The organism is Microbacterium sediminis, assembly GCF_004564075.1.
Classification (GTDB): Bacteria; Actinomycetota; Actinomycetes; order Actinomycetales; family Microbacteriaceae; genus Microbacterium; species Microbacterium sediminis.
Genome location: NZ_CP038256.1, coordinates 1,073,901 through 1,128,987 on the forward strand (window position 1 = coordinate 1,073,901; position 55,087 = coordinate 1,128,987).

Sequence of the window (55,087 nt, forward strand, 5' to 3'; positions counted from 1 at the left end):
CGTTCTTCGTGCTCATCGTGCGCGACCTCATCTTCGCCGCGGCGATGGGCGCGATGTTCGTGGTCTCGGCCGCCGTCACCTTCCTCGGCTCCGCGTTCGCCTCGGCCGTGCTCGGCTGGCTCGGCCTCGGCTCCGGGCTGCTCGCCACGCTGACCACGCGACTCGTGACGATCGCGGTCACGTTCGTGCTCGACGCCGTCCTCATCGCGCTGCTGTTCGCGCTGCTGTCGGGCCGGAAGGTCTCGGCCCGGGCGCTGTGGAGCGGCGCCCTCATCGGCGCCGTCGGCCTCGTCGTGCTGCAGCAGCTGTCGGGCCTGTTCGTGGGCGGGGCGACATCCAACCCGCTGCTGGCGACCTTCTCGTCGCTCGTGGCCCTGCTGCTGTGGCTGAACCTGTCGGCGCAGGTGATCCTCATCGGCTGCGCGCACGTGATCACGACCGCCGACGAGGAGCAGGACCGCGTCGGCGAGAAGTACGGTGCCGCGACGTTCGCGCAGCGCAAGGTGCGCCGCGCCGAGCGCGACGTCGAGATCGCCACCGCCACGCTGCGGGAGGCGCGCGAGCAGGAGGCGGCAGAGCGCGAGAAGCTCGCGGCCGAGGGCAGCGCGGCGCCCTGACGGCGCCACGACGGCGGGGGTAGGCTCGCGGCATGGCTATCGCGAGACTGCACGGCGGACCCCTCGACGGACAGGTCCTGCCCCTGGATTCCCCCGACCTCGACCAGCTGATCATGCCCTATGCGGAGGGTCAGCTCGTCTACCGTCGCGAGGGCGCGGCCGAGAACACCGGCGACGACGACGGACCCACCTCGTTCGACTTCCACTTCGATGGCGAGGTCGGCGACATCAACTCGACCGACGACGACGAGCCCAAGGCCGCAGATCGGTGATGCGGGCATGACCGAGCCGACGCGCTTCGTCGAGGTCGAGCGCAAGTTCGATGTCGACGCCGGTACCCCCGTGCCCGCCTGGACCGATGTGCCGGGCGTCGCGCGGGTGACCGCGGGGCAGGAGCGCCACCTCGACGCGCTCTACCTCGACACCGCCGACCTCGCGCTCGCGCGCGCCGGGGTGGCCGTGCGCCGGCGCACCGGCGGGCCCGATGCCGGGTGGCACATCAAGGGTCCGCTCATCGACGGCGCGCGCCTCGAGCTGGGCTGGCCCCTGGGCGAGGGCGACGAGGTGCCCGAGGCGGTCCGTGCCGAGCTCGCTCCGTACACGGGCGACGCGCTGGCGCCGCTGGCCCGGATCGTGAACGACCGCACCGCCTATGAGCTGCTCGATGCCGACGGCGCGGTGCTGGCCGAGTTCGTGGACGACCACGTGCGCACGTGGGACCTGCGCGGCGGCGACGAGCGCGAGTGGCACGAGTGGGAGATCGAGCTGGGGCCCGCGGCCCCGGCCGACGCGGACGCCCGCGAGGCGTTCTTCGCGGGCGTGACCGATGCGGCCTTCGCCGCCGGTGCGCGCGCGGCCTCGTCGGCGTCGAAGCTCGCCCGCGCGCTCGGGCGCTGAGCCCGCTCAGCAGGCGAACGGCGCCACGCGCGGCACCGGCCGCCCGGCCGCCAGACGCCGGGCCAGGAGCACGGCGCCGTCCAGCGGCCTGCCGGGGCGCTCCGCCACCTCGAGCCCCGGATGGCGCGCGCGCAGCGCGGCGAGGACCGGATCGCGCAGCAGCGCGGGCGGCATGCCGAACAGGCCGCCCGTGAGCGCGATCCGCGGTGGCACGCCGTCGCCGATCGCGCCCGTCAGCGTGTCGGCGAGGTGCGCGGCGGCGCGCCGCAGGATGTCGCGCGCGGTCTCATCGCCCTCCTCCGCGGCGGCCGCGACGTCGGGCGCGAACTCGCCGAGCACCCGCGGGCGGTCCGTCCGCGGGTACACCTGGCCCGGCCACGTCGCCACGGGGCCGAACCGCGCCTCCGCCGCGCGGGAGAGCGCCGAGGGGGCGGCGCGGCCGTCCAGGCCCCGCGCCGCGGCCCGCAGGCCCTCCATGCCGATCCATGCGCCCGAGCCGAGGTCACCCAGCAGGTGCCCCCAGCCGTCGACGCGCCGCCATACGCGGTCCAGGTCCGTGCCGAGCGCGACGGCGCCCGTGCCGGCCGCCAGCACCGCCCCCGGTGCGTAGCCGAGGGCGCCCACATGGGCCGTGACCATGTCGCTCGCCAGCAGGGCGTCGCGCGCCGCGAAGGCCGAGGCGAGGCGGTCGCGGACCCAGACGGGATCCTTCACGAGGCTGGAGAGCCCCGCGACGCCCGCCACGACCCCCACGATCTCGGGCCGGCGCTGATCGAGCTGCTCGACGAGCCGCGTGGCCAGGTGCGTCAGCCCGTCGGCCACCGCATCGTCCGAGACGCCCGTGCTCGCGGCGCGCGGCGGGCCGCTCACGCTCGCGACGGGGCGGCCGTCCGCGGCGCCCTCGGCGACGAGTCGCGTGCCGCTGCCGCCCAGATCGATCGCGACGACGAGGGGATCGGTCATGCTCATCCCGCCATCTTCCCGCACATGCGACGAGCCCCTCCCGCGGAACGCGGAAGGGGCTCGTCTGTCGGTCGGCGCGTCAACGCCGCCGCGCGGCATCGACGGGCACCGACTCACATGTTGATGAAGTGCCCCTGCAGGCCGTGGAAGCCCTCCTGCAGCGTCTCCGACAGCGTCGGGTGCGTGTGCACGTTGCGCGCCGCCTCGACGGCGGTGAGGTCCCACTTCTGGGCCAGGGTGAGCTCCGGCAGCAGCTCCGAGACGTCGGGGCCGACCATGTGGCCGCCGATGAGCTCGAGGTGCTCGGCGTCGGCGATCAGCTTGACGAAGCCGATCGGCTCGCCCAGGCCGTTGGCCTTTCCGTTCGCGCTGAAGGGGAACTTCGCGACCTTGATCTCGCGGCCCTCCGCACGGGCCTGCTCCTCGGTGAGGCCGAAGCTGGCCACCTGCGGCGAGCAGAACGTGGCGCGCGGCATCATGCGGTAGTCGCCCAGCGTCTGGGTCTCGGCCTTGGCGATCGTCTCGGCGGCGACCACGGCCTGCGCCTCGGCCACGTGGGCCAGCTGCAGCTTGGCGGTCACGTCGCCGATGGCGTAGATGCCGTCGACGTTCGTGCGCATGTAGTCGTCGATCTCGATCGCGCCGCGATCCGTGAGCTTGACGCCCGTCTTCTCGAGGCCGAAGCCCTCGACGTTCGGGGCGAAGCCGACCGACATGAGGACCTTGCCGGCCGTGATCTCGCCCGGCTGGCCGTCGCGGCTCTCGTACGTGACGCGGACCGACGATCCGTTGTCCTCGACGGTCTTGACCGCGGTCGAGGTGAGGATGTCGATGCCGTACTTCTTGTACTGCTTCTGGATCTCCTTCGAGACCTCGGCGTCCTCGTTGGGGAGGGCGCGGTCGAGGAACTCGATGATGGTGACCTTCACGCCGTAGTTCGACAGCACGTAGGCGAACTCCATGCCGATGGCGCCGGCGCCGACGATGACGATCGACTCGGGGAGCTCGCGCGAGAGGATCTGCTCCTCGTAGGTGACGACGTTGTCGCTCAGCTGTACACCCGGCAGCAGGCGCACCTTCGAGCCGGTGGCGATGATCACGTTGTCGTACGTGATCTCCTCGGTGGTGCCGTCGGCCTTGGCGACCGAGATGGCCTTCGGGCCCGTGAAGGTGCCGCGGCCCTCGTACTCGGTGACCTTGTTCTTCTTCATGAGGAAGTGGATGCCCTTGACGTGCGTCTCGGCCACCTTGCGGCTGCGGTCGAACGCGGCGCCGAAGTCGAACGAGACCTCACCCGAGATGCCGAAGAAGTCGGCCTTGTGGGTGAAGGTGTGCGCGACCTCGGCGTTCTTCAGAAGCGACTTCGAGGGGATGCAGCCGACGTTGAGGCAGACACCGCCCCAGTACTTCTCTTCGATGATCGCGACCGAGAGTCCGAGCTGTGCACCGCGCACCGCGGCGACGTAACCGCCGGGGCCTGCGCCGAGGATGACGAGGTCGTAGTGAGCCATACCGAAAGCCTATCGCCCGGCGGGAGGGGTGCGCGTGGCGTCGTCGTCGGGTCCGCCGCGGCGGGCGCGGGCGATGAGCACCGCCACGAGCGCCCCCAGGCCGGCGGCGAGCACGATGCCGCCGATGATCCAGGGCAGGTTGCGCGCGAAGCTGTCGCCGTCGGCCGGGGTGCCGTCGGCCGGGTCGTCGGTGGCGACCGGCGTCGAGGTGGCGGCCGGCTCGTGCGACGGCGCGCTCGCGTCCGGCGTGCGGGTGGGCTCGGGCATCGCGGACGGCGCGGTCGGGGTGGTCACGGTGAACGCGAACGTGCCGTCGGTCGGGTGACCGTCGCTCGAGACGACGCGCCAGTTGACGGTGTAGGCGCCGGCCTCGGCGGCCTCTCCCAGGGGCACCGTGACGATCGCGCCGTCGACCGCGGCGGGGCCGGCGGTGACGTCGGTCTGGGACGGCGAGAGCACCTCGACGACCGTGCCGTTGTCGCCGGCGTCGATCAGCTCGGCGCTGAAGGCGAGCGTCAGCTCGGTCGGGAGCGTCTCGACGGTCGAATCGGCGGCCGGATCGCTCGACACCAGGGTGTCGTGCGCGGCGGCGGGGGAGGCGGCGGCGAGCGAGAGCAGCAGCAGGGCGCCGGCCGCCGCCGCGAGGGCGGGCAGGCGTCGCAGGCTTCGGGTCAGAGCGGTCACGCCCTCGACCGTAGGGCGCGGCGCTGGGCGAACGCTGGCGGCGAGGCGGCCGACAGTGGGTTCGTGACTCGACAATCACCCGCCCGGCATGCGATCGGGGCCGCGAAGCGCGCGGCCGATCGGATACGCTGGACAAAAGGAGGGGAACAAGCGTGACGGATTCGGAATTCCAGCCCACATCGGCTGCATCGCTGCGGCGTGACGGGGGCCACGACGGTCAGGGCGACTCCACGCAGTCGTTCGGGCACGACTCCGACCTGTCCTTCGTGCCGTTCCACGGCGAGCTGTCGGCCACCGAGCTCGAGGCGATCCAGGCCCTGCCGGCCGGCTCGGCGCTGTTGCTCGTCCGCTCGGGCCCGACCGCCGGGGCGCGCTATCTGCTCGACGGCGACGTGACGACCGTGGGTCGCCACCCCGAGGCCGACATCTTCTTCGACGACGTGACGGTCTCGCGCCGCCACTGCGAGATCCTCCGCACCGAGGCGGGCTTCGAGATCGTCGACCAGCGCTCGCTCAACGGCACCTACGTCGACGGCTCCCGCGTCGACCGCGGCGTGCTGCGCAACGGCGACGAGGTGCGGATCGGCAAGTTCCGCGTGAACTTCTTCAGCTCGCCCCTCGACCTGCCGGCGGCGGGGGCCTGATGGCGGCTGCCGCTGCTCCTCTGCCGCGGCGTGAGCCCGGTGCGGGCGCGTTGCTCAGCATCGGTCAGGTGCTGGCGAAGCTCACCCCGGAGTTCCCGCAGCTGACCTCGAGCAAGCTCCGCTTCCTCGAGATGCAGGGCATCGTCTCGCCCCAGCGCACGGCGTCGGGGTACCGCAAGTTCTCGCCGAGCGACCTCGAGCGCCTGCGGTTCGCGCTCACGCTGCAGCGCGATCACTACCTGCCGCTGAGCGTCATCCGCGAGCACCTCGCCGATGTCGACGCCGGCCGCGAGGTGCAGACGCCCGTGGCGCCCCCGTCGATCCACCCGGCCGAGCGCCGCTACAGTCGCGCCGACCTGCTGGCCGCCGCCGGCGCGGCGCCGCAGCTGTTCAACGACGCCGTGAGCACCGGGGTACTGAAGGCGGCCGAGACGTACGACGAGCAGGCCGTCGCCCTCATGCGCGCGCTCGTGGCCCTCGACCGTCACGGCATCGAGCCGCGGCACGTGCGCGGGCTGCGCCAGGCCGCCGAGCGCCAGGTCGCGCTCGTCGAGACCGCGCTGGCCACCGTCCGCCGCCGCACCGACGCCTCGTCGCGCGCGAAGGCGAACGAGCTGGCGCCGGAGCTCGCCGCCCGCCTCGACGAGGTGCGGGCGATCTTCGTGAAGGACGCGCTCGGCCGGCTGACGGACTGATCGTCTCGTTCCGGTAACAGCAGGGCGACACGCCCCCGCCCGAGGGGCGGATGTCGTTGCCGGGGCACGGGGTGGGGCGTACGTTGGACAGGTCAGAGGGACGACAGGGGGACACATGGACGCAGGCACTCCGACCGGTGAGCCGGGCTTCGCCGTCGAGCTCCTCTTCACCGACGGTCTCCCCGAGCTCGACCCGCAGACGGGCTACCGCGGCGCCGTCGCGGCGCGCGCGGCGGGCATCACGTACCGCCAGCTGGACTACTGGGCCCGCACCGAGCTCGTGGTGCCGACCGTCCGCAGCGCCACCGGATCCGGCTCGCAGCGCCTCTACGGCTTCCGCGACATCCTCGTGCTCAAGCTCGTCAAGCGCCTGCTCGACACCGGCATCTCGCTGCAGCAGATCCGCACCGCTGTGGAGCAGCTGCGCGCCTCGGGCATCCAGGACCTGGCCGGCACCACGCTCATGAGCGACGGCGCGTCGGTGTACCTGTGCACGTCGAACGACGAGGTGATCGACCTCGTCAGCCGCGGGCAGGGCGTGTTCGGCATCGCCGTGGGCAAGGTGCTGCGCGAGGTCGAGTCCGAGCTCGTCGACTTCGAGGCCGCCTCGCCCGACCCGACCGACGAGCTCGCCGCCCGTCGCGCCCGCAAGACCGCCTGACCTCTCGCCCGCGCCGCGAGGCCTGCGCCTCAGCTCCGCGGCTGTGCCGCGAGGTCTCGACTGGCTGCGCTCGCTCGACCCGTCTCCGCTCCGCGCTTCGCGCTCCGGTCGACGAGCCGTGGTGCTTGTTGCTCGTCACGAGCGTGACCACGCGGGGTCGTCGACCGAGCGAAGCGAGCGGAGACGGCTCGAGCGGAGGCCGCGCAGCGGCCGCAGTCGAGAGCGCAAGGCCTCAGGCCCCGCTTCGGATGTGGTGGTCGCTTCAGCTCCGCGGCTGTGCCGCGAGGTCTCGACTCGCTGCGCTCGCTCGAGCCGTCTCCGCTCCGCGCTTCGCGCTCCGGTCGACGAGCCGTGGTGCTTGTTGCTCGTCACGAGCGATGACCACCCGGGCTCGTCGACCGAGCGAAGCGAGTGGAGACGGCTCGAGCGGAGGCCGCGCAGCGGCCGGAGTCGAGAGCGCTGAGCCTCAGGCCTGCTCGCGGGGGTCGGGGATCCGGCCCGAGCGCATGATGCGGTCCAGGAGCACGTCGAAGTCGGCGGCCAGCTCCTGAGCGGACTCGCCCGGCCACACGTGCAGCGGCTTGGCGGCGCCCTGCGCCTGCTGCAGCGACGTGCGCTCGGGCAGCTGCGGCTCCAGCACGAGCGGGCCGAACATGTCGCGCAGCTCCTTGATGCGGAACTGGTGCTCGATCGACTGCGGGCGCACACGATTGACGACGATGCCGAGGGGCTGCAGGCGCGGCGAGAGGCCGCGGCGGATCTCCTCGATCGCCCGCAGCGCGCGGTCGGCGGCGGCGACGGAGAACAGGCCGGGCTCGGTCACGACCGCGACGCGGTCGCTGGCGGCCCAGGCGGTGCGCGTGAGGGCGTTCAGCGACGGGGCGCAGTCGACGAGCACGAGGTCGTACTCGCTCTCGATGAGCGCCAGCGCCTCCTCGAGCTTCCACACGTCCTTCACGCTCGGGTGCGGCCCGTCGAAGTTGATCGCCGAGGGGCTGCCGATGAGCACGTCGATGGTCCCGGGGTGCGCCTTGGCCCAGCCGCTCTGCGTGATCGCCTGACGGACGATCTTCTCCTTCGGCGACGTCAGCACATCGGCGATGTTGAGCTTGCCGGCGGGCTGGATGTCCATGCCCGTGGAGACGTCAGACTGCGGGTCGAGGTCGACCACGAGCGTGCGAAGACCTCTCGCGAAGGCCGCGGACGCGAGGCCGAGGGTCACGGTCGTCTTGCCGACGCCGCCCTTGAGAGAACTGACGCTGAGTACGTGCACCTCCCCACGTTATCGCCCCTATGCTGTGGAGGACGTGCGGACCCGGTGAATCCCACGGCCGAAGGAGGCCCATGTTCTCGAAGGTTCTTGTCGCGAATCGTGGCGAGATCGCCATTCGCGCCTTCCGCGCCGCGTACGAGCTCGGCGCCCGAACCGTCGCCGTCTTCCCGTTCGAAGACCGCGGCTCGCTGCATCGGCAGAAGGCGGACGAGTCCTACGAGATCGGGGAGCCGGGCCATCCCGTCCGCGCCTACCTGGACGTCGACGAGATCATCCGCGTGGCGCTGCACGCCGGGGCCGACGCCATCTACCCCGGCTACGGCTTCCTCTCCGAGAACCCCGAGCTCGCCGCGCGCGCCGCCGAGAACGGCATCACGTTCATCGGGCCGGCCGCGAAGGTGCTCGAGATGGCGGGCAACAAGGTCACCGCCAAGGAGCACGCGATCGCCGCCGGCGTGCCGGTGCTGCGCTCCACCGAGGCGTCGGACGACGTCGACGCGCTCGTGGCGCAGGCCGGCGACATCGGCTTCCCCATCTTCGTCAAGGCCGTCGCCGGCGGCGGCGGCCGCGGCATGCGGCGCGTCGAGACCCCCGACGGGCTGCCCGAGGCACTCGAGGCCGCCATGCGCGAGGCCGGCGCCGCGTTCGGCGATGCCCGCGTCTTCCTCGAGCAGGCGGTGGTGCGCCCGCGCCACATCGAGGTGCAGGTGCTCGCCGACAAGACCGGCGCGACCGTGCACCTGTTCGAGCGCGACTGCTCGGTGCAGCGGCGCCACCAGAAGGTCATCGAGATCGCGCCGGCGCCGAACCTCGATGACGCGATCCGCCAGGATCTGCACCGCTACGCGGTCGCGTTCGCCGAGTCGATCGGCTACGAGAACGCCGGCACCGTGGAGTTCCTGCTCGAGACGGCGGGGGAGCGGGCCGGCGAGGTCGTCTTCATCGAGATGAACCCGCGCATCCAGGTGGAGCACACGGTGACCGAGGAGGTCACCGACGTCGACCTCGTCCAGTCGCAGATGCGCATCGCGGCCGGCGAGACGCTCGCGGACCTCGGGCTCACGCAGGACCGCATCGTGCTGCGCGGGGCCGCGCTGCAGTGCCGGATCACGACGGAGGACCCCTCGCAGGGCTTCCGCCCCGACACCGGGCGCATCACGACCTACCGCTCGCCGGGCGGCGCGGGCATCCGCCTCGACGGCGGCACGACGGCGGCCGGGTCGCAGATCAGCCCCCACTTCGACTCGATGCTCGCCAAGCTCACCTGTCGGGCGCGCGACTTCCCCGCCGCGGTGGCCCGGGCCAAGCGGGCGCTGGCGGAGTTCCGCATCCGCGGCGTCGCCACGAACATCCCGTTCCTGCGGGCCGTGCTCGACGACCCGGCGTTCGTGGTGGGCGACCTCAGCACCGCCTTCATCGACGAGCGTCCCGAGCTGCTGCGGAGCAACCCGTCGCGCGACCGCGCCACGAAGCTGCTGAACTGGCTCGCCGACGTCACCGTGAACCGCCCGTACGGCGAGAAGCCGGTGATGCTCTCGCCCGGCAGCAAGCTGCCGGCGATCGACCTGAAGGCCCCGGCGCCGGCCGGCAACCTGCAGCGCCTGCGCGAGCTGGGCCCGGAGGGCTTCGCGCGCGCCCTGCGCGAGCAGACCGCCCTCGCCGTCACCGAGACGACGTTCCGCGACGCGCACCAGTCGCTGCTGGCCACGCGCGTGCGCACCCGCGATCTCGTCCGCGTCGGCCCGCACGTGTCGCGCATGACGCCGCAGCTGCTCAGCGTGGAGGCGTGGGGCGGCGCCACCTACGACGTGGCGCTGCGCTTCCTCGCCGAGGACCCCTGGGAGCGGCTGGCGGCGCTGCGCGAGGCGATGCCGAACCTCCCGATCCAGATGCTGCTGCGCGGGCGCAACACCGTCGGCTACACGCCCTACCCGACCGAGGTCACCGACGCGTTCGTGCGCGAGGCGGCGGCGACGGGCGTCGACATCTTCCGCATCTTCGACGCCCTCAACGACGTCTCGCAGATGACCCCGGCGATCCGGGCCGTGCGCGAGACCGGCACCGCGGTGGCCGAGGTTGCGGTCTGCTACACGGGCGACCTGCTCGACCCCGCCGAGTCGCTCTACACGCTCGACTACTACCTGCGGCTGGCCGATCGCATCGTCGAGGCCGGCGCGCACGTGCTGGCGATCAAGGACATGGCGGGCCTGCTGCGGCCGGCCGCGGCGGCGAAGCTCGTGACGGCGCTGCGCGAGCGGTTCGACCTGCCGGTGCACCTGCACACGCACGACACCGCGGGCGGGCAGCTGGCCACCCTCCTGGCGGCCAGCGCCGCCGGGGTGGACGCCGTCGACGCGGCCGCGGCGCCGATGTCGGGAACGACGAGCCAGCCGTCGCTCACGGCGCTCGTGGCCGCCCTCGCGCACACCGAGCGCGACACGGGCCTCGACCTGCAGGCCGTGAGCGATCTCGAGCCGTACTGGGAGGCCGTGCGCCAGCTGTACCGGCCGTTCGAGTCGGGCCTGCCCGCACCGACCGGGCGCGTGTACCACCACGAGATCCCCGGCGGCCAGCTGTCCAACCTGCGTCAGCAGGCGATCGCGCTGGGCCTGGCCGACCGCTTCGAGCGCATCGAGGACATGTACGCCGCCGCGGATCGCATCCTCGGGCGCATCCCCAAGGTCACCCCGTCGTCGAAGGTGGTGGGCGACCTCGCCCTGGCCCTCGTCGCCGCGGACGCGGACCCGGCGGATTTCGAGCAGAACCCGCAGGCGTACGACATCCCCGCCTCGGTCGTCGGCTTCATGGCCGGCGAGCTGGGCGATCTGCCCGGCGGATGGCCCGAGCCGTTCCGCTCCAAGGTGCTCGCGGGCCGCGAGGTGTCGGTGGGGGCCGTGGAGCTCACCGACGAACAGCGCGAGGGGCTCGCCGGCGACACCGCGACCCGCCGGCGCACGCTCAACCGCCTGATGTTCCCCGGCCCGGCCGCCGAGTTCGAGGCGAATCGCGAGGCCTACGGCGACCTGTCCGCCCTCGGCACGCCCGACTACCTCTACGGCCTGAGGCCGGGCGAGGAGCACGTCGCGGAGATCGACCCCGGCGTGCAGCTGTACGTGGGCCTCGAGGCGATCGGCGAGGCCGACGCCAAGGGCATGCGCACGGTGATGACCACCCTCAACGGCCAGCTGCGGCCGGTGTACGTGCGCGACCGCAGCATCACCGTCGAGACACGACAGGCCGAGAGGGCCGACCCGGCGCAGCGCGGCCACGTGGCGGCGCCGTTCGCCGGCGTCGTGACGCTCAAGGTCGCCGCCGGCGACGAGGTGAAGGCCGGTCAGCCGGTGGCCGCGATCGAGGCGATGAAGATGGAGGCGGCCATCACGGCGCCGGTCGACGGGCGCATCGAGCGCCTCGCGATCGGGGCCACGGCGCAGGTCGAGGCGGGCGACCTTTTGGTCGTCGTCGCACCGGCCGAGTAGTTTCTATCTGTGACGCCTGACAAGAAGGAGCGGCACGACGAGCCCGAGGACCACGGAGTCCTGGGGGACGCCGCCGCCGATACGACCGTGATCGGCGTCGTCGGGACCCGGACCTCGCAGGTGCGCGTGACGCTGCCGCGCGGGTACGAGGACCTCGACGACGACGTCGATGTCGTCGACGACGCCCCCGCGGACCTGTCCCTCGGCAGGATCGTGCTCGAGCTGCCCGCCGACACCGACGACGACGCCCTCGACGAGCCCGAGGAGGGCGAGATCGTGGCCGAGACGGGCGAGATCGACGTGGACGTTCCCGCGGCGCCGGAGGAGCGCGTCGCGTCGGATCCCGTCGCCTCCGCGCGTGCCCGCATCGCCGAGGCCCTCATCGCCGCCCGCGCGTCGATCGGCGACCGCGGCGCCGCCGAGGACGAGGGCGACGAGGCCGAGGTCGTGGACGAGCACGCGGATGAGGTCGCCCCGGCGGAGAGCCCGGAGCGCGAGGGCGAGGCCGTCATCGACCCGGTGCCGGAACCCGCGCCGGCCCCCGGGCCCCAGCCGGAGCCGATCCCCGAGCCAGAGCCCGCCCCGGAGCCCGAGCCGGCCCCGGAGCCCGAGCCGGTCCCGGAGCCCGAGCCGATCCCGGAACCGGCCCCCGAGCCCCTGCCGCAGCCGGAACCCGAACCGGAGCCCGAACCCGCGCCGGCGCACGTCGCCGCGGACGCACCGCAGATCCCGAAGGACGACACCGTGACCAACACCCCCGGCGACAACGCCGCGCAGCCCGCGTCGGCCGTGGCGGCGACGCGCTTCGTCGCGCGCCCCGTCGAGTCCAAGCGGGTCAACGCCGCCGGCGCCGAGAGCGCCGACCAGCTCACGAGCGACCGTCTCATCGAGCCGTCGGCGCAGGCGCGCCCGGAGCCGGAGGGCGTGTTCCGCTCGCTGATCTACCGCGCCACGCGCGGGCTGATCAACCCCGGCGACAGCGCCAAGGTGCGCGCCCGCAAGGAGCTCAGCGCCCGCATCTCGGCCCCGCTGCACGGTGGCGCCCGCTTCGTGCCGGTGCTCAGCCGCAAGGGCGGCGTCGGCAAGACCACCGTCACCACGCTGCTGGGCATGGCGCTCGCCGACGCGCGCGACGACCGCGTCGTGGCCGTCGACGCCAACCCCGACCGCGGCACGCTCGCCGAGCGCGTCGCCGGCCGCACGGGCCGCACGGTGCGCGACGTCGTGCGCGATCACGCCAAGATCAACGGCTACGCCGACATGTCGGGCCTCGTCGCGCGCGACGAGACGCGCCTGGACGTGCTCGCCTCCGACGCCGATCCGCACGTGGCGGCCGCGTTCGGCGACGACGACTACCGCACGGTCGCCGAGGTGGCCGCGCACTACTACTCGATCGTCCTCACCGACACGGGCACCGGCATGGTGCACTCGGTCATGGAGGGCACGCTCGACCTCGCCGACGAGCTCGTTGTCGTCGCGGGCCTGAGCGTGGACGAGGCGCGCCTGGCCTCCGAGACGCTCACGTGGCTCGAGGCGCACGGCCGCGGCGACCTCGTCGAGCGCGCCGTCGTCGTGCTCAACCAGTCCACGCCGGGCACGCCGCTCGTGCGGCTCGACGAGCTGGAGGCCCACTTCACCAGCCGCGTGCGTGCCGTCGTGCGCCTGCCGTACGACCCCGCCCTCGCCACCGGCAGCGCGATCACGTACGCCGAGCTCAAGCCCGAGACGCGCCTGGCGGCGCGCGAACTCGCCGCCCGCGTCGTGGAGGGGCTGCGTTCGGGCACCCGCCACGGGGCGACGAAGTGACCGTCCGCGAGATCCGCATCTACGGCGACCCGGTGCTGCGCACCCCGGCCGCCGAGATCGAGCAGATCGACGAGGGCATCCGCGCGCTCGTCGACGACCTGATCGACACCGTGAAGCTGCCCGGCCGCGCCGGCGTCGCCGCGCCCCAGATCGGCGTGGGGCTGCGCGCCTTCAGCTACAACGTGGACGACGAGGTCGGCTACATCCTCAACCCCCGCGTGGTCGAGGTGCGCGGCGAGCCGGTGCCGACGGGGGAGGGCTGCCTGTCGGTGCCCAACCTGTGGCACGAGGCGCTGCGCCACCCGTACGCGCGCGTGGAGGGCATCGACCTGGACGGGCAGAAGATCGTGCTCGAGGGCGAGGGGCTGTTCGCGCAGATGCTCCAGCACGAGACCGATCACCTCGACGGCGTCGTGTACCTGCAGCGGCTGCCCAAGGAGGAGCGGGCCAAGGCGATGCGCGCGGTGCGCGAGAGCGAGTGGTTCTGAGCCGGATCCCCCACCGGGGCGCGGTGATCGCGTGAGGTCGCTGCGACGCAACGCCGCCCTGCCGCCGCGCGACGGGATCGCCGCGGCGCGGCTGCGCGCCCCCGGCGGGCGCGAGACACACGATGCCGCGCACCTTCCCGTCCCCGCCACCGTGCGCGAGTGGCTCGTCGACGTCGTCATCCCCACCACGATGGGCCGCGAGCAGGCCTTCGGCCAGCAGCCGCTGGATCCGGAGTACTTCGTCGGGGAGGGCGCGCTCGTCGACGCCGCCGGCGCGCCGGTGGCGCTGGATGACCCCGTGCGGCCCGGCGGGTTCTACTGGTTCCACAAGCCGATCCCGTACGAGGACCGGGTGCCGTTCGAGGTGCGGATCGTGCACGAGGACGACGACCTCCTCGTCGTCGACAAGCCGCATTTCCTCGCGTCCACCCCCAACGGCGTCTTCGTGCGCGAGTGCGTGGTCACCCGGCTGCGCGTGCAGCGGGGCGAGGACGACCTCGTGGCCATCCACCGGCTCGACCGCGTGACGGCGGGGCTGCTCGTGCTCTCGCGGCGCCCGCAGACGCGCGGCGCCTACCAGGTGCTGTTCCAGCGTCGCGGGATCGAGAAGGTCTACCGCGCGCTCGCCTGGCTGCCGCGCGGGTGGACGCCCGGCGAGCCGCTGCCGCTCGGGCTCGAGAGCGGCGACGAGCGCGAGGTGCGCAGCCGCCTGCTCAAGGTCGACGGCGAGCGGCCGGTGCGCGAGATCCCCGGCGAGCCGAACGCGCACACGTCGGTGCGTCTCGTGCGCACGTTCCGGCACGGCGATGCGTGGGCGGGGGAGTTCGTGCTCACGCCGCACACGGGCAAGACCCACCAGCTGCGCGTGCACATGAACGGCCTCGGCATGCCGCTGCTGGGCGATCCCGTCTACCCGGTCGATCTCGGGCCCGACCCGTACGACTTCCGCCACACGCTGCAGCTGCTGGCCGAGCGGCTCGCGTTCGACGACCCGATCACCGGCGAACGGCGCGAGTTCGTCAGCGGCCTCTCGCTCGACCCGGCGCGCGCCTGAGCGTCAGTCCGCGGCGACGCCGAGCGGCTTCACGAGCGTCTCGAACGCGAGGTCGTCCCGGCGGGGGATGCCGAAGCGCTCGTCGCCGTAGGGGAACGGGCTGTGCTCGCCCGTGCGGCGGTACCCGCGCCGCTCGTACCAGGCGATGAGGTCCTCGCGTGCGGTGATCACCGTCATCCGCAGCTGGCTCACCGACCACTCCGCGCGGGCGAACCGCTCGGCCTCGGCCAGCACCGCGCGCCCGATGCCGCCGGCCTGCGCGCGCGGGTCCACCGCGAACATCCCGAAGTAGGCGTGGTCGCCGCGGTGCTCCAGGTGGCAGCACGCCACCGGTGCGCCGTCGCGCTCCGCGAGCAGCACCACGGAGCCGCCCGGGCCCAGCAGCCCCGACACCTGATCGGCGTCGGTGCGCTGGCCGTCGAGCAGGTCGGCCTCCGTCGTCCAGCCGGCGCGGCTGGCCTCGCCGCGGTAGGCGGACTCGACGAGCGAGACGATCGCGGGGACGTCGGACGGATCAGCGATGCGGAGCGAGAGAGTCACCCGACGACGCTACCGCCGCGATCGCTCACAGGAGGAATGCCGCGGATTCCCCCGTGCGCCCGGAACGACCGGCATAGGATGTCAGAGGCAAGAGGGGGTTCTCATGGAATGGCTCATTCCCGTCGGCATCATCGTGGTGCTCGTCGTCGCGATCGGCATCTACCTGTGGGCGACGTACAACTCGCTCGTGCAGCTCAACGTGCGCGTCGACGAGGCGTGGAGCGACATCACGGTCCAGCTCAAGCGGCGAGCCGACCTGATACCGAACCTCATCGAGACGGTGAAGGGCTACGCCGCCCACGAGAAGGCCGTCTTCGAGAACGTCACGCGCGCCCGCGCCGAAACCCTCCAGGCCACCACGCCGCGCGATGCCGGTGTGGCCGAGGGGCACATGGAGCAGGCGCTGAAGAGCCTCTTCGCGGTGGCCGAGGCGTACCCGCAGCTGCAGGCGAGCCAGAACTACCTCCAGCTGCAGCAGTCGCTCGTCGACACCGAGGACAAGATCCAGGCCTCGCGCCGCTTCTACAACGGCGGCGTGCGCGAGCTGAACACCAAGATCAAGGTGTTCCCCAACAACCTCTTCGCCCGCCAGCTGGGCTTCCACGAGCGCGAGTTCTTCGAGGTGGTCGACGGCGCCGCGATCGCCGAACCGCCGCGCGTGCAGTTCTGAAAGAACGGCACTTGCCCATCGAGCACCTGCAGTTCTGAGAACCGCACGAAGGCCCGGTCCCGCGAGGGGCCGGGCCTTCGCCGTCGGCGGATCAGTACACGACGCCCACGCGCTCGAAGGGATCGACGCTGAAGCCCTGCGCGACGATGCGGGCGGCCCATTCGCGGGCGCTGTGGAGGCTGTGGTCTCGGTAGTTGCCGCAGCCCTCGGCGCTCACGCCGGGCACGTCCTCCCAGGCCACCTGCTCGGCGATCGCGTGCAGGCTGTCGGCCAGTGCCGGGGCGATCTCCTCGGGCGTGCGCTCGCCCCACATGATGAGGTGGAAGCCGGTGCGGCAGCCGAACGGCGAGCAGTCGATGACGCCGTCGAGGCGATCGCGCAGGAGGCTCGCGAGCAGGTGCTCGATGGTGTGCAGTCCGGCCGTGGGGATCTCGCCCTCGTTGGGCTGGACGAACCTCAGATCGAAGTTCGAGATCGTGCCGCCCAGCGGGCCGTGCTCGGTGGCGATGAGCCGCACGTACGGTGCGATGACGGCGGTGTGATCGAGCTGGAAGCTCTCGACGTCGGCCATGGTCCTCCCCGGGGATCGCGGTGTCAGAACACGGACAGCACGAGCCGGCCGTCCGCGACCTCCATCGTCCCACGCAGGGTCCAGTCGTCGGCGCGGTACGTGAACGTCTCCTCGGAGCCGTCGTGGGCGATGCCCGTGACGGCCGCGGTGAGCGAGCCGCCGGTGGCAGCGAACGTCATCGCCTCGGTGTCGATCTCCACCCACGGCAGGTGGTCGATCGTGAAGGCGACGCCGCGGAACTCGCGCAGGTCGGCCGGCCAGGGCACGACGATGCCGCAGGCCTCGGGAATGGCGTCGGTGGCCGCGGCGCACTCCTCGGCGTGCGCGGCGAGGCGCTCCTGCACCACCTCTTGCGCCTCGTCGACGAAGGTCTGCGGCACCTCCACCGCGGCGGGGTCCGCCCCGGGGAGGGCGGTCACGGTGGCGGATCCGTCGAGGACCTCGCCCGGCAGGCTCGTCAGCTCGTACTGCGCGGGGTACAGCCGGATCGGCTCCCCGGCCGCGAAGGACAGCTCGCCGATCGCCACGGTGTCGCCGATGCTCGGCTCGGCCGTGACCGTGATCACGTCGCCCATGCGCCACACACCGTCGGAGCGTTCCATGGGGCTTTCGAACGTGTGGGTCTCGCCGCCGAGGGTCACGCTCGCCCGCGCGGTGGCGCGGTCGCCCGAGGTCTGCACGCCCTCGAGCGTGGCGTCGGCGACGTAGGAGCTCGCCTGCGCGAAGGCCTGGATCGCCGGATCCTCGATCGAGGCGCCGGTGACGCGCCGCAGGGCCGAGACGTCGCCCTCCTCGAGCGCCGCGAGGTACTGCTCGGCGACGTCGCGCGCATCCGGGCCGCGGCTCGAGGCCCACCAGACGCCGAGCCCGGCGCCGACGACGATCAGGGCGAGGAGCCCGATCGCCCACGCGGGGATGCGCCGACGGTGGCGCGGCTTCGCGGGCGCCGGGGTCGGGGCGGTGCCGTCGAGGTCCCAGGAGCTCGTCATGACGCCCTCTCCGCGGGGACCGGGCGCGGCAGCGCTGTGGCGGGCGCGAGGGGAGCGCGCGGGTGGTCGTGGCGCTCCGTGTCGGGCAGGGCGGCGGCGATGTCGTGGGCGGCATCGCCCCATCCCGACACCGACACGCGCTCGAGCCCCTGCCAGCGCGCGGCGTGCCGCAGCTCGGCGGCGATGCGCTCGGCCGCGTCCTGGGGCGCCCCCGGCTCCCACCACGCCGACTGCACGAGCAGGGCGGAGCCGGCGCGGTCGGCCTTCAGGTCGACGCGGGCGGCGAGGCGGTCGCCCACGAGCACCGGCAGCGAGTAGTACCCGTAGCGGCGCTTCTCGGCCGGCACGTAGATCTCGATCCGGTAGTCGAAGCCGAACAACCGCAGCGCGCGGTCGCGGAACCACACCACCGGGTCGAACGGGCTCAGCAGGGCGGTGCGGTCGACCCGGCGCGGCACGACGGCGTCGCGGTGCAGGTATGCGGGCACCGGCCGGCCGGCGCGCTCCCATCCCGCCACGCGCACCGGCAGCAGCACGCCGGCGTCGACGAGCTCGGCGATCGCCGGGACGGCGTCGCGGGCCTTGAGGCGGTAGTAGTCGCCGAGGTCGGCGGCGGTGGCCACGCCGGAGGCGCGCGCGGCGCGGGCGACGAGCTCGCGCACGGCGTCGGGCCGCGCCAGCTCGCGGTGCAGCGCGCCGGCGGGGATGACGTGCTCCGTCAGCGCGTAGACGCGCTCGAAGCCGCGGCGCTCCGCGATCGCGACGTCGCCGAAGCGCCACAGCATCTCAAGACCGCGCTTGACGTCGTCCCAGTCCCACCACGGCCCGCGCGCGACGCGGGGCGACGCCTGCGCGAACTCGGCGGGCCGCAGCGGGCCGCGGTCGGCGAGCTCGGCGCGCAGGCGGTCGAGCGTGGCCGCGTGGTCATGCGCCCAGGTGCCGGGGGCGGCGTAGCGGGCGCGGAAGTCGTCCATCCGGAACCGCCACAGCGGCCAGTCGTCGGCGGCCACGAGAGCCGCCTCGTGCGCGACGTACTCGACGTATCGCTTGCGGCGCCCGAACAGCATCCGGTCGAGGGCGTCGCGGTCGTACGCGCCGAGCCGGGAGTAGTGCGGCATGTAGTGCGTGCGGGCGAAGACGTTGACGGAGTCGATCTGGAGCGCGCCCAGGCGCTCCATCACGCCGTGCAGCCGCGCCGTTCCCGCCGTCGCCGGTCGCGCGCCGGAGAGGCCCTGCGCGCCCAGCGCGATGCGCCGCGCCTGCGCCGGGCTGAGCATCTCGATCGGTTGGTTCCCCACGCCGTCCACGGTACCGGCGGGCGCCGACAATCCGCGGGGTGCGGCGCGGTCGTCGCGGGCGCGTGCGGCGCCCGGTGTCGCCGGCCGCTGTCATACTGGCGGCGATGTCTCGGATCGTGTCTGCCTCCGCCCTCGTCCTTCTCGCCACCGCCGCGCTCGTCGGCTGCGCGCCCGGCGACGACGGGCTCGACGACGCCGTGGCCGGCCTCGAGTCGGCGCTCGAGCACCACGAGCTGCCGGCCGTCGTCGAGGGCGGCTCCGACTTCGAGGCGCTCGTGGAGCCGCTGGCCGGCTACGCCGTCGACGTGACGGCGGGCGAGCCCGAGCGCGGCGGCGGCGGCACCGCGAGCGTGCCGCTCACCTGGGCCTGGGGCATCGATGGGCGCGAGTGGCGCTACGAGCAGACGCTCACCCTCACGCGCGACGACGAGGCGGGCGAGTGGACGCTGCCCTTCGCGCCCTCGCTCGTGGCCGATGGCCTGGAGGAGGGCGAGACGCTCACCGTGACGCGGCAGTTCCCGCCCCGGGCCGCGATCCTCGGGGGCGACGGCCAGCCGATCGTGACCGAGCGGCCGGTCACGCGCTACGGACTCGACAAGAGCTGGATCGATGCGGGCCAGGTGGAGCAGAGCGCGCGGGCGATCGCGGCCGCCGTGCAGGTGGACGCCGACGAGTTCGCCGGCCGCGCCGCGGCCATGGGCGAGCTGGCGTTCGTCGAGGCGATCACGCTGCGGCCGGAGGACGCGGCCACGCGCGTGGCCGCCGACTTCGCGGACATCCCGGGCGCCAGCGCGATCGACACGACCATGCAGCTCGCCCCCACCCGCACCTTTGCGCGCGAGATCCTCGGCACGGTCGGCGAGGCCACGGCCGAGATCATCGAGAACTCCGACGGCGAGATCGGGCCCGGCGAGCAGACCGGACTGTCCGGACTGCAGGCCGCCCACAACGATCGGCTGCGCGGCACGCCCGCGGTCACGATCGCCGCGACCACGGGCGAGGAGGGTGCGGAGCCGCGCGTGCTGGCGGAGTGGCCCGCCGAGGAGGGCGAGCCGCTGCAGGTGAGCCTCGACATCGCGCTGCAGCAGCGCGCGGAGGACGTGCTGGCCGGCACGACCTCGACCAGCGCGCTCGTGGCGATCCGCCCGTCGACGGGCGAGATCCTCGCGGCCGCCAACGGGCCGGCGAACGGCGGCTTCGACGCGGCCACGACCGGCCGCTACGCGCCGGGATCGACGTTCAAGGTCGTCACCGCGCTGGCCCTGCTGCGCAGCGGCATGAGCCCCGACGATGTCGTCTCGTGCGCCGACGAGGTCGCCGTCGACGGATACACGTTCCACAACTACGGCGACTATCCGGACACGGCGATCGGCGACATCCCGCTGCGCGACGCGATCGCGCACTCCTGCAACACGGCGCTCATCGGCCAGCACGAGCGCATCACCGACGCCGACCTGCGCGATGCCGCCGAGGCCCTCGGCGTGGTCGGTCCGGACGACGCCGACTCGCAGACGGCGCACGCCGCCAACCTCATCGGCCAGGGCATCGTCACCGAGACCCCGCTGGGCATGGCGACCGTGGCCGCGTCGGTGGCCGCCGGGCAGACCGTGCGCCCGTTCTTCGTCGCGGACGAGGCCGACCAGACCGCCTCGACGCTCACGGCGGAGGAGGCGGTGACCCTGCGCGAGCTGATGCGCGGCGTCGTCACCGACGGCTCCGCGACGTTCCTCGCGGCGCTGCAGCCGCCCGTGGCCGCCAAGACCGGCACGGCGGAGTTCGGCGAGCCCGACGCGGAGGGGAACCTCGCGACGCACGCGTGGATGATCGCGTTCCAGGAGGATCTCGCGGTCGCCGTGTTCGTGGAGCGCGGCGACGGGGGAGCGGCGACGGCCGGCCCCCTCATGTCGGCCTTCCTGGCCCCCTGACCCGCCCCGCGGGCTCGCGCGACGTATCCCGGTGCGCGCATACGGCGGGGACCTAGACTGAGCCAGATGAGCGACGAGAATCGGCGCGGGGGGTTCTGGGACTTCCTGCGGGCTCGCCCGGTGACGCTGCCGGGCGGCGAGACGCGCCCCGCGGAGCCGGGTGAGGTGCCGCCGGGACTGCGGATCGCCACGGCCTACGCCTGGCGCTTCCTCGTGATCGCCGGCGCCGCCGCGGTGATCGTGTGGCTCGTGATCACGTTCAAGCTCCTCGTGATCCCGATCCTCGTCGCGATCCTCATCACCGCGCTGCTCTATCCCGGCTTCACCCTGATGCTGCGACTGCGGATGCCGCGGATCCTCGCGATCATCGTGTCGGTGGTCGGGACCCTGGCGATCGTGGTCGGCCTCGTGTGGCTCGTGGTGTGGCAGGTGAGCCGGCAGGCCGGCGAGGTGCGCGATCGCGCGGCCCAGGCGATCACCGATCTGCGGACGTGGGCGATCGAGAGCGGGCTGCTCACCGAGCAGCAGATCAGCGACGCGTTCGGCGCGGTCGTCGAGTTCGTGCGGGAGCAGGCCGATGCCCTCCTCAGCGGCGCGCTCACGGTCGGCACCACGGTCGGCCACCTCGGCACCGGTCTGCTGCTGGCCATCTTCATCCTCATCTGCCTGCTCGCCGACGGGGCGTCGATCTGGCGCTGGACCCTGCGGCTGTTCCCGCGGCCCGCGCGCGCGGCGGTCGACGCGTCGGCCCGCAACGGCTGGCAGACCCTCATCAACTACGCGCGCACGCAGATCATCGTCGCGACGATCGACGCCGTGGGCATCGGGATCGGCGCCCTGCTGCTCGGCGTGCCGCTGGCGATCCCGATCGCCGTGCTCGTCTTCCTCGGCGCCTTCGTGCCCTTCGTAGGCGCGATCGTCACCGGCGCCGTCGCCGTGGTGATCGCGCTCGTCTACAACGGGCCCTGGATCGCGCTGGCCATGCTCGCGGTCGTCCTGCTCGTGCAGCAGGTCGAGAGCCACCTGCTGCAGCCCCTGCTCATGGGATCTGCCGTCAAGGTGCACCCGCTCGCGGTCGTGCTCGTCGTGGCCGGCGGATCGATGATCGGCGGGATCGCCGGCGCCCTGTTCGCCGTGCCCGTGGCCGCCTTCGTCAACGTCGTGGCCGTGACGCTCGCCAGCGGCTCGTGGCGCACCGGGGCGCCGCCGGACGCCGACCTCATCTGGAGCACCGTGCCCCGCACGATCGGCCGCGACGAACCGGACGACGACCCGACCGAAGGGAAGCGCGCATGACGATGACCGGACCCCTCCCGAGCACCGCCGCCATTCCGTCGCTGGCCGAGATCGAGGCGGCGGCGCGCAGCCTCGGCGGGGTCATCGAGCGCACGCCCGTGCAGCCGTCGCTCCACCTCACCGAGGTGCTGGGACAGCCCGTGAGCCTCAAGCTCGAGAACCTCCAGCGCACGGGATCGTTCAAGATCCGGGGCGCCACGTACCGCCTCTCGCGGCTCACCCCGGAGGAGCGGGCGCGCGGCGTGGTGGCGGCGTCGGCCGGCAACCACGCGCAGGGCGTGGCGCTGGCGGCGCGCGAGCTGGGCATCGCGGCGACGATCTATATGCCCCTCGGCGTGCCCGTGCCCAAGCTGCTGGCCACCCGCGGCTACGGCGCCGAGGTGGTGCTCGCCGGCGAGACCGTCGCCGAGCCGCTGCGCCTCGCGGCCGAGCACGCGGCCCGCACCGGTGCCGTGCTCGTGCACCCGTTCGACCACCGCGACATCGTCACGGGGCAGGCCACCCTCGGCCTCGAGGTGATGGACGACGTACCCGACGTCGACACGATCGTCATGGGCATCGGCGGCGGCGGGCTCATCGCCGGCGTCGCGGCCGCCGCCAAGGCCCGCGCCGCCGCGTCCGGCCGCACGGTCCGGGTGATCGGCGTGCAGGCCGAGAACGCCGCGCCCGTGCCGCGGTCGCTGCAGGCCGGTGCGCCGGTCGAGATCGAGACGAAGCCCACGATCGCCGACGGCATCCTCGTCTCCCGCCCGGGAGACGTGCCGTTCGAGGTGATCCGCGAGCTCGTCGACGAGGTCGTCACCGTCAGCGACGACGACATCGCGCGGGCGCTGCTGGCGCTGCTCGAGCGGGCGAAGGTGGTGGTCGAACCGGCCGGCGCCGTGGGCGTGGCGGCGATCATGGCGGGCAAGTTCCGAGCGACGGGCCACACCGTCGCGATCCTCTCGGGCGGCAACATCGACCCGCTCCTCATGCAGCGGATCATCGCCCACGGTCTGGCGGCGTCGGGCCGCTACATGACGGTGCGCATCCCGCTGCCCGATCGCCCCGGCCAGCTCGTGCAGGTGTCGCAGGTGATCGCCGAGGCTGGCGGCAACGTCATCGAGGTGATGCACACCCGCCACGGTCAGGGCCTGCAGATCAGCGAGGTCAACCTTCAGGTGTCGGTCGAGCTGCGGGGCACCGAGCACCGCGATCTCGTGCTGCAGGCGCTGCGCGATGCGGGCTTCCGCCCCGAGCTCATGCCCGACTGACCGGCCGTTGCGCGTGTTGCGGCGGTCGCCTCAGGTCCGCGGCTGCGCCGCCCCGTTCAGCAACCGGTCGGGGAGAACCCGGCGGTTCCTGAACGGAGGCGCGTAGGGCCGCAGATGAAGGGACCCGCTGAGGCCGATGGGCTCAGGGGATGAAGGTCTCGACCTTGACGATCTCGACGGGGATCTGCTTGCCGTTGGGTGCCTCGTAGGTGGTGCTGTCGCCCTCCTTGAGACCGAGGATCGCCGCGCCGAGGGGGCTCTTCTCGCTGTACACGTCGAGGTCGGTGCCGCCGGCGATCTCGCGGCTGCCGAGCAGGAACTTCTCCTCGTCGCCCAGCACGAGGGCGGTCACGACCGTACCCGACTGGACGGTGCCGTCCGACTCCGGCGCCTCGCCGACGACGGCGTCCTTGAGCAGCGCCTGGAGCGTGCGGATGCGGGCCTCCATCTTGCCCTGCTCGTCCTTGGCGGCGTGGTAGCCGCCGTTCTCGCGAAGGTCGCCCTCCTCGCGCGCGGCCTCGATGCGCTTGGCGATGTCCTCGCGCCCCGTGGTCGAGAGGTGCTCGAGCTCGGCGGCGAGGCGATCGTACGCCTCCTGGGTGAGGAACGTGGTGTCGTCCGACACGGCGGTATCCCTTCGTCGCAGGATGTGAAAGACGCCCCGGCAAGTGCCGAGGCGTCAGATGGTCTGGAGCGTCAGCCTACGACACCCAGCAGGAGTTCACCAAACCCGTCGTGGCCTCCGCGACGGTGGGGATCGTCTCGCGGTGCTTCTGCGCGTGGGACTGTCCCGCCGGGTACTCGAACACCGTGAAGCCCACGACGCCGAAGTCCTCGTCGAGCGCCTCGAGGGCGCAGGCGACGTCGCGGCCGGCCGGCGCGGTGAACTGGAACGACACCTCGACCGCGTGCTCCCCGGTCACCTCGAACCCCAGATCGTCGATGCCGACATCGTCGATCGTCGACGAGATCGTCGTCCACGACAGCCAGCCGATCGCCGCGAGGGCGACGGCGCCCACCGCGATCCACCCCGGGCGCAGGCGTCCGCCGCGCGCGCGTCCGTAGCGCTCGTCGAGCTGGGCCTGTGTGGTCACGGGAATCTCCGGGGACGGGGGAACGTAGGCTGGTACTCCAGGCTACGTCGGGAAGATGAGGACAGAATGCACGGACTCGGCTGGATCGTCGCACAGGCGCCCACGCCCACCCCGACGCCCACGGTGGACCCGGAGCTCGTCACGCCCGGCCCGATGGGATTCGCCGTCGTCGCGCTGCTCGTGCTCGTCGTCGTGGCGCTCGTCTTCGACATGCTGCGCCGCGTGCGCCGGGTGCGCTATCGCGAGGAGGCCAACGAGGCGCTCGATGCCGAGCAGCGCGCCCTCGCCGAGGAGGCCGAGGAGGCCGAGGCGGGCGACCGCGGTGACGCCGCGCAGGGCCCGCGCACGGACGACGCCGGCAGCCGCTGACTCAGGCGGGCCCGTTGAACGGCGGGTCGATCGCCAGCAGCAGGGCGGCGGTCCAGTGGCACAGGAACGCCAGCACCGTGCACACGTGGAAGATCTCGTGGAACCCGAAGTGCCGCGGGATCGGGTTGGGGCGCTTCATCGCGTAGACCACGGCGCCGATCGTGTACAGCGCGCCGCCGACGATGACGAGGATCACCATCGCCAGGTTCGCGCGGAACAGCTGCGGCATGTACATCACGGCGGCCCAGCCGAGCGCGAGGTACAGGGCCACGTAGAGCCAGCGGGGCGCACCGATCCACAGCACGCGGAAGAGGATGCCGGCCACGGCTCCCGCCCACACGAGGCTCAGCAGCAGCACGCCCTCGCGCGAGGGCAGGGCGAGCAGGGCGATCGGCGTGTAGGTGCCGGCGATGAGGATCAGGATGTTGGCGTGGTCGATGCGCTTGAGCACCGCCTTGACGCGCGGGCCCCAGTCGAAGCGGTGGTAGACCGCGGAGTTGCCGAACAGCAGCAGCGACGAGGCCATGAACACCGCAGACGCCCACTTGGCGGTCGAGCCCTGCGCGAGACAGATGAGGACGATCCCGGCGGCGATCGCCACGGGGAAGGTGCCGGCGTGGATCCAGCCCCGCCAGCTGGGCTTGACGTCGACGACCGCGTCGACGGCGGCCGCATCGAGCAGGGGCAGCTGGGGCACCTCGGGCGCGCGGGACGGACGGCTCATGCTCCGAGCGTACGCGCCGGCACATGCCGTGGCACGTACACCGCGGGGCGGGTGCCCGGGATCGACCGGGTAGCGTAGTGCCGTGAACAGTGGACGTTCGGGGCAGGGGCTGGGACCCCTCTACCGGCTCTACACCGCGCGCCTGCGGCGCGAGATCGACTCTGCCGCCGTGCCGCATCACGTCGCGATGATGATCGACGGCAACCGCCGGTGGGCGCGCCAGCTGGGATTCGACACCGCGGCGCACGGCCACCGCGCCGGCGCGAAGAAGATGGTCGAGTTCCTCGAGTGGTGCGACGAGCTCGGCGTCGGCGTCGTCACGCTGTACCTGCTGTCCAACGACAACGTGCGCAAGCGCGACGCCGCCGAGCTGAGCGACCTCATCGAGATCATCGAGGGGCTCGCGGGCCGGCTGGCCGAGCGCGGCGACTGGCGCGTGCAGCACGTGGGCCGGACCGAGGCGCTGCCGCCCTCGCTCGTGTCGGCGCTGGCCGACGCGGAGCGCCGCACGGAGGGCAACGCCGGCCTGCACGTGAACCTCGCGGTGGGCTACGGCGGTCGCGCGGAGATCGTCGATGCCGTGCGCAAGATCATCCAGAAGCACGACGAGCGGGGCGGCTCGCTCGAGGAGCTGGCCGCGAGCCTCACGCCCGAGGAGATCGGCGAGCACCTCTACACGGGAGGGCAGCCCGATCCCGATCTCGTCATCCGTACGAGCGGCGAGCAGCGACTCAGCGACTTCCTCGTGTGGCAGAGCGCGCACAGCGAGTTCTACTTCGTCGAGGCGCTCGGCCCGGACCTGCGCCACATCGACTTCCTGCGCGCCATCCGCGACTACACCACGCGCGAGCGCCGCTTCGGCGGCTGAGCACGCCCGGGTGCCCGGGGAGCCGGAGCGCTCTGCCATGATGATCGGGTGAGCAACATCTCGGCGTATCGCGACACGTTCACCGGTGAACCCGGCTACCTGAACTTCGCCGCCTTCGGGCCCCTGTCGACCACCGTGCGCGAGGAGGTCGTCGCCGACATCGAGATGCTCGGCACCGGCCGCGCCACGAGCATCGACTACGTCGCCGGCCGCGAGCAGGAGGCCCGCGAGGCGCTGGCCGGGCTGCTCGGCGGATCGCCCGACGAGGTCACGCTGCAGCCCTCGACGAGCTACGGCATGATGCACGCGCTCTACGGACTCAGCGGCGGGGTGCTCGCCTCCGTGGCGGAGTTCCCCACGATCCCCACGCTGCTCGTGCGCGCCGCCGAGTCGTTCGGGCTCGTGCAGCCGCAGTGGATGGAGCCGCCGTCGGGCTTCGTCACGCCCGAGGTCGTCGCCGACCACCTCGACGACGACACGCGCGCGCTCGCGGTGAGCCTCGTGGACTCCCGCACCGGCTTCCGCGCCGACCTGCGCGGCCTGCGCGAGGCGATCGGCGAGGACCGCCTGCTCATCGTCGACGACACGCAGGGCTTCGGCGTGATCGAGGCCGACTACGCCGCCGCCGACGTCGTGTGCGGCCACGGCTACAAGTGGCTGCGCGCGGGTCGCGGCACCGGCTTCGCCTGGTTCAGCGCGCGGGCGCGCGCGGCGATCCGCCCGGTCCTGTCGGGCCACCCGGCGACCGAGACGGGGATCACGTGGGACGAGGTGCCCGCCCCCGTCGGCTCGCCGCAGGCGTACCGCGTGTCGCAGCCCGACTGGCTCGCGGCCGGGCGCCTCGCCGTGGCCGCCGGCGAGGTCGCGTCGGTCGGGGTCGCCGCGATCGAGCAGGAGCTCGCGGCGTTGACCGACCGCGTGATCGCCCTCGCCGACGAGTACGGCGTGCCGGTGCTCACCCCGCGCGAGCCGGAGCGTCGCGCCGGCTTCGTCGCCCTCGCGCCGCGGCCCGGGCACGTCGCGTCACTCGGCGCGGCCCTGGCCAACCGTGGCGTGACGGTGACCTCGCGCAGCAACCTCGTGCGCATCGCCCCGCACGTCGGCACGGACGACGCGACGTTCGGCATGCTCGAGGACGCGCTCGCCGCGTTCGCGCAGAAGATCGTCTGACGCCCGCCGCCGCATTCAGCGGTTGTTCACACACCCGTAATGCGACATCTCCGGGGTGTCGCGCCTCGGCACACCCGGACGGTCGTACGTTCAGGGCATCGGGCAAAGCGCCCGGTCGAGTCGGCCGCAACAGCCTCGACTCGTGGCCCACGGTCGACTCGCAGTGAGCCGGGCAGAGCCCGGGGCGGGGAGTGGGTTGTGACCACTGGCAACACGGTGCAGCGTCAGCAGCGTTCCGCTCGCACGACGGTGCAGGCGCAGGATCAGGATCTGCGGACCTACGTGCTCGACACGTCGGTGCTGCTGAGCGATCCGCGCGCGTTCTTCCGGTTCGCGGAGCATTCCGTCGTGATCCCGGTCGTGGTGATCGGCGAGCTCGAGGCCAAGCGCCACGACCCGGAGCTCGGCTACTTCGCCCGGCAGGCGCTGCGGCACCTCGACGACCTGCGCGTCGAGCACGGGCGGCTCGACTTCCCGGTCCCCGTCGGCGAGGGCGGCACCCTGCGCGTCGAGCTCAACAACACCGACCAGTCCGTGCTGCCCAGCGGCATCCGGCTGGCCGACAACGACTCGCGCATCCTCGCCGTCGCCATGCACCTCATGAACGACGGTCAGGCCGTCACGGTGATCTCGAAGGACCTGCCGATGCGGGTGAAGGCGGCCTCGCTCGGCATCCAGGCCGAGGAGTACCTGGCCGAGCAGGCCGTGGACTCGGGCTGGACGGGGCTGGCCACGCTCGCGCTCTCGGGCGACGAGATGGCCGACCTGTACGAGACCGAGGTCGGCGTGCACGACGACGTCGTCGGCATCCCGGTGAACACGGGCCTCGTGATCCAGTCCGAGCGCGGCTCGGCCCTCGGCCGCGTCACGGGGGAGGGCTCGTACCGCCTCGTCCGCGGCGACGCCGACGTCTTCGGACTGCACGGCCGCTCCGCGGAGCAGCGCATCGCGATCGACCTGCTCAGCGACCCGGACGTCGGGATCGTCTCGCTCGGCGGCAAGGCCGGCACGGGCAAGTCGGCCCTCGCGCTGTGCGCCGGCCTGGAGGCGGTCCTGGAGCGCCAGCAGCAGAAGAAGATCATCGTCTTCCGCCCCCTGTTCGCCGTCGGCGGCCAGGAGCTCGGCTACCTGCCCGGCGACCAGGCCGAGAAGATGAACCCCTGGGGGCAGGCGGTGTTCGACACCCTCGGGTCGGTCGTGTCGCAGAACGTGCTCGACGAGGTGGTGGAGCGCGGCATGCTCGAGGTGCTGCCGCTCACGCACATCCGCGGGCGCTCGCTGCACGACGCGTTCGTGATCGTCGACGAGGCGCAGTCGCTCGAGCGCAACGTCCTCCTGACGGTGCTGAGCCGCATCGGCCAGAACTCCAAGGTGGTGCTGACGCACGACGTCCAGCAGCGCGACAACCTGCGGGTGGGCCGCCACGACGGCATCGCGAGCGTGATCGAGACCCTCAAGGGCCACGGCCTGTTCGCGCACATCACGCTGACCCGCTCGGAGCGCTCGGCGATCGCCGCGCTCGTCACCGACCTGCTGGAGGTCGGGGAGTTGGCCTGACCCCAAGTCCGCAAGTCTCTGCCAGGTCCGGCTGTCCGAACGCGCGGACTTGACAGAGACTTGCGGATTCAGGCCTCGAGCCCCGTGAAGCGCGCGGCGAAGGCGAGCTGATCGGCGAACTCGAGCGCCTGCGCGTCGCGGGGCTTTCCCATGCCGTGGCCGGCGCGGGTGTCGACCGAGAGCAGGATCGGCGCGTCGCCGCCCTGCGCGTGCTGCAGCGCGGCGGCGAACTGGAACGAGTGGCCGGGCACGACCCGGTCGTCGTGGTCGCCGGTGGTGATGAGCGTCGGGGGATAGGCGCGGCCCTCGACGAGGTTGTGCAGCGGCGAGTACGCGCGCAGGTACGCGAACGCCTCGGGATCGTCCGGGTCGCCGTAGTCGCTCGTCCAGGCCCAGCCGATCGTGAACCGGTGGAATCGCAGCATGTCGAGCACGCCCACCCCCGGCAGCACGGCGGCCCACAGGTCCGGGCGCTGGGTCAGGGCGGCCGCGGCGAGCAGACCGCCGTTGGAGCGGCCGTGCAGGGCGAGCTGCTGCGGCGTCGTGAGGCCGTCGGCGATGATGCGCTCGGCCACGGCGAACAGGTCGTCGAAGACGTTCTGCTTGCGCTCCTTGGTGCCGGCCTTGTGCCAGTCGGAGCCGAACTCGCCGCCGCCGCGCAGGTTGGGCACGACGAGGGTGCCGCCGGCCTGCACCCAGGCGGCGAACAGCGGCCGGTAGCCGGGGTTCATGGGGATGTTGAAGCCGCCGTAGCCCCACATCAGGGTCGGTCGAGGCCCGTGCGCGGCGCCCTCGGGCGCCACGACGAAGGCGGGCACGACCGTGCCGTCGGCGCTCGTGGCCCGGATGCGCGTGGTCGTGGCGCGGATGGCGCCGGTGGCGGGGTCGGGAAGCGTGCGGTGCGCGACCACGCGGGCGCCGTCGACGACGACCTCGTGCCGGGTGCCGGGATCGACGAAGCCCTGCGCCTTGACGAAGACCGTGTCGGTGGCGGAGACGGCGTCGGACTCGGCGACGGAGACGCCCGCACCGATCGGCAGCGCGTCGCCGAGGGCGCCGTCGAACGTCGCGAGCTGCATGCGGTGCGAGGCGTCGTGGGAGTACGTCAGCACGAGGCCGCTCGCGGTGAGGCCCGCGTCGAGCAGCACGTCCTCCGCGTGCTGCGGCACGACCTCGCGCAGCGAGGCGGCCGGGTCGGCGGCGGCGAGGTCGAACGCGACCAGGCGGTAGCGCGGCGCGTCGGCGTCGGTCACGACGTACAGCACGTCGTCGCGGATGCCGATCGCGTTCCATTCCCGCTCGTGCCCGGTCGCGAGCGGTCGCAGCGCCGACATCGGCTCGTCGTGGCGGCGCACCGCGAGGTCGTTGCCGCTGGACGATCCCGTGTCGGTCGAGAACACGAACCAGGCGTCGTCGCGCGGCCATTCGCGCCCGAAGGTGCGCGGCTCCTCGGGGCGCGTGAAGAGCAGCTCGTCCTCCGACACCGGCGTGCCCAGGCGGTGCAGCAGGAGCCGGCCGGTGCCCATCTGGTCGACGAGCGGATCGTCGCTCGGGGCGTCGTACGCCCAGTACGAGAACGAACGCGCATCCGGGTGCCAGATCGGGTGGTTCCACTTCGTCCACTCGATGACGTCATCGAGGTCCTCGCCGGTGGCGACGTCGCGCACCCGGATCGTGCGCCAGTCGCTGCCGCCGTCGGCGACGCCGTAGGCCACGTAGGCGCCGTCGGGGCTCACCGTCATCATCGTCACGGCCACGGTGCCGTCGCGGGAGAGCTCGTTGGGGTCGAGCAGCACCCGGGCGTCCTCGAGGCCGTCGACGTCGTCGGCCACCACGAGCACGTCCTGGTTGCGGCCGTCACCGTGCCACGCGAACACCCGCCCGCCGCGCTGCAGGGGCACGCCGCGCGTGGGACGCGAGAGCAGCGCGGTCAGGCGCTCGCGGAAGGCCGCCCGCGCGGGGAGCGCGGCGAGGATCGGCTCGGCGAAGGCGTTCTGCGCCTCGATGAAGCGGCGCGTCTCGTCGCTGTCGGAGTCCTCGAGCCAGCGGTACGGCGCCGGGACCCGGGCCGTGGATCCGTCGGGGAGGGGGAACTCGTCGATGATGTCGTCGCGACGGACCTCGGGGTAGCGCATCGTCCCAGCCTATGGGCCCGTGTGGCGCGCCCCGGCCCGCGCGCGGGCACCCCCTAGCTGTGATGTCCAGGTAGGTTGTTTTCGATCCTGCTGATAGGCGGGCCTCCGATCGCGGAGTGGTGCCTGTGATGATTGTAGAAGTGCAACCAACCCGGAAGCGCCGCGCGGCGCTCGGCTTCTGATCCGTAGAACCGGGCATATGCCCAACCATCGGCGAGGGTGCGGTGGAACCGCTCGATCTTCCCATTCGTCTGCGGCCGGTAGGGGCGGGTCTTCTTCGCCGTGATTCCGAGCTGGGTGCAGGTATCGCGCCAGGCATATGACTTGTAGGCGGAGCCGTTGTCCGAGAGGACACGCTTGACGCGGACGCCACGGTCGGCGAACCAGGCGACGGCGCGGCGCAGGACACCGATCGCGGTGTCCGCTTTCTCGTCCGAGCAGATCTCGGCGTAGGCGACGCGGGAGTGGTCGTCGATGACGGTGTGAACGAACGCGGTGCCCAGGCGCGGCTCATAGCGGTGGTTCCGGCTCTGCAGACGGGTAGCGGTGGCCTCGCGGTTGCGCTCGCCCTGGACTCGGCCGACGTAACGGTGCCCGCCGCCATCGGGGATGTTGCCGAACTTGGTGACGTCGACGTGGAGCAGCGAGCCGGGATGATCATGCTCGTACCGGCGGATCGGCTCACCGCTGACCCGGTCGATATGGCTGAGTCTGTTGATCCGGCATCGCACCAGGACTGCGTGGACGGTCGAGGCGGGCAGACCGAGCTCGCCAGCGATCTGGACCGGGCCGAGACGGCGTCGCCACCTCGCTTTCACGATCTTCTTGACCACGGGCAGCGGTGTCCTCGCCGGCATCGACCGTGGGCGGCTCGATCGGTCCGTCATCCCGGTCGGCCCCTCGGCTCGGAACCGGGCAGCCCACTTCCTGGCTGTGACGGGCGAGACCATGAACATCTTCGCCGCCAGGGACGGCGGCCAGCCGTCCTCGACGATCAGGCGCGCCAGCCGAAGACGAGCGCGTGGTGTCAGGGCAGCGTTAGCGTGGGACATGAGGGCCTCCTGGTTCGTGAAGCGGTTGAACTCAACAGCTCCACTTCATAACCGGAGGCCCTCGCCCATCAGCTCCTCACAGCCGTGTCGCCGAAACAACGTCCCTGGACATCACACCTAGCCTGTGTGGTGGACGGATCGAGGGATCCGCATGGACGAAGGAGTCGATGCCATGAGTCAGCAGACAGGTTCCGCGCCAGAAGCGCCGCCGCAGCTGCCACCCGTCGCCACCACCGCGGAACCGCGATGGACGCCGGTGAAGATCGCCGTCTGGGTCGCGATCGCGCTGCTCGGCGGCCTGGCATGGGTGATGCTCGCCCTCGTGCGCGGCGAGACGGTGAACGCGATCTGGTTCGTGTTCGCCGCCGTGTGCACCTACCTGATCTTCTACCGCTTCTACTCGAAGTACATCGAGCGCAAGATCGTCCGCCCCGACGACACCCGCGCCACACCGGCCGAGTACCGGGCCGACGGCAAGGACTACGTCGCCACCGACCGGCGGGTGCTGTTCGGTCACCACTTCGCCGCCATCGCCGGCGCCGGTCCGCTCGTCGGCCCGGTGCTCGCCGCGCAGATGGGCTACCTGCCCGGCACGCTGTGGATCATCGTCGGCGTCGTGCTCGCCGGCGCGGTGCAGGACTACCTCGTGATGTTCTTCTCCATGCGCCGCGGCGGCCGCTCGCTCGGCCAGATGGCGCGGGACGAGCTGGGCCGCTTCGGCGGCGCCGCCGCGATCCTCGCGACGCTGCTCATCATGATCATCATCACGGCGATCCTCGCGCTCGTCGTCGTCAACGCCCTCGCCGAGAGCCCGTGGGGTGTCTTCTCGGTGGCCATGACGATCCCGATCGCGCTGTTCATGGGCGCGTACCTGCGCTGGATCCGCCCCGGCAAGATCGCCGAGGTGTCGCTGATCGGCTTCGTGCTGCTGATGGCGGCGATCATCGGCGGCGGCATGGTCGCCGAGACGGAGTGGGGCCAGGCGCTGTTCACGCTGGACAAGACGACGATCGCCTGGGGCATCATCATCTACGGCTTCGTGGCCGCGGTGCTGCCGGTGTGGATCCTGCTCGCCCCGCGCGACTACCTGTCGACGTTCATGAAGATCGGCGTGATCGTGGCGCTCGCCGTGGCGATCGTGTTCGTGCGCCCGGAGATCTCGGTGCCGGCGTTCAGCGAGTTCGCCTCGGGCGAGACCGGACCCGTGTGGGCCGGGCCGCTGTTCCCGTTCCTGTTCGTCACGATCGCCTGCGGCGCGCTCAGCGGCTTCCACGCGCTCATCTCGTCGGGTACGACGCCGAAGATGGTGGAGAAGGAGCGCCAGACGCGTTTCATCGGCTACGGCGGCATGCTCATGGAGTCGTTCGTGGCGATCATGGCGCTCGTCGCCGCGATCTCGATCGACCGCGGCGTGTACTTCGCGATGAACTCGTCGGCGGCCGCCACGCTCGGCACCGTCGAGGGCGCCGTCGCCTGGGTGAACAGCCTGGGGCTGACCGGCGTGAACCTCACCTCCGACACGCTCACCAACCTCGCCCATCTGGTGGGCGAGGAGACGATCGTCTCGCGCACCGGCGGCGCCCCGACGCTCGCGGTGGGTCTGGCCGTGATCATGGGCCAGTGGATCGGCGGCCAGGCGATGATGGGCTTCTGGTACCACTTCGCGATCATGTTCGAGGCGCTGTTCATCCTCACCGCCGTCGACGCCGGCACGCGCGTCGCCCGCTTCATGCTGCAGGACTCGATCGGCAACGTCGTGCCGCGGTTCAAGGACACCTCGTGGCGCGTGGGCGCATGGCTGTGCACCGCGATCATGGTCGCCGGCTGGGGCGCGGTGCTGCTCATGGGCGTGACCGATCCGCTCGGTGGCATCAACACCCTGTTCCCACTGTTCGGCATCGCCAACCAGCTGCTCGCATCGATCGCGCTCGCGATCGTGCTCACGATCGTCGCCCGCCGGCGCACGTTCGGGTCGCTGTGGATCGTCGCGCTGCCGCTGGCCTTCGTGACGGTGGTCACCACCGTGGCCTCGCTGTACAAGATCTTCTCCCCGGTGCCGGCGGTCGGCTACTGGGCGCAGCACGTCGCGTTCCGCGAGGCGCTCGCCGCGGGGGAGACCTCGTTCGGCACCGCGCCGACGGTCGAGGCGATGCAGGCCGTGGTCCGCAACACCTTCATCCAGGGGTCGCTGTCGATCGTGTTCCTCGTGCTCACGCTCATCGTGATCACGGCCTCGCTGGTGCGGGTGGTGCAGGCCTTCCGCTCCACGGCCGTGATCGACAACGAGGAGCCCGCCGTGCCGTCGCGCCGCTTCGCCCCGGCCGGCCTCATCCCCACCGCCGAGGAGCGCGAGCTCGAGAAGCAGTGGGAGGCGCTGCCCGAGGACGTGAAGCCCGTGCGGGGCCACTGATGAGCGACGTGGTGCGGCGCGCGTGGGGCGCGGTGCGCTGGTACGTGCGCGGCGTGACGGGCGAGTCCCGCTACGACGCGTACGTCGCCCACGCCCGCGCCGCGCACCCCGACCGCGAGCCGCTCAGTGCGCGCGAGTACTGGCGCGGCGTCTACCGCGCGCAGGACGCCGACCCGGGCGCGCGATGCTGCTGAGACGCTGAGACGCTGAGACGCTGGGACGGTCGACGGCGCGGCGAGACCCTGCGTGGGCTCGCCGCGCCGTTGCCGTTCGCGGACCGGGCACGGCGATCGCGGAGTCAATAGGATCGGGGGCGTGACGACTCCCTCTTCTCCGGCGCGCGGGCGCGGATCCGCGGCGCTCGGCTACTTCATCTTCGCCAGCCGCTGGCTGCAGGCGCCGCTGTACGTCGGCCTCATCGTCGCCCAGCTCGTGTACGTGGTCGTCTTCATGATCGACCTGTGGCACCTCATCGAGACGGTCTTCCACGACATCACCCACCTCAACGAGGCCACGATCATGCTGGCCGTGCTGGGCTTGATCGACGTGGTCATGATCGCGAACCTGCTGATCATGGTGATCATGGGCGGCTACGAGATCTTCGTCTCGCGGCTGCGGATCAGCGACCACCCGGATCAGCCGGACTGGCTCAACCACGTCAACGCCAACATCCTCAAGGTGAAGCTGGCGATCTCGATCATCAGCATCTCGTCGATCCACCTGCTGCGCACCTTCATCGAGGTCGGCGACCTCGGCTCGCGCACCGATGAGTCGGTCACCGGCGAGACCTACACGAGCGAGGGCGTGTTCTGGCAGGTCGTCATCCACATGGCGTTCATCTTCTCGGCGCTCGCGCTGGCGTGGATCGACAAGCTCTCGTCGCGCTACCCGTCGGTCGAGCCCTCGGAGATCCCGGCGAACCTGCCCTGACGCCGGGCGCAGACGCACGAAGGGGGTGGCGGGCGAGACGCCCGCCACCCCCTTCGGCGATCCGGATCAGCCCGGGTGGGTCATCGAGAGCAGGTCGAGCTTCTCGTCGAGGTCGGCCTCGGTGAGCTCGCCGCGCTCCACGTAGCCGAGGTCGATGACGGCCTCGCGCACCGTGATGCCCTTGGCGACCGAGTGCTTGGCGATCTTCGCCGCCGCCTCGTAGCCGATCAGCTTGTTGAGCGGGGTGACGATCGAGGGGCTCATGCCGGCCAGCGCGGTGACGCGCTCGAGGTTGGCCTTGAGGCCCACGATGGTCTTGTCGGCCAGCACGCGCGTGGCGTTGGCGAGCAGGCGGATCGACTCGAGCAGCGCAGTGCCCATCACGGGGATGGCGACGTTGAGCTCGAACGAGCCCGAGGCGCCCGCCCACGCGACGGTCGCGTCGTTGCCGATGACGCGGGCGCACACCATGAGGGTGGCCTCCGGCACGACCGGGTTGACCTTGCCCGGCATGATCGACGAGCCCGGCTGCAGGTCCGGCAGGTGCAGCTCGCCGAGGCCGGTGTTCGGGCCCGAGCCCATCCAGCGCAGGTCGTTGTTGATCTTCGTGAGCGAGACGGCGATCGTGCGCAGCGCGCCCGAGGCCTCGACGAGGCCGTCGCGGTTGGCCTGCGCCTCGAAGTGGTCCTGCGCCTCGGTGATGGGCAGGCCGGTCTCGGCCACGAGCAGCTCGATCACCTTCTGCGGGAAGCCCAGCGGGGTGTTGATGCCGGTGCCGACGGCCGTGCCGCCGAGCGGCACCTCGGCCACGCGGGGGAGGGCCGCCTGCACGCGCTCGATGCCGAGGCGCATCTGGCGGGCGTAGCCGCCGAACTCCTGGCCGAGCGTGACGGGGGTGGCGTCCATGAGGTGGGTGCGGCCCGACTTGACGACCGACTTCCACTCCTCGGCCTTGCCCTCGAGGGCGGTCGCGAGGTGCTCGAGCGCCGGCACGAGGTCGGTGATGAGCGCCTCGGTCACGGCCACGTGCACCGACGTCGGGAAGACGTCGTTCGACGACTGCGACGCGTTGACGTGGTCGTTCGGGTGCACCTCGCGGCCGAGGTGCTGGGTCGCCAGCGTGGAGAGCACCTCGTTCATGTTCATGTTCGACGAGGTGCCCGAGCCGGTCTGGTAGGTGTCGACCGGGAACTCGGCGTCGTACTCGCCCGTGACGATCTGGTCGGCCGCCCAGGCGATCGCGTCGGCGATCTCGCCGTCGAGCGTGCCGAGCTCCTTGTTGGCCAGGGCCGCGGCCTTCTTGATGCGGGCCAGGGCGGCGATGTGGCGGGACTCGAGGCCCTTGCCCGAGATGGGGAAGTTCTCGACGGCCCGCTGCGTCTGGGCGCGGTACAGCGCGTTCTTGGGAACGCGCACCTCGCCCATGGTGTCGTGTTCGATCCGGTACTCGGTCTCGGTCACTTCTTCCTCCGTTGGTCTAGCGATGGCGAAATCAGGCCGCGTCGGTCGCGGCGCCCAGGATGACATCGGGCACCACGGTGCCCTCGGAAAGTCGGTAGTTCGCGCCGACGATGCCGAGCGTGCCGGCAGCGACGGCGTCGCTGATCAGCTCGGACGACTGCAGGATCGCCGTCACCGTCTGTCGCAGGTGGCGGCGGCCGACGAGCTCGGGATCGACCGTCTCGTACGTGATGCCCTCGGCGGCGCCGGCGCGCAGCTCGGCGCGCACGGCGGGGACGATGGGCGAGATCGTGCGCCAGATGTGCGGCGGCAGGCTCGGCTGGTCCACGTCGAAGCTGTCGATCGCGGCGCGCACCGCTCCGCAGGCGTCGTGGCCGAGCACGACGATGAGCGGCACCTTCAGCACCTCGACGGCGTACTCGAGCGATCCCATGATCGACTCGCCCGTGACCTGGCCGGCGTTGCGCACGACGAACAGGTCGCCGAGCCCCATGTCGAAGATGATCTCGGCCGCCAGGCGCGAGTCGGAGCAGCCGAACAGCGCGGCGCGGGGGGTCTGGGCGGCCGAGATCTCGGCGCGCCGCGCGACGTCCTGGTGCGGGTGGGCCGGCTCGCCCGCGACGAAGCGCGCGTTGCCCGCCATCATGTCGGCCCACGCCTGCGCGGGGGCGATCCGTTCGGTCATTCTGCCTCCTCCTGCAGCGCCCGCACCTGGTCGGCGACCATCTCGGCCAGCTCCGCGGTGGTCTCGGGCGAGGCCGATCCGTAGAGCAGCACGTGGTCGGACCCGGCCTGGGTGCCGAGCGCGTATGACACGTTTCCGTGCGCGTCGGGGTCCGCGATCTCGTACACGGCCCAACCGATCCCGTCGATCGTGGCCGATCCGGTCGGGGCCGCGCCCCCGAGCTGCTGCGCGGCCCAGGTCTCGTCGCCGTCGAAGGCCTGCGCCAGGTCGAGGAAGCTGGTCTCGTCCGGCGTGTAGACGACCTGCCACACCGAGGGGGCGCCGGCCGTCACCTCGGCGACGTTCACGCCCCACGAGTCAGGGATCTCCGGCACGATCACGTCGCGCTGGTACGACTCCGCGACCCGCTGGGCCACCTCGGACACGTCGATCCGCGGGCGCGGGGCGGGGGTGCCGCGGGGCACGGCGAAGAAGATCACGGCGACGACCACGAGGCTCGCCAGCAGCGCGACGACGAGATTGCGGAAGGTCTGGCTCTGGCGGTAGGCGGCCGATCGGGCGGCCTTCTGCTCGGCGATCTCCTCCGCCGTCTGCACCGGGTGCTCGGCCATCACTCGCCCTCGTCGGCGCTCGGGCGGGCCGCGTCGAGGCGGCTCTTGGCGCCGCGCAGCCACTCCTCGCAGCGGGCGGCAAGGGCCTCGCCCCGCTCCCACAGTTCGAGCGAGTGCTCGAGGGTCGGGGCGCCCTGCTCGAGCTCCGCCACGACACGGACGAGCTCGTCGCGCGCCTGCTCGAACGAGAGGGTCGTGACGTCGGCGGGGGCGGGCTGATCGGTCATCGGATCCATCCTATTCGCCGCCGCCGACGCTCTCGGGCCCGGCCGTCGTTGCCCCGTCGACCGCCTCGAGCACGCCCTCGCTCACCGCGGCGACCGAGCCGCGGTCGAGGGTGACGACCAGGCGCGTGCCGGGAGGGGCCGAGGCGGCGTCGCGCAGGATGACCCCGCCGTCGGTGTGCGCGATCGCGTAGCCGCGGGCGAGGGTGGCGGCGGGGGAGAGGGCCCGCAGCGAGGCCCGCAGCTCGGCGGTGCGCGACTGCGCGGTGTGCAGCGTGCGGGTGAGCAGGTCGCGGCCGCGCGCCGTGAGCAGGTAGACCTCCTGCGCGCGGTCGCGAACGATGCGCTCGGGATCGCGCAGCGCGGGGCGGGTGCGCAGCTGCTCGAGCTGCGCGATGTCGTGCTGCACGCGCTGCGTCAGCCGGGTGCGGGCGCGGGAGCGCAGCTGCGCCACGAGGGCGCGCTGCTCGCCCACGTCGGGCACGACGCGCTTGGCCGCGTCGGTGGGGGTCGAGGCGCGCAGGTCGGCGACGTCGTCGAGCAGGGGGCGGTCGTTCTCGTGCCCGATGGCGCTGACGATCGGCGTCTGCGCGGCCGCGACCGCGCGCACGAGGCGCTCGTCGCTGAAGCCGAGGAGGGTCTGCGGGTCGCCGCCGCCGCGCGCGATGATGATCACGTCGACCTCGGGATCGGCGTCGAGCCGGCGCAGCGCCGCGAGGGTCTCGGGCACGCAGCGATCGCCCTGCACCGCCGCGTACGCGGTGCGGAAGCGCACCTCGGGCCAGCGCAACTCGGCGTTGCGGTGCACGTCCTTCTCGGCGTCGCTGCGCTCGCCCGTGATCAGGCCGATGCAGCGGGGCAGGAACGGAAGCGGCTTCTTGCGGGCGGGGTCGAACAGGCCCTCGGCGCGCAGCTGGGCGCGCAGCCGCTCCAGCCGCTCGAGCTGCTCGCCGAGCCCCACGTGGCGCATCGAGGTGGCCACGAACGAGAAGTTGCCGGCCTTGACGAAGTAGTCCGCCTTGACGCACGCGATCACGTGGTCGCCGACCTTCAGATCCGCCGGGATCCGCGCCCGCGCGCTCGACCACACGCTCACGGAGATCTGCGCGTCGGAGGAGACGTCCTTGAGGCGCGCGAAGACGTTGCCGGCGCGGACGTTCCACGAGGTGATCTCGCCCTCGACCCACACCGATCCCCACCGCTCGATGAAGCCGCGGATCGTCTGGTTCAGCCGCGCGATCGATGTGGGCGCGTCGGGCGTGGAGTCGCGTGGGGAAACGCTGTCGGGCGGGGGTGCCTGCCCCGGCACGGGGTCGGCCTCGAACGTCGTCACCTCAGTCGCCTCTCTGATCCCGTGCACAGCGGCCGCCCGTAGACTTGTCGGGTGAGTTCCACTGCCATCTCGCTCCCCGTGCCGCGCGTCCCGGCTCGTCGCGAGCGCCTCCAGGATAACGAGGTGCAGGGACACAAGCGGGTGCTGCTGGCCGCACCCCGCGGATATTGCGCCGGCGTCGACCGTGCCGTGATCACCGTGGAGAAGGCGCTCGAGCGCTACGGCGCCCCCGTGTATGTGCGCAAGCAGATCGTGCACAACATCCACGTGGTCCGCGAGCTCGAGGCCAAGGGAGCGATCTTCGTCGAGGAGGTCGACGAGGTGCCCGAGGGCGCGCACGTGGTCTTCAGCGCGCACGGCGTCTCGCCCGCGGTGGTGAACGCGGCATCCGACCGCGGCCTGCAGGCGATCGACGCCACGTGCCCGCTCGTGACCAAGGTGCACCGCGAGGCCGTCCGCTTCGCCCGCGACGACTACCAGATCCTGCTCGTCGGCCACGAGGGCCACGAGGAGGTCGAGGGCACCGCGGGCGAGGCTCCCGAGAACGTCACGATCGTGAACAACCCGGACGAGGCCGACACGATCGAGGTCGCCGACCCGTCGAAGCTCGTCTGGCTCTCGCAGACGACCCTGTCGGTCGACGAGACGATGGAGACGGTGCGCCGCCTGCGGGCCCGCTTCCCGGAGCTGCAGGATCCGCCCTCGGACGACATCTGCTACGCCACGCAGAACCGCCAGGTCGCGATCAAGAAGGTCGCCCGCGAGGCCGACCTGGTGATCGTGGTCGGATCGGCGAACTCCTCCAACAGCGTCCGGCTCGTGGAGGTCGCGCTCGAGTACGGCGCGAAGGCCGCCTACCGCGTGGACTACGCCGACGAGGTGAAGCAGGAGTGGCTCGACGGCGTCACGACCGTGGGCGTCACGAGCGGCGCATCGGTTCCCGAGGTGCTCGTGCAGGAGGTGCTGCGCGACCTGGCGCACGCCGGTTACGCCGACGTGGAGGAGGTCAAGACGGCGGAGGAGGACCTCATGTTCTCGCTGCCGAAGGAGCTCCGCGGCGACGGCAAGCCGCGCGGCGGTCGGGTGGGTGCGTCGGCGTGACCGACGAACGGCCGCCGGCGGACGAGCCGCGCCCTCCGGTGCCGCAGTTCGGCGAATACGCCAGCCCCGAGGAGCAGCGCCGTCGCATGCAGGCGAACCCGCTGCCCACGCCGCCGGCCCCCTCCCCGATGCCCGCACCCGCGTCGCCCGTGCCGGTGCTCGGCGGCACGGCCCGGCCGGGGCTCGGCGTCGACCGCGTGATCACGATCGCCCTGCTCGTGTACGGGCTCATCAACACGATCACGTCGATCCCGCAGATGGCGGACTACGCGACCTACTCCGAGACGCTGCTGTCGATGATGGGCATCGACGCGACGCTGACCGACCCGTCCAGCGGGCGCGGCTGGGGCGTGGCCGCCGCGATCGTGATCGGCCTCGGTTGGCTGGCCACTGCCGCGCTCGCGTACCTGCGGATGCGCGCCGGTCGTCTCGCGTTCTGGGTACCGGTCGTCGGCGCGATCGTCTTCCTCGGGATCTCCGGCGTGCTCCTGGCGATCCCGCTGCTGGGCGACCCGGCGATCCTCGACGCGGTCACCGGCGCCTGAGCCGCGGCGCGGGCGCCTCGTCGGGGGCGAATCAGGGGCCGGTCAGGGTGCGGCGGCGCGAGATCGCCGCCGCGCTGCGAGAGACTGGAAGGCGATGAGTCCTCACCAGCCGCCGCGTCGCCGCCGCCTCGCGAACCTCGTGGCCTTCGTCGTGCTCGCGGTCGTCCTCGGAGCGGGCATCGGCACGGTCGCGAACCTCGCCCTCGGCTCCGGCGAGGACGTGCCCGCCGCGGTGGCCGAGGAGAACACCGCGGGCCCGGCCACTTCGGCGCCCGCCGGCGGCGGGGCACCGAGTATCGACGGGGACGACATCGCGTGGCCCGCGCACGGCGCCGCGGCCGTCGCGATCGGCGACGGCGAGGTGATCGCGCACTCCGACGAGGCGATGCCGATGGCGAGCATCACGAAGCTGCTCACCGCGCTCATGGTGCTCGAGGACCGCGGGCTGCAGGTGGGCGATTCGGGGGTCGAGTACCACTTCGTCGAGCGGTGGAACGACTCCTACGACGAGTACCTGGCGCGCGGCGAATCGGCGCTGAAGGTGCCGGTCGGCGGCGTGCTCACCGAATACCAGCTGCTGCAGGGCATGCTCATCGGCTCGGCGTGCAACTACGCCGACATCCTCGTGAGCGAGATGTGGGGCGGCGACGACGCGTTCGCCGCGGCGGCCGCCGCCTTCCTCGAGCGTCACGGCATCGAGGGCATCACGATCGTCGAGCCGACCGGCATCGATCCCCGCAACACCGCCACCGCGGCGGCGCTGATCGAGCTCGGGCGCGTGGCGATGGCGAACCCCGTGATCGCCGAGATCGTCGCGACGCGCACGGTCGACCTGCCGGGAGCCGGCCGGGTCGAGAACACGAACGACCTCCTCGGCGACGAGGGCGTCGTCGGCATCAAGACCGGCACGCTCGACGGCAGCAGCCTGCTCTCGGCGAAGGACGTGCCCCACGACGGCGCCAGCGTGCGCGTCTATGCGGTCGTGCTGGGGCAGCCGGACGACGAGGCCCGCTTCACCGCCTCGCGCGCGCTGTACGCCTCGGTGCAGGAGCAGCTCGCCCGCTGACGCGGCCCGCGACCCCGTCTTGGCGCGGGCCGCGCTTCGGCTCGCGCCCGGGCCGCACCACGGCTCGCGCACCTATCGCACGCGAAAGCCCCCGCCGCCCGAGGGCGGCGAGGGCTTCCGACGCGGGAACTCAGCCCTTGCTCTGGCCCGCCGAGCCGAGCTGCTGAGCGGCCTCGACCACGCGGGCGGCCATCGCCGTCTCGGCGATCTTGCCCCAGGCGCGCGGGTCGTACTGCTTCTTGTTGCCGACCTCGCCGTCGACCTTGAGCACGCCCTCGTAGTTCGAGAACATGTAGCCCGCGATCGACCGGGTGAACGCGTACTGCGTGTCGGTGTCGATGTTCATCTTGATCACGCCGTTGGCGACCGCCGTGGCGATCTCCTCCGCGCTCGAGCCGCTGCCGCCGTGGAAGACGAGGTCGAGCGGCTTCGGACCGGTGTCGAACTTCGCCGCGATGCCCTCCTGGATCTCGCCGAGCAGCTCGGGGCGGAGCTTGACGCCGCCCGGCTTGTACACGCCGTGCACGTTGCCGAAGGTGAGGGCCGAGATGTAGCGGCCCTTCTCGCCGAGGCCCAGCGCCTCGACGGCCTTCGTCACGTCGCCGACGGTCGTGTAGAGCGCCTCGTTGGAGCCCTCGTGCTTGACGCCGTCCTCCTCGCCGCCGACCACGCCGACCTCGATCTCGAGGATGGAGCCGATCGCGTGGGTGCGGGGGAGCAGCGTCTGGGCGATCTCGATGTTCTCGTCGAGCGGCACGGCCGAGCCGTCCCACATGTGCGAGTTGAACAGCGGCTCGCCGCCGGCCTTCACCTGCTCCTCGCTGGCCTCGAGCACGGGCAGCAGGAAGCTGTCAAGGGCGTCCTTGGGGCAGTGGTCGGTGTGCACGGCCACGGTGATCGGGTAGTTCTTCGCGACGGTGCGCACGTACTGCGCCATCGCGATCGCACCCGTGGCGCGGGCCTTGACGGTGTGGCCGGCGAAGTAGTCCGCGCCGCCGGTGGTGACCTGCAGGATGCCGTCGGATCCGGCCTCGGTGAGGCCCTGCAGGACCGCGTTGATCGTCTGCGAGCTCGAGACGTTGATCGCGGGGTAGGCGAATCCGCCCGCCTTGGCGCGGTCGAGCATCTCGGCGTACTGATCGGGTGTGGCGACGGGCATGACGGGTTCCCTCCGGTGGACGTGTGTCGCCTCTCACTCTACTGAGCGCGCGGGCGCCCAGGCAGGGGCGGCGCGGTGCGCGTCGGGGCCGCCCTCCGGGCGCGTCATGACAGGAGCGAAAGAATCGCGGATCCTTCGCGTCTGGCGGGGCGAAGCGAGGCCCCCGCGCGCGCCTCGGCGAATAGGGTCGTGATATGCAGACCGCCGAGGACATGATCCCCCTTCGTCCCGACCGCAACATCGCCCTCGAGCTCGTGCGCGCGACCGAGGCGGCCGCGATCCGCTCGGTGCCGTTCATCGGCCGCGGCGACAAGGAGGCGGCCGACGGCGCGGCGGTCGACGGCATGCGCGCGTTCCTGGCCACGGTCGACTTCGACGGCGTGGTCGTGATCGGGGAGGGCGAGAAGGACAACGCCCCGATGCTCTACAACGGCGAGCACGTGGGAACGGGCAACGGTCGCGCCTACGACATCGCGGTCGACCCGATCGACGGCACCTCGCTGACGGCCGCCGGTCGCCAGAACGCGCTCTCGGTGATCGCGCTGTCGGACCGCGGCACCATGCTGGACGCGTCGAGCGTGTTCTACATGGACAAGCTCGTCACCGGCCCCGCCGGCGTCGGCGTCGTGGACATCCGCCTGCCGATCGGCGAGAACATCCGCCGCCTGGCCAAGGCGCTCGGCAAGCCCGTCGACGAGATGGTGGTCTCGGTGCTGAACCGCCCGCGTCACGAGAAGCTCATCGACGAGATCCGCGCCGCCGGGGCCGGCACGCGGCTCATGACCGACGGCGACGTCGCGGGCGGCATCAACGCGGCCCGGCACGGCGCGCGCACCGACATGTGCGTCGGCATCGGCGGCAGCCCGGAGGGGATCGTCACCGCCTGCGCGATCAAGGCGCTCGGCGGTCACATCCAGGGCCGGCTGTGGCCGCGCGACGACGACGAGCGCCAGCGCGGCATCGACGCGGGCCTGAAGATGGATCACGTCTACGAGGCCGATGACCTCGTCAAGGGCAACAACACCCTGTTCGTCGCCACGGGCGTCACCGACGGCCAGCTCGTGGCCGGTGTGCGCCGCGAGGGCGGCTACGTGTACACGGAGAGCGTCGTGCTGCGCAGCCACTCGGGCACCCTCCGCCGCGTCTCGTCGGAGCACCTCGTCTCGAAGTGGCTCTGAGGCCGCATCGTGACCCTGTCGTGACGGGCCGCGCCCAGGGTCGCGTGGCACAATCGATGTGATGAGCGGAACCACGCAGAACACCACGGGCGGACCCGCCACGGGCGCCCAGGCGGTCGTGCAGGACGCGGTCGACCCCGCTCGCCGGCCCGACGTGCTGCTGCGCGTGCGCCGCGAGCCCGGGCACGAGCCGAGCGTGTGGTGGAACATCGGCGCGTTCCTCGGCTTCTCGGTCGTCGTCGTCGCGCTCCTGAGCTTCATCCCCTGAGCGCGCGGCGCGTCACAGCCGCCGCCTGACCTCCCCGAGGTCGGCAGCGATCGGCGCCGCGTCGTCGGCACGGTCGCTCGCCGTCTCGTCGGCCGTGGGGGCATCGCCCAGCAGCTCCGGCGCGGTGAGGCGTCGCGGCGTGGCCTCAAGCGGGGCCGGCGCCTCGGTCTGGGACAGCTTCGAGGCATCGATGCCGGGGAACCGGCGCGCGGTGACGAGCACGCGCGACTCCAGCGATCCGACGAACTGGTTGTACGCGTCGACCGTGCGCTCGATGGCGCGCCGCATGCCGTTGGCGTGGGTGGCCAGGGAGCCCAGCCGGTCGTAGAGCTGGTTGCCGAGATCGAACAGGGCGCGGGCCTCCTGCGACACCTCCTGCTGCGTCCACGAGTACGCGACCGTCTTCAGTACGGCCCAGAGGTTCACGGGCGAGGCCAGCGCCACCCGCTTGCCGAACGCGTACTCCAGCAGGCCCGGATCCTCCGAGAGCGCGGCCGAGAGCACCGACTCGCTGGGGATGAAGCACACGACGAACTCGGGGCTCGAACCGAGGCCCGACCAGTACGCCTTCTTCGCCAGCGCGTCGACGTGCGCGCGCACCGCCTTGACGTGCTTCTGCATCAGTGCGTCGCGGCGCGCCCGCTCGTCGCCGGTGGCGGTCTCGGGGATGGCGGCGGCATCGAGGAACGCGTCGAGCGGCGCCTTGGCGTCGACGGCGATCGACGTACCGCCGGGCAGGCGCACGACCATGTCGGGCCGCCCCGATCCGGCGTCCGAGGAGATCGAGGACTGCAGGTCGAAGTCGACGCGGTGGATGAGGCCCGCGGCCTCCACGATGCGCCGCAGCTGCGTCTCGCCCCACACGCCGCGCGAGGTCGTGGAGCGCAGCGCGCCGGCGAGGGACTCGGTGGTGGCGCGCAGCTGCTCGTCGACCGCCTGGGCGGCCCGCAGCTGCTCGGCAACCTGACCGAACTGCTCCTGGCGCGCGCTGTCCATCGCGTCCACCCGCTGCTGCATGCGCCGCAGGCTCTCCTGCACCGGGGTGAGCGCGGCGAGCACGGCGCTCTCGCGCGCCGCCCGCTCCGCCGCCTCCTGCCGATCGAGCCGTTCGCGCTCCATCGCCTCGCGCCGCTGGGCGTCCTGCCGGGCGAGCGACTCGTGCAGCGCCCCGAGCTCGGCGTTGGCCGCCGCCAGCCGCTCGGCCAGCGACGCGCGCGACTCGATCACGCGCCGCTCCGCCTCGGCGCGGGCGGCCTCCAGCGCGAGCGCGTGGGCGGCTTCGTCGCGCGCGGCGCGACCGGCGCGCGCGAACCAGCCGATCGCCGCGCCGGCGGCGAGGGCGACGATCACGAGGACGAGGGCGAGCGGATCCATGCTCCCATCATGAGCGGGGCCTCCGACAAAGCGCGGCGCCGCGCGTGGTCAGGCCGCGATCGCGCGCGCCGCCACCGGCTCCGTGCGGGCCAGGCGCACGCCCACGGCCGCGGCCAGCGCCGCCACGTCGGCCGCGCCCGTGCGGCGGCCGGCGTCGATCACGATCTGCGCGCAGGCGAGCGCGTCGGCCGCGGCGTCATGGTGCGCGAACGCGGCGTGCCCGGCGGCCGCCGCCGCGGCGGGCAGCTTGTACGACGGCAGGTCGTAGACGCGGCGCGCGAGCTGCAGCGAGCAGAGATAGTCGACCGCGCCGAGCTCGTCGCCCGTCGCCTCGCACGCCGCGCGCAGCACTCGCGTGTCGAACGACGCGTTGTGGGCCACGAGCACGTCGGCGCCGACGAACGAGAGCAGCCGATCCAGCTGCGCGGTCCACCCCGGTGCGGTGCGCACGTCCTCGGCCGTGATGCCGTGGATGCGGGTGTTCCACTCGTTGAAGACGTCGTGCCCGGCGGGCGGGCGGATCAGCCAGCCGGCGGTCGCCACGACCCGGCCGTCGCGCACGCGGGCGAGCCCCACCTGGCAGGCGGACGCGGCGGAGCCGTTGGCCGTCTCGAAGTCGATGGCGGTGAAGTCGAGAGGCACCCCTCAAGGGTGCGCCGCCGATCCGGCTCGCCGATCGAGGCGCGCCGGGCGCGCGTTCACTCGCCGGCGGTGACCACGCCCTCGAGGCGGTCGGCCTCGTGCATCTGGCGGCGCGCCCACGGCGTGATGAAGAACATCGCCACCGCGAAGGCGAGGGCGATCAGGCCCGTCACCCCGAAGTAGGCCACGTCCGAGACGCCCTCGGTCAGCTGCACCACCTGCGCCGTGATCGCCGTGCCGGCGGCCGGCGCGAGGAACCACAGTCCCATCGCCTGGCCGCGGAACGCGCGCGGAGCCAGCAGCGTCGTGGCCGCCAGCCCCACCGGCGACAGGCACAGCTCGCCGAGCGTCTGGATGACGTACACGAGGATGAGCAGCAGCGCCGGCGCCTTGCCGTCGCCCGTGAGCCACGCGCCGGCCGCGAGCACGATGAACGACAGCGCGGCCAGGGCCAGGCCGAGGGCGAACTTGTACGGCACGGCGGGCCGGTCGTTCGTCTTCAGCCAGATCAGCGCGAACACCGGCGACAGGATGATGATCGACAGCGGGTTGACCGACTGGAAGTTCTCGGGCTGCAGCGTGAGTCCGAACAGCGACAGGTCGGTCTGGGTGGCGGCGAAGACCGTCATCGTCGTCGCGGCCTGCTCGAAGATCATCCAGAACAGCATCGCGGCCACGAATAGCGGCACGTAGGCGCTCAGCCGCAGGCGCTCGGGGCGGGTGACCTTGGGGGAGCGGTACATCACGACGAACGCCGCGATCGGCGCGAGGAACGCCGCGTACGAGAGGGTGTCGACGATCGCGACGAGCCCGAACCCACCGCACAGCAGCGCGGCGATGACGGCGAGCACCGCGATCGCGCCGACGACGATGCCGACGAGCCGCAGCACCCGCGGCAGCTCCTCGCGCGTGATCGGGTTGGGCACGTCCTCGCCGGCATGCGCGACGAGGCGGTGGCCGCCGACGAAGAAGATCAGCGCGAAGCCCATGCCGATCGCCGCGACGAGGAAGCCGGCGTGGAAGCCCCAGATGCCGCGGACCAGGCCCACGACGATCGGCGAGAAGAACGAGCCGATGTTGATGCCCATGTAGAAGATCGAGAAGGCCGAGTCGCGGCGGGGATCGTCGCGGTGGTACAGCTCGCCCACCATGGACGAGACGTTGGCCTTGAGCAGGCCGGTACCGATCGCCACGAGCACGATGCCGAGGAACGACCACGCCCCGCCCGGCAGGGCGAGCGAGACGTGCCCGGCCGCGATGACGATGCCGCCGTACAACACCGATCGGCGGGCGCCGATCATGCGGTCGGCGAGCCAGCCGCCGACGATCGTCAGCAAGTACACGCCGGTGCCGTAGATCGCCACGACGGCCTGGCCGGTCGTGCTGTCGATCGCCAGGCCGCCCTCGGTGAGCTCGGCGGTGAGGAACAGCAGCAGGATCGCCCGCATGCCGTAGTAGCTGAAGCGCTCCCACAGCTCCGTGGTGAACAGCGTGAGGAGGCCGAGGGGGTGGCCGAAGAAGCGGCGGTCGCGCGCGACGAGGTCGGCGTTGTCGGGGCGCAGCGAGTCGGGGGTGGAGCTTTCGGCCATGCTGCGATCGTTCCATCCCCATCGGCCGGGCGCCAGTCGCGGCGTCTGTCGCCGGGCGCGATCGCGGGTGGCTGGCGCTCCCGGCGGGGGCGCAGGCCCGCCCGCCTAGACTGGACTCCCGTGGCCCTCAGCATCGGAATCGTCGGACTGCCCAACGTCGGCAAGTCCACGCTCTTCAACGCCCTGACCAAGAACACCGTGCTCGCGGCGAACTACCCGTTCGCGACGATCGAGCCGAACATCGGCGTCGTCGAGCTGCCCGATCCGCGCCTGGATCGCCTCGCCGAGATCTTCGGATCCCAGAAGATCCTGCCGGCGCCGGTGTCGTTCGTCGACATTGCCGGCATCGTCCGCGGCGCGAGCGAGGGCGAGGGCCTTGGCAACCAGTTCCTGGCGAACATCCGCGAGGCCGACGCGATCGCCCAGGTGGTGCGCGGTTTCAGCGACTCCGACGTGGTGCACGTCGACGGCAAGGTCGACCCCGCCAGCGACATGGAGACGATCAACACCGAGCTGATCCTTGCCGACATGCAGACCCTCGAGAAGGCGATCCCGCGTCTCGAGAAGGAGGTCAAGGGCAAGAAGGTGGACGGCGCGATCCTCGAGGCCGCCCGTGCCGCGAAGGACGTGCTCGACGGCGGTCGGACGCTGTTCCAGGCCGGCTTCGATGTCACGCCGATCAAGGAGCTCGGCCTGCTCACGGCAAAGCCGACGCTGTTCGTCTTCAACGTCGACGAGGGGGTGCTCACCGATGCGGACCGCATGGCGGAGCTCGCCGCTCTGGTCGCCCCGGCGAAGGCCGTGTTCCTCGACGCCAAGGTGGAGTCGGAGCTCATCGACCTCGATGCCGCCGAGGCGCTCGAGCTGCTGCAGTCGCTCGGCCAGGAGGAGTCCGGCCTCGACCAGCTCGCCCGCGTGGGCTTCGAGACCCTGGGCCTGCAGACCTACCTCACGGCCGGCCCGAAGGAGGCGCGCGCCTGGACGATCCGCAAGGGCTGGACCGCGCCGCAGGCCGCGGGCGTCATCCACTCGGACTTCGAGCGCGGCTTCATCAAGGCCGAGATCGTCTCGTTCGCCGACCTCGACCAGTACGGCTCGATGGCCGAGGCCAAGGCCGCCGGTCGCGTCCGCATGGAGGGCAAGGACTACGTCATGCAGGACGGCGACGTCGTGGAGTTCCGCTTCAACGTCTAGTCCGCCGATCGTCGGGTGTCGACGATCCCTATGCTGGCGCGCATGACGCGCATCCTTGTCACCGGCATGTCGGGCGCCGGCAAGTCGACGTTGCTTGCCGAGCTGGCACGTCGAGGACGGCTCACGGTGGACACCGACTATGGCCGCTGGGAATTGCCGCGGGGACTGTGGGACGAGCGCCGTATGAGCGAACTCCTAGAACGACATCACGACCTCGTCGTCTCAGGAACGGTCGAGAACCAGGGGCGGTTCTACGACCGGTTCGATCATGTGGTGCTGCTCAGCGCGCCGGTGAAAGTGCTCATCGAACGCGTGGCGACACGGACGAACAATCCCTATGGCCGCACCGCTGAGCAGCAGGCGGAGATCCGCCGATATGTGGCGGAGGTGGAACCACTGCTCCGTCGCGGCGCGAGCATCGAACTCGACGGGCGTCGCGGTGTCGAGGAGCTGGCTGACGCGATCGAGTCGCTCGGATAGCGGCACCCGCATCCAAAGGCTGTTCGGTGCCAGAACGTGGTGGAGCTCCGATCCAACGTCTGAGCCGGGCCTTGACTCTTCCCATAACCGGGAGATATCTTCCTGTTTTGTGAAGACTCCGGTTCCGCAGCTGACGCCCTTCGTGCGCTCGGACGCGGTCGGGGCGATCCTGGCGGAGACGCTGGGGCATCCCGACCGCGAGTTCTCGCTGTCTGAGCTCGGGCGCCGCACGGGCGTGAGCGGGACCGTCGTGCACCGCGAGGTCGGGCGCCTCGTCGAGAACGACGTGCTGCGTGACCGCCAGGAGGGCCGCAACCGGCTGGTGCGCGCGAACGATGAGCATCCGCTGTTCGCGCCGATGCGCGAGCTGATCGCGGCGGCGTACGGCCCGGTCCCCGTGCTGCGCGAGCTCTTCGCCGGTGTCGATGGTGTCGAGGAACTGCTGATCTACGGATCGTGGGCGGCGCGTCGAGCGGGGGAGAGCGGCGCGTTCCCGAACGACATCGACGTGCTCGTGGTGGGCTCGGCGCCTCGTCGCACCCTCGCGGACCTCGCGACGGAAGCGAGTACACGTCTTGACGTGCCGGTGAACGTCACGCGGATGGGGCCCGACGACTGGCGCGCCGATCGTCCGTCGCCGTTTGTCGCCACGATCCGTTCGCGCCCGATTGTCGACGTGCTGACCGGCGATGTCCGCGGCTGATGCCATCGCCGCGATGATCGCCGGCCGACGGCTCGAGCGCGTCGCGGTGAACCATGAGCACGCCGCCAGTGTGATCGCGATGGCCGAGCGCCATCTCGATACGGCGGTCACTCTCGCCGGGACCGACGATCACGCGATGGCGTTCACTGCGGCGTACGACGGCGCGCGCAAGGCGCTGACCGCGGTGCTTGCGATCGAGGGCCTCAGGGTGCGGCCCGTCGGTGGTGCTCATCGGAACACGGGAATCGCCGCGGCGCAGTTCGTCCCCGACGACGCGCTCCGCGAGTTCGAGTGGATGCGGCAGGTGCGCAACGCCACCGAGTATCCGGACAATGATCGTCCGACCGCGACCCGGCAGGATGTCTCCGAGGGGATCGACGCTGCGCGCGCGATCGTCGACGCGTGCGCGACGTACGTCCGTGATCGAATCTGACGTCGAGAGGGGTTCCTGCGTGACCATCCTTGTGGGAGAGACCACGACACAGGTCGTGGTGAAGGCGTACACCACGCTGGGGATCGAGGGCCTCACGCTCGAGGTGAAAGGCCGTGTCGCTCGCCTCCACCGGGCCACGGTGTACTGGGCGTACGAGGCCGGCGCGTGGGTGATCTCGTTCGTGCAGCTCACCGGACCGATCCTCAAGGCGGACGGCACGGAGTCGCGCCGGATGCTCCACGAGAGCACCCGGCCCGCGGATGATTCGAGGCGACAGAGTGGTGTTGCCACTCCACCGGAGATCGTGGAGGCCGCCCTGGCGCACATGCCCGACTGGAAGCCCGAGATCAACGAGACCCGATACCCGCGGGATGCGGAGCGGAAGACGAGCCTGTGACGATCACTCACATCGAGACCACGACCCAGGTCCTCGTGCATGCGTACACGCAGCTGCGTCTGGAGGACTTCACGATGGTGGTGAAGGCCCGCACAGCGCGAATCAAGAAGGCCACGATCCACTGGAACTACGAGAACGGTGCGTGGCGGGTCGGCGCCGTCCATGTGTGGGGACCGGTCATCCGCAGGTCCGACGGCTCCGAATCCAGCCAACACGTCAGCGAACTCACCCGCCCCGCGTTCGCCTCCAACTCCCAGTACGGCGTGATCATCCCGCCCGAGATCATGGAGGTTGCCCTTCAGAACGTGCCCGACTGGGAGCCGCGCATCAACGCGACTCGCTACCCGCGCATCACCACGCTGCGCAGCAGCCTGTAGTGGTGACGAGGCGGTCGACTCGCAGCTCGGGTCGCAGGAATGACGTGAGCAGCTGTCGCGCTCCGGTCTGCGTCAGCCCTCGGGGGTCGGCGGCGTCCAGGCCGGGGCGGGGTCGATCGTCGCGTTGATCGTGCGGGTGATCGCGCCGAGCTGGCGGGTCTGTGCCTCGCTGAGCGGGGCGAAGACGAGCTTCTCGACGAGGGCGTGGTGCGCCGGCGTCGACTGCCGGAGCTTCTTGTCCCCCTCGTCGGTGAGGATGGCGAGGGAGGCGCGGCCGTCGCTCGGGTCGGTCTCGCGCCGCACGAGCGATTTGTTCTCCAGGCGCGTGATCGCCCGGGAGAGCCGCGAAAGCGTGCAGTTCGCGTAGCCGGCGAGCGTGCTCAGGCGAAGGGTGCGGTCGGGGGCCGTGGCGAGGGCGAACAGCAATCCGTGCTCGAAGTGCGTCAGGCCGCTGTCGCGCTGCAGCTGCGCGTCGAGGGCGGCGGGAAGTCGCTCGAGGAGCGTGGCGACGGCCGCCCACACCTCGAGCTGTGCGGGCGTCAGGCCGGCGGGGCTCTCGGATCGCGTCATGAGTCGATCGTACGTTACTTGCTTGCGCAAGTAATAGCCGTTACCGTTGCTTGCCTAAGCAAGTAAATCGGCGCGGTGCGTCAGAGCGAGAGGGAGCAGATGGATCTGGAGCTGCGGGGCAAGACGGCTTTCGTGAGCGGGTCGACGCAGGGGATCGGCTTCGCGATCGCGTCGGCGCTCGCCGCCGAGGGGGTGCGGGTGATCGTCAACGGACGCAGCGCGGAACGCGTGGGGGACGCGGTCGAGAGGCTCCGGGCGGCCCACCCCGGCGCGGACCACGCGGGTGTCGCGGCCGACTTCTCGCGCCCCGAAGACGTCGCCCGCCTGCTCGACGCGCTCGAGCCGGTCGACATCCTCGTCAACAACGTCGGCCTCTTCGGACTGGCGCAGTTCGATGCGATCCCCGACGAGGAGTGGGCGCGCTACCTCGACGTGAATCTCATGAGCGGTGTGCGCCTGTCGCGTCGTCTCCTTCCCGGGATGCTCGAGAGGGGCTGGGGTCGCGTGCTGTTCATCAGCAGCGAGTCGGGTGTGAACGTCCCGGCCGACATGGTGCACTACGGCGTCACGAAGGCCGCGATGATCGCCCTCGGCAACGGCCTCGCGAAGCTCACGCGAGGCACGGCGGTGACCGTCAACACCGTGCTCGGCGGGCCGACGTACTCGGACGGCGTCGCGGCGACCGTGGAGTCGATCGCGAGCATGAAGTCGGCTCCGGTGGAGGCGATCAAGGCGGCGATCATCGGCGAGAACGCCACGACGCTGCTCGAGCGGTTCCTGGAGCCCGCCGAGGTGGCCCACCTCGTGGCGTACCTCGCGAGCCCCCGCGCATCGGCGACCAACGGTGCCGCCATCCGGGCGGACGGCGGTGTGCTCACCTCGATGCTGTAGCCCCGCCCGCGCGCCGCGCGTTCGGCAACAGAACCGGGCTTCCGGCACAGGGATCGGCGGGATCCGTGTGCCGGAAGGCTCGGGGTGTGCAGGGGCGCGCGGCGGTGCCCGCCGCCATCACTCGTCCGTGACGGGGCGGCGGCCCATGATCAGCGCGAAGATCGCGCCCGAGAGGTTGTGCCAGACCGAGAACACCGCCGCGGGCAGCGCCGCGAGCGGCGAGAAGTGCGCGGCGGCGAGCGAGGCGGCAAGCCCCGAGTTCTGCATGCCCACCTCGATGCTGATCGCCCGGCGCTCGCGCTGGGTCATCCGCAGCCCCCACGCGGCGAGGTAGCCGAGCAGCAGGCCGAAGCCGTTGTGCAGGAACACCGCGAGGAAGACGAGCAGGCCGGCCTCGACGATCTTGTCGGCGCTGCCCGCGACGACGGCCGCCACGATCAGGGCGATCGCGATGGTCGACAGCCACGGCAGCGCGGGCTGTGCGCGCTCGACCCAGGTGCGCAGCAGCAGTCGCACGACGAGGCCGGCGACGACCGGCAGCAGCACGGTCTGCAGGATCGACATCATCATCGACGCGAACGGCACCTCAAGGAACTGCCCGGCCAGCCACAGCGTCAGCAGCGGGGTGAGGACCGGGGCCAGGAGCGTGGAGCAGGTCGTCACCGTCACCGACAGCGCCGTGTCGCCGCGCGACAGGTAGGTGACGACGTTCGATGCCGTGCCGCCGGGCGCGCAGCCGACGAGGATCACGCCGGCGGCCAGCTCCGCGGGGAGCTGGAGCGCGAGCGCGATCAGCCACGCGGTGAGCGGCATGATCAGGTACTGCAGCACCACGCCGATCGCCACCATCCACGGACGCTTCAGGATGCGCGTGAAGTCGGGGAGCGTGAGCGTCAGGCCCATCCCGAACATCACCACGCCGAGGAGCCAGGGCACCGCCTGCCCCAGCGGCGCGACGACGCCCGGCAGGGCGAAGCCGATGATGCCCGCGACGATCACGAGGACGGGGAAGACCGTGACGGCGAGGCGTGCCGCGCGATCGGCGGAGGGGGAGGCGACATCGGGGATGCGTTGGGTGGTGCTCATCGTTCATGAGTATCAGATCATGGCCGCATCGCACGCAATCTGCGCACTCCGGAGCGTCGCAGCCGCGCGGCGAGTGAGCGAAATGCGCGAGTGTGGC

At 71.9% G+C, this 55,087-nt stretch carries 57 protein-coding genes (1 of these 57 running past the window's edge); 33 read left to right on the top strand and 24 right to left on the bottom strand.

Annotated features, from left to right (window positions below; genetic code table 11):
- The 3 genes in view from E3O41_RS05105 to E3O41_RS05115 are tightly spaced (at most 32 nt apart) and all read left to right on the top strand, a layout consistent with a single transcriptional unit that may run on beyond the window.
- Positions 1 to 617, top strand: partial view of a YihY/virulence factor BrkB family protein gene (locus E3O41_RS05105; protein WP_067027969.1) — the 3' portion only. Its footprint begins 421 nt before the window's first position; the window shows 617 of its 1,038 coding nt (coding positions 422-1,038); the start codon falls outside the window, past its left edge; its stop codon occupies positions 615 to 617.
- A 32-nt stretch (positions 618 to 649) separates the two neighbouring features.
- Positions 650 to 889: a response regulator gene (locus tag E3O41_RS05110; protein WP_067027967.1), complete on the top strand. Its 240-nt coding sequence runs from the start codon at positions 650 to 652 to the stop codon at positions 887 to 889.
- A 7-nt stretch (positions 890 to 896) separates the two neighbouring features.
- Positions 897 to 1,514, top strand: coding sequence for a CYTH domain-containing protein (locus E3O41_RS05115; RefSeq protein ID WP_067027965.1), 618 nt, complete (start codon positions 897 to 899; stop codon positions 1,512 to 1,514).
- Between the two features lie 6 nt (positions 1,515 to 1,520).
- Here E3O41_RS05115 and E3O41_RS05120 read toward each other — a convergent pair whose 3' ends face one another.
- The 3 genes from E3O41_RS05120 to E3O41_RS05130 form a co-directional block, all read right to left on the bottom strand.
- On the bottom strand, positions 1,521 to 2,483 hold the full coding sequence (locus tag E3O41_RS05120) for an N-acetylglucosamine kinase (RefSeq protein WP_067027963.1): 963 nt from the start codon (positions 2,481 to 2,483) through the stop codon (positions 1,521 to 1,523).
- 107 nt (positions 2,484 to 2,590) lie between these two features.
- A complete protein-coding gene (gene lpdA / locus E3O41_RS05125) occupies positions 2,591 to 3,988 on the bottom strand; it encodes a dihydrolipoyl dehydrogenase (protein WP_067027961.1) in 1,398 nt (465 codons plus the stop codon).
- Positions 3,989 to 3,997: 9 nt separating this feature from the next.
- Positions 3,998 to 4,672 carry a copper resistance CopC family protein gene (locus E3O41_RS05130; RefSeq protein WP_158231535.1) on the bottom strand — a complete coding sequence of 225 codons (675 nt, stop codon included), beginning with the start codon at positions 4,670 to 4,672 and terminating at the stop codon, positions 3,998 to 4,000.
- 191 nt (positions 4,673 to 4,863) lie between these two features.
- Here E3O41_RS05130 and E3O41_RS05135 point away from each other — a divergent pair, with 191 nt between their 5' ends.
- The 3 genes from E3O41_RS05135 (at position 4,864) to E3O41_RS05145 (ending at position 6,672) form a co-directional block, all read left to right on the top strand.
- Positions 4,864 to 5,316: an FHA domain-containing protein gene (locus E3O41_RS05135; protein WP_067028136.1), complete on the top strand. Its 453-nt coding sequence runs from the start codon at positions 4,864 to 4,866 to the stop codon at positions 5,314 to 5,316.
- Complete coding sequence (gene ftsR, locus E3O41_RS05140) at positions 5,316 to 6,011, top strand: transcriptional regulator FtsR (RefSeq protein ID WP_067027958.1); 696 nt, start codon at positions 5,316 to 5,318, stop codon at positions 6,009 to 6,011. Before E3O41_RS05135 ends, ftsR begins: the two co-directional genes overlap by 1 nt.
- Before the next feature lie 115 nt (positions 6,012 to 6,126).
- Positions 6,127 to 6,672: a MerR family transcriptional regulator gene (locus E3O41_RS05145; protein WP_067027957.1), complete on the top strand. Its 546-nt coding sequence runs from the start codon at positions 6,127 to 6,129 to the stop codon at positions 6,670 to 6,672.
- Between the two features lie 466 nt (positions 6,673 to 7,138).
- Here E3O41_RS05145 and E3O41_RS05150 read toward each other — a convergent pair whose 3' ends face one another.
- Entirely contained in the window at positions 7,139 to 7,945 is an 807-nt protein-coding gene (locus E3O41_RS05150) for a ParA family protein (RefSeq protein WP_067027955.1), read from the bottom strand.
- A 71-nt stretch (positions 7,946 to 8,016) separates the two neighbouring features.
- Between E3O41_RS05150 and E3O41_RS05155 the strand changes: the two genes are divergently transcribed.
- Genes E3O41_RS05155 through E3O41_RS05170 form a run of 4 tightly spaced genes read left to right on the top strand, consistent with a single transcriptional unit; the run spans position 8,017 to position 14,772 of the window.
- Positions 8,017 to 11,424 carry a pyruvate carboxylase gene (locus E3O41_RS05155; RefSeq protein ID WP_067027953.1) on the top strand — a complete coding sequence of 1,136 codons (3,408 nt, stop codon included), beginning with the start codon at positions 8,017 to 8,019 and terminating at the stop codon, positions 11,422 to 11,424.
- A 9-nt stretch (positions 11,425 to 11,433) separates the two neighbouring features.
- Complete coding sequence (locus E3O41_RS05160) at positions 11,434 to 13,230, top strand: MinD/ParA family ATP-binding protein (protein WP_067027951.1); 1,797 nt, start codon at positions 11,434 to 11,436, stop codon at positions 13,228 to 13,230.
- Positions 13,227 to 13,718, top strand: a complete 492-nt coding sequence (gene def / locus E3O41_RS05165; protein WP_067027949.1) for a peptide deformylase — start codon at positions 13,227 to 13,229, stop codon at positions 13,716 to 13,718. Before E3O41_RS05160 ends, def begins: the two co-directional genes overlap by 4 nt.
- A 31-nt stretch (positions 13,719 to 13,749) precedes the next feature.
- Complete coding sequence (locus E3O41_RS05170) at positions 13,750 to 14,772, top strand: pseudouridine synthase (RefSeq protein ID WP_240482483.1); 1,023 nt, start codon at positions 13,750 to 13,752, stop codon at positions 14,770 to 14,772.
- A 3-nt stretch (positions 14,773 to 14,775) separates the two neighbouring features.
- Here E3O41_RS05170 and E3O41_RS05175 read toward each other — a convergent pair whose 3' ends face one another.
- Positions 14,776 to 15,312 (bottom strand): GNAT family N-acetyltransferase, encoded by a 537-nt coding sequence (locus E3O41_RS05175; RefSeq protein WP_067027947.1) that lies wholly within the window; start codon positions 15,310 to 15,312, stop codon positions 14,776 to 14,778.
- A 103-nt stretch (positions 15,313 to 15,415) separates the two neighbouring features.
- On the opposite strand from E3O41_RS05175, the gene E3O41_RS05180 reads away from it, so the two are divergent.
- Positions 15,416 to 15,982, top strand: coding sequence for a LemA family protein (locus E3O41_RS05180; protein ID WP_067027945.1), 567 nt, complete (start codon positions 15,416 to 15,418; stop codon positions 15,980 to 15,982).
- 91 nt (positions 15,983 to 16,073) lie between these two features.
- On the opposite strand, the gene E3O41_RS05185 is transcribed toward E3O41_RS05180, so the two are convergent.
- Genes E3O41_RS05185 through E3O41_RS05195 form a run of 3 tightly spaced genes read right to left on the bottom strand, consistent with a single transcriptional unit; the run spans position 16,074 to position 18,819 of the window.
- Positions 16,074 to 16,553: an S-ribosylhomocysteine lyase gene (locus E3O41_RS05185; protein WP_067027943.1), complete on the bottom strand. Its 480-nt coding sequence runs from the start codon at positions 16,551 to 16,553 to the stop codon at positions 16,074 to 16,076.
- Between the two features lie 23 nt (positions 16,554 to 16,576).
- A complete protein-coding gene (locus tag E3O41_RS05190; RefSeq protein WP_067027940.1) occupies positions 16,577 to 17,542 on the bottom strand; it encodes a hypothetical protein in 966 nt (321 codons plus the stop codon).
- Positions 17,539 to 18,819 (bottom strand): winged helix-turn-helix domain-containing protein, encoded by a 1,281-nt coding sequence (locus E3O41_RS05195; RefSeq protein ID WP_067028133.1) that lies wholly within the window; start codon positions 18,817 to 18,819, stop codon positions 17,539 to 17,541. The genes E3O41_RS05190 and E3O41_RS05195 overlap by 4 nt, the downstream gene beginning before the upstream one ends.
- A gap of 125 nt (positions 18,820 to 18,944) precedes the next feature.
- Here E3O41_RS05195 and E3O41_RS05200 point away from each other — a divergent pair, with 125 nt between their 5' ends.
- From E3O41_RS05200 to ilvA, 3 genes are all read left to right on the top strand, one after another.
- A complete protein-coding gene (locus E3O41_RS05200) occupies positions 18,945 to 20,765 on the top strand; it encodes a penicillin-binding transpeptidase domain-containing protein (RefSeq protein WP_067027938.1) in 1,821 nt (606 codons plus the stop codon).
- Between the two features lie 66 nt (positions 20,766 to 20,831).
- Positions 20,832 to 22,061 carry an AI-2E family transporter gene (locus tag E3O41_RS05205; protein ID WP_067027936.1) on the top strand — a complete coding sequence of 410 codons (1,230 nt, stop codon included), beginning with the start codon at positions 20,832 to 20,834 and terminating at the stop codon, positions 22,059 to 22,061.
- Positions 22,058 to 23,314: a threonine ammonia-lyase gene (gene ilvA, locus E3O41_RS05210; protein WP_240482481.1), complete on the top strand. Its 1,257-nt coding sequence runs from the start codon at positions 22,058 to 22,060 to the stop codon at positions 23,312 to 23,314. The genes E3O41_RS05205 and ilvA overlap by 4 nt, the downstream gene beginning before the upstream one ends.
- A gap of 142 nt (positions 23,315 to 23,456) precedes the next feature.
- On the opposite strand, the gene greA is transcribed toward ilvA, so the two are convergent.
- Positions 23,457 to 23,939 (bottom strand): transcription elongation factor GreA, encoded by a 483-nt coding sequence (greA, locus tag E3O41_RS05215; RefSeq protein WP_067027934.1) that lies wholly within the window; start codon positions 23,937 to 23,939, stop codon positions 23,457 to 23,459.
- 76 nt (positions 23,940 to 24,015) lie between these two features.
- Positions 24,016 to 24,408 carry a DUF4307 domain-containing protein gene (locus tag E3O41_RS05220; protein ID WP_067027932.1) on the bottom strand — a complete coding sequence of 131 codons (393 nt, stop codon included), beginning with the start codon at positions 24,406 to 24,408 and terminating at the stop codon, positions 24,016 to 24,018.
- Positions 24,409 to 24,474: 66 nt separating this feature from the next.
- On the opposite strand from E3O41_RS05220, the gene E3O41_RS14115 reads away from it, so the two are divergent.
- On the top strand, positions 24,475 to 24,777 hold the full coding sequence (locus E3O41_RS14115; RefSeq protein ID WP_067027930.1) for a hypothetical protein: 303 nt from the start codon (positions 24,475 to 24,477) through the stop codon (positions 24,775 to 24,777).
- Between the two features lies 1 nt (position 24,778).
- Here the strand turns inward: E3O41_RS14115 and trhA are convergent, their stop codons facing one another.
- Positions 24,779 to 25,501, bottom strand: a complete 723-nt coding sequence (gene trhA, locus E3O41_RS05230; RefSeq protein ID WP_135012126.1) for a PAQR family membrane homeostasis protein TrhA — start codon at positions 25,499 to 25,501, stop codon at positions 24,779 to 24,781.
- An 82-nt stretch (positions 25,502 to 25,583) separates the two neighbouring features.
- On the opposite strand from trhA, the gene E3O41_RS05235 reads away from it, so the two are divergent.
- From E3O41_RS05235 to phoH2, 3 genes are all read left to right on the top strand, one after another.
- Positions 25,584 to 26,369: an isoprenyl transferase gene (locus tag E3O41_RS05235; protein WP_067027926.1), complete on the top strand. Its 786-nt coding sequence runs from the start codon at positions 25,584 to 25,586 to the stop codon at positions 26,367 to 26,369.
- A gap of 48 nt (positions 26,370 to 26,417) precedes the next feature.
- On the top strand, positions 26,418 to 27,539 hold the full coding sequence (locus E3O41_RS05240; RefSeq protein ID WP_067027924.1) for an aminotransferase class V-fold PLP-dependent enzyme: 1,122 nt from the start codon (positions 26,418 to 26,420) through the stop codon (positions 27,537 to 27,539).
- Positions 27,540 to 27,755: 216 nt separating this feature from the next.
- The gene (phoH2, locus tag E3O41_RS05245; RefSeq protein WP_240482488.1) at positions 27,756 to 29,096 is read left to right on the top strand and encodes an RNA 5'-3' helicase PhoH2; all 1,341 of its coding nucleotides are present in this window, start codon (positions 27,756 to 27,758) and stop codon (positions 29,094 to 29,096) included.
- A 68-nt stretch (positions 29,097 to 29,164) separates the two neighbouring features.
- Here phoH2 and E3O41_RS05250 read toward each other — a convergent pair whose 3' ends face one another.
- Together E3O41_RS05250 and E3O41_RS05255 are read right to left on the bottom strand one after the other, a co-directional pair.
- The gene (locus E3O41_RS05250; RefSeq protein ID WP_067027920.1) at positions 29,165 to 31,231 is read right to left on the bottom strand and encodes a prolyl oligopeptidase family serine peptidase; all 2,067 of its coding nucleotides are present in this window, start codon (positions 31,229 to 31,231) and stop codon (positions 29,165 to 29,167) included.
- A gap of 53 nt (positions 31,232 to 31,284) precedes the next feature.
- Positions 31,285 to 32,283 carry an IS481 family transposase gene (locus tag E3O41_RS05255; protein ID WP_135011766.1) on the bottom strand — a complete coding sequence of 333 codons (999 nt, stop codon included), beginning with the start codon at positions 32,281 to 32,283 and terminating at the stop codon, positions 31,285 to 31,287.
- A 172-nt stretch (positions 32,284 to 32,455) separates the two neighbouring features.
- Here E3O41_RS05255 and E3O41_RS05260 point away from each other — a divergent pair, with 172 nt between their 5' ends.
- The 3 genes from E3O41_RS05260 (at position 32,456) to E3O41_RS05270 (ending at position 35,623) form a co-directional block, all read left to right on the top strand.
- On the top strand, positions 32,456 to 34,693 hold the full coding sequence (locus tag E3O41_RS05260) for a carbon starvation CstA family protein (protein WP_067024144.1): 2,238 nt from the start codon (positions 32,456 to 32,458) through the stop codon (positions 34,691 to 34,693).
- Entirely contained in the window at positions 34,693 to 34,887 is a 195-nt protein-coding gene (locus E3O41_RS05265) for a YbdD/YjiX family protein (RefSeq protein WP_135012128.1), read from the top strand. The genes E3O41_RS05260 and E3O41_RS05265 overlap by 1 nt, the downstream gene beginning before the upstream one ends.
- A gap of 121 nt (positions 34,888 to 35,008) precedes the next feature.
- Complete coding sequence (locus E3O41_RS05270; RefSeq protein ID WP_067022524.1) at positions 35,009 to 35,623, top strand: TIGR00645 family protein; 615 nt, start codon at positions 35,009 to 35,011, stop codon at positions 35,621 to 35,623.
- 66 nt (positions 35,624 to 35,689) lie between these two features.
- Here the strand turns inward: E3O41_RS05270 and E3O41_RS05275 are convergent, their stop codons facing one another.
- The 5 genes from E3O41_RS05275 to xseA are packed head-to-tail and all read right to left on the bottom strand — an operon-like array spanning position 35,690 to position 39,937.
- Positions 35,690 to 37,084, bottom strand: coding sequence for a class II fumarate hydratase (locus E3O41_RS05275; RefSeq protein WP_067022527.1), 1,395 nt, complete (start codon positions 37,082 to 37,084; stop codon positions 35,690 to 35,692).
- A gap of 31 nt (positions 37,085 to 37,115) precedes the next feature.
- Positions 37,116 to 37,769: a carbonic anhydrase gene (locus E3O41_RS05280; protein ID WP_067022531.1), complete on the bottom strand. Its 654-nt coding sequence runs from the start codon at positions 37,767 to 37,769 to the stop codon at positions 37,116 to 37,118.
- Positions 37,766 to 38,380: a DUF4245 family protein gene (locus tag E3O41_RS05285; RefSeq protein WP_067022534.1), complete on the bottom strand. Its 615-nt coding sequence runs from the start codon at positions 38,378 to 38,380 to the stop codon at positions 37,766 to 37,768. The genes E3O41_RS05280 and E3O41_RS05285 overlap by 4 nt, the downstream gene beginning before the upstream one ends.
- Entirely contained in the window at positions 38,380 to 38,616 is a 237-nt protein-coding gene (locus tag E3O41_RS05290) for an exodeoxyribonuclease VII small subunit (protein ID WP_083990772.1), read from the bottom strand. The genes E3O41_RS05285 and E3O41_RS05290 overlap by 1 nt, the downstream gene beginning before the upstream one ends.
- Position 38,617: 1 nt before the next feature.
- A complete protein-coding gene (xseA, locus tag E3O41_RS05295) occupies positions 38,618 to 39,937 on the bottom strand; it encodes an exodeoxyribonuclease VII large subunit (RefSeq protein WP_067022540.1) in 1,320 nt (439 codons plus the stop codon).
- Positions 39,938 to 40,015: 78 nt separating this feature from the next.
- Here xseA and E3O41_RS05300 point away from each other — a divergent pair, with 78 nt between their 5' ends.
- The 3 genes from E3O41_RS05300 (at position 40,016) to E3O41_RS05310 (ending at position 42,649) form a co-directional block, all read left to right on the top strand.
- On the top strand, positions 40,016 to 41,038 hold the full coding sequence (locus E3O41_RS05300; protein WP_083990773.1) for a 4-hydroxy-3-methylbut-2-enyl diphosphate reductase: 1,023 nt from the start codon (positions 40,016 to 40,018) through the stop codon (positions 41,036 to 41,038).
- Entirely contained in the window at positions 41,035 to 41,583 is a 549-nt protein-coding gene (locus E3O41_RS05305; protein ID WP_067022545.1) for a DUF6264 family protein, read from the top strand. The genes E3O41_RS05300 and E3O41_RS05305 overlap by 4 nt, the downstream gene beginning before the upstream one ends.
- Positions 41,584 to 41,677: 94 nt before the next feature.
- Positions 41,678 to 42,649 (top strand): D-alanyl-D-alanine carboxypeptidase family protein, encoded by a 972-nt coding sequence (locus E3O41_RS05310; RefSeq protein ID WP_067022550.1) that lies wholly within the window; start codon positions 41,678 to 41,680, stop codon positions 42,647 to 42,649.
- Positions 42,650 to 42,779: 130 nt separating this feature from the next.
- On the opposite strand, the gene fbaA is transcribed toward E3O41_RS05310, so the two are convergent.
- Positions 42,780 to 43,808, bottom strand: a complete 1,029-nt coding sequence (fbaA, locus tag E3O41_RS05315) for a class II fructose-bisphosphate aldolase (RefSeq protein WP_067022553.1) — start codon at positions 43,806 to 43,808, stop codon at positions 42,780 to 42,782.
- Between the two features lie 194 nt (positions 43,809 to 44,002).
- On the opposite strand from fbaA, the gene glpX reads away from it, so the two are divergent.
- Complete coding sequence (gene glpX, locus E3O41_RS05320) at positions 44,003 to 44,986, top strand: class II fructose-bisphosphatase (RefSeq protein ID WP_067022555.1); 984 nt, start codon at positions 44,003 to 44,005, stop codon at positions 44,984 to 44,986.
- Between the two features lie 61 nt (positions 44,987 to 45,047).
- Complete coding sequence (locus E3O41_RS05325) at positions 45,048 to 45,254, top strand: UDP-N-acetylmuramyl pentapeptide phosphotransferase (RefSeq protein WP_067022558.1); 207 nt, start codon at positions 45,048 to 45,050, stop codon at positions 45,252 to 45,254.
- A gap of 12 nt (positions 45,255 to 45,266) precedes the next feature.
- On the opposite strand, the gene E3O41_RS05330 is transcribed toward E3O41_RS05325, so the two are convergent.
- The 3 genes from E3O41_RS05330 to E3O41_RS05340 are packed head-to-tail and all read right to left on the bottom strand — an operon-like array spanning position 45,267 to position 48,859.
- Positions 45,267 to 46,628, bottom strand: a complete 1,362-nt coding sequence (locus E3O41_RS05330) for a DNA recombination protein RmuC (RefSeq protein WP_067022559.1) — start codon at positions 46,626 to 46,628, stop codon at positions 45,267 to 45,269.
- 48 nt (positions 46,629 to 46,676) lie between these two features.
- Positions 46,677 to 47,270, bottom strand: a complete 594-nt coding sequence (locus E3O41_RS05335) for an exonuclease domain-containing protein (RefSeq protein ID WP_067022562.1) — start codon at positions 47,268 to 47,270, stop codon at positions 46,677 to 46,679.
- A 56-nt stretch (positions 47,271 to 47,326) separates the two neighbouring features.
- Positions 47,327 to 48,859 (bottom strand): peptide MFS transporter, encoded by a 1,533-nt coding sequence (locus E3O41_RS05340; protein WP_067022565.1) that lies wholly within the window; start codon positions 48,857 to 48,859, stop codon positions 47,327 to 47,329.
- Between the two features lie 120 nt (positions 48,860 to 48,979).
- On the opposite strand from E3O41_RS05340, the gene ychF reads away from it, so the two are divergent.
- The 6 genes from ychF (at position 48,980) to E3O41_RS05370 (ending at position 52,443) form a co-directional block, all read left to right on the top strand.
- Positions 48,980 to 50,053: a redox-regulated ATPase YchF gene (gene ychF / locus E3O41_RS05345; RefSeq protein WP_067022568.1), complete on the top strand. Its 1,074-nt coding sequence runs from the start codon at positions 48,980 to 48,982 to the stop codon at positions 50,051 to 50,053.
- 42 nt (positions 50,054 to 50,095) lie between these two features.
- Positions 50,096 to 50,533 carry an AAA family ATPase gene (locus E3O41_RS05350; protein ID WP_067024146.1) on the top strand — a complete coding sequence of 146 codons (438 nt, stop codon included), beginning with the start codon at positions 50,096 to 50,098 and terminating at the stop codon, positions 50,531 to 50,533.
- A 109-nt stretch (positions 50,534 to 50,642) separates the two neighbouring features.
- Positions 50,643 to 51,236 carry a hypothetical protein gene (locus E3O41_RS05355; RefSeq protein WP_067022571.1) on the top strand — a complete coding sequence of 198 codons (594 nt, stop codon included), beginning with the start codon at positions 50,643 to 50,645 and terminating at the stop codon, positions 51,234 to 51,236.
- Positions 51,223 to 51,669, top strand: coding sequence for a HEPN domain-containing protein (locus E3O41_RS05360; protein WP_067022574.1), 447 nt, complete (start codon positions 51,223 to 51,225; stop codon positions 51,667 to 51,669). Before E3O41_RS05355 ends, E3O41_RS05360 begins: the two co-directional genes overlap by 14 nt.
- 19 nt (positions 51,670 to 51,688) lie before the next feature.
- The gene (locus E3O41_RS05365) at positions 51,689 to 52,066 is read left to right on the top strand and encodes a hypothetical protein (protein WP_067022577.1); all 378 of its coding nucleotides are present in this window, start codon (positions 51,689 to 51,691) and stop codon (positions 52,064 to 52,066) included.
- Positions 52,063 to 52,443, top strand: coding sequence for a hypothetical protein (locus tag E3O41_RS05370; RefSeq protein ID WP_067022580.1), 381 nt, complete (start codon positions 52,063 to 52,065; stop codon positions 52,441 to 52,443). The genes E3O41_RS05365 and E3O41_RS05370 overlap by 4 nt, the downstream gene beginning before the upstream one ends.
- A gap of 72 nt (positions 52,444 to 52,515) precedes the next feature.
- Here E3O41_RS05370 and E3O41_RS05375 read toward each other — a convergent pair whose 3' ends face one another.
- On the bottom strand, positions 52,516 to 53,013 hold the full coding sequence (locus E3O41_RS05375) for a MarR family winged helix-turn-helix transcriptional regulator (RefSeq protein WP_135012130.1): 498 nt from the start codon (positions 53,011 to 53,013) through the stop codon (positions 52,516 to 52,518).
- 99 nt (positions 53,014 to 53,112) lie between these two features.
- On the opposite strand from E3O41_RS05375, the gene E3O41_RS05380 reads away from it, so the two are divergent.
- On the top strand, positions 53,113 to 53,904 hold the full coding sequence (locus tag E3O41_RS05380) for an SDR family NAD(P)-dependent oxidoreductase (protein WP_067022586.1): 792 nt from the start codon (positions 53,113 to 53,115) through the stop codon (positions 53,902 to 53,904).
- Positions 53,905 to 54,021: 117 nt separating this feature from the next.
- On the opposite strand, the gene E3O41_RS05385 is transcribed toward E3O41_RS05380, so the two are convergent.
- The gene (locus tag E3O41_RS05385; RefSeq protein ID WP_067022589.1) at positions 54,022 to 54,990 is read right to left on the bottom strand and encodes a bile acid:sodium symporter family protein; all 969 of its coding nucleotides are present in this window, start codon (positions 54,988 to 54,990) and stop codon (positions 54,022 to 54,024) included.
- Between the last annotated feature and the right edge of the window lie 97 nt (positions 54,991 to 55,087).

What these genes read in the sequence shown, in the direction of transcription:
- E3O41_RS05185 (WP_067027943.1), bottom strand. Translation starts at nt 16,553, where the DNA reads ATGGCCGACGTCGAGAGCTTCCAGCTCGATCACACCGCCGTCATCGCA.
- E3O41_RS05265 (WP_135012128.1), top strand. Translation starts at nt 34,693, where the DNA reads ATGAGCGACGTGGTGCGGCGCGCGTGGGGCGCGGTGCGCTGGTACGTG.
- E3O41_RS05205 (WP_067027936.1), top strand. Translation starts at nt 20,832, where the DNA reads ATGAGCGACGAGAATCGGCGCGGGGGGTTCTGGGACTTCCTGCGGGCT.
- E3O41_RS05330 (WP_067022559.1), bottom strand. Translation starts at nt 46,628, where the DNA reads ATGGATCCGCTCGCCCTCGTCCTCGTGATCGTCGCCCTCGCCGCCGGC.
- E3O41_RS05380 (WP_067022586.1), top strand. Translation starts at nt 53,113, where the DNA reads ATGGATCTGGAGCTGCGGGGCAAGACGGCTTTCGTGAGCGGGTCGACG.
- E3O41_RS05385 (WP_067022589.1), bottom strand. Translation starts at nt 54,990, where the DNA reads ATGAGCACCACCCAACGCATCCCCGATGTCGCCTCCCCCTCCGCCGAT.
- E3O41_RS14115 (WP_067027930.1), top strand. Translation starts at nt 24,475, where the DNA reads ATGCACGGACTCGGCTGGATCGTCGCACAGGCGCCCACGCCCACCCCG.
- E3O41_RS05290 (WP_083990772.1), bottom strand. Translation starts at nt 38,616, where the DNA reads ATGGATCCGATGACCGATCAGCCCGCCCCCGCCGACGTCACGACCCTC.
- E3O41_RS05375 (WP_135012130.1), bottom strand. Translation starts at nt 53,013, where the DNA reads ATGACGCGATCCGAGAGCCCCGCCGGCCTGACGCCCGCACAGCTCGAG.
- E3O41_RS05145 (WP_067027957.1), top strand. Translation starts at nt 6,127, where the DNA reads ATGGACGCAGGCACTCCGACCGGTGAGCCGGGCTTCGCCGTCGAGCTC.
- E3O41_RS05195 (WP_067028133.1), bottom strand. Translation starts at nt 18,819, where the DNA reads ATGCTCAGCCCGGCGCAGGCGCGGCGCATCGCGCTGGGCGCGCAGGGC.
- E3O41_RS05250 (WP_067027920.1), bottom strand. Translation starts at nt 31,231, where the DNA reads ATGCGCTACCCCGAGGTCCGTCGCGACGACATCATCGACGAGTTCCCC.
- E3O41_RS05255 (WP_135011766.1), bottom strand. Translation starts at nt 32,283, where the DNA reads ATGTCCCACGCTAACGCTGCCCTGACACCACGCGCTCGTCTTCGGCTG.
- E3O41_RS05115 (WP_067027965.1), top strand. Translation starts at nt 897, where the DNA reads ATGACCGAGCCGACGCGCTTCGTCGAGGTCGAGCGCAAGTTCGATGTC.
- E3O41_RS05155 (WP_067027953.1), top strand. Translation starts at nt 8,017, where the DNA reads ATGTTCTCGAAGGTTCTTGTCGCGAATCGTGGCGAGATCGCCATTCGC.
- E3O41_RS05180 (WP_067027945.1), top strand. Translation starts at nt 15,416, where the DNA reads ATGGAATGGCTCATTCCCGTCGGCATCATCGTGGTGCTCGTCGTCGCG.
- E3O41_RS05260 (WP_067024144.1), top strand. Translation starts at nt 32,456, where the DNA reads ATGAGTCAGCAGACAGGTTCCGCGCCAGAAGCGCCGCCGCAGCTGCCA.
- glpX (WP_067022555.1), top strand. Translation starts at nt 44,003, where the DNA reads ATGCAGACCGCCGAGGACATGATCCCCCTTCGTCCCGACCGCAACATC.
- E3O41_RS05190 (WP_067027940.1), bottom strand. Translation starts at nt 17,542, where the DNA reads ATGACGAGCTCCTGGGACCTCGACGGCACCGCCCCGACCCCGGCGCCC.
- E3O41_RS05280 (WP_067022531.1), bottom strand. Translation starts at nt 37,769, where the DNA reads ATGACCGAACGGATCGCCCCCGCGCAGGCGTGGGCCGACATGATGGCG.
- E3O41_RS05360 (WP_067022574.1), top strand. Translation starts at nt 51,223, where the DNA reads ATGTCCGCGGCTGATGCCATCGCCGCGATGATCGCCGGCCGACGGCTC.
- fbaA (WP_067022553.1), bottom strand. Translation starts at nt 43,808, where the DNA reads ATGCCCGTCGCCACACCCGATCAGTACGCCGAGATGCTCGACCGCGCC.
- ftsR (WP_067027958.1), top strand. Translation starts at nt 5,316, where the DNA reads ATGGCGGCTGCCGCTGCTCCTCTGCCGCGGCGTGAGCCCGGTGCGGGC.
- E3O41_RS05325 (WP_067022558.1), top strand. Translation starts at nt 45,048, where the DNA reads ATGAGCGGAACCACGCAGAACACCACGGGCGGACCCGCCACGGGCGCC.
- E3O41_RS05120 (WP_067027963.1), bottom strand. Translation starts at nt 2,483, where the DNA reads ATGAGCATGACCGATCCCCTCGTCGTCGCGATCGATCTGGGCGGCAGC.
- E3O41_RS05350 (WP_067024146.1), top strand. Translation starts at nt 50,096, where the DNA reads ATGACGCGCATCCTTGTCACCGGCATGTCGGGCGCCGGCAAGTCGACG.
- ilvA (WP_240482481.1), top strand. Translation starts at nt 22,058, where the DNA reads ATGACGATGACCGGACCCCTCCCGAGCACCGCCGCCATTCCGTCGCTG.
- E3O41_RS05285 (WP_067022534.1), bottom strand. Translation starts at nt 38,380, where the DNA reads ATGGCCGAGCACCCGGTGCAGACGGCGGAGGAGATCGCCGAGCAGAAG.
- E3O41_RS05310 (WP_067022550.1), top strand. Translation starts at nt 41,678, where the DNA reads ATGAGTCCTCACCAGCCGCCGCGTCGCCGCCGCCTCGCGAACCTCGTG.
- E3O41_RS05340 (WP_067022565.1), bottom strand. Translation starts at nt 48,859, where the DNA reads ATGGCCGAAAGCTCCACCCCCGACTCGCTGCGCCCCGACAACGCCGAC.
- E3O41_RS05200 (WP_067027938.1), top strand. Translation starts at nt 18,945, where the DNA reads ATGTCTCGGATCGTGTCTGCCTCCGCCCTCGTCCTTCTCGCCACCGCC.
- trhA (WP_135012126.1), bottom strand. Translation starts at nt 25,501, where the DNA reads ATGAGCCGTCCGTCCCGCGCGCCCGAGGTGCCCCAGCTGCCCCTGCTC.
- lpdA (WP_067027961.1), bottom strand. Translation starts at nt 3,988, where the DNA reads ATGGCTCACTACGACCTCGTCATCCTCGGCGCAGGCCCCGGCGGTTAC.
- E3O41_RS05110 (WP_067027967.1), top strand. Translation starts at nt 650, where the DNA reads ATGGCTATCGCGAGACTGCACGGCGGACCCCTCGACGGACAGGTCCTG.